This is a genomic window from Gardnerella sp. C0026F2, assembly GCF_056590715.1.
Window position 1 is genome coordinate 1 of sequence record NZ_JBWPWR010000004.1, and the last position, 57,671, is coordinate 57,671.

Consider the following 57,671-nt stretch of genomic DNA (forward strand, 5'->3'; position numbering starts at 1 on the left):
CCAGTAACGGAAAACGGCAGAAACTGTGTAACTGTGTAAAGTTTATGCCGCGAACGCAAGAAAATCCGACCAAAACTGTGTAGCTGTGTAAAGTTTATGCCGCTTTCCAGCTAGATTCCGACCAAAACTTTACAGACGCGCGCAGTTTATGCCACCTACGCTCTAAATCGCAGCACTCAAGCAGGTCGTCGCGCAAACTCCCAAAAACTCATACAACATTATGCATAGTATAAGTAGTTTTCTAGCTTTAATTGTTGACTTTGTACAATAAATATCGAGAATGTTGAAAATTATTTAATAAAATAAGTACTACAATATAAAATGTATTTCTTACATGAATACGCTTTATAGAGGAGAAGAAGTATATGGTTTACTGTAATTCGTGTGGTGCGGCTAATGATGATAATTCAAGTTTTTGCAACTTATGCGGTGCAACTTTAACTGAGCGTTCATTTCATACAAATCAATCGGAACCGCAGCCTTATAACGCAAATAATGCATCACTTCAGCAAAATTACTATCCTATGAATCAGCAATATTTTTATAGCTCTGAAAACTATGTCAATCCGCAAGAATCTGCTGTTAAAGATAAAAAGCTTAAAACTAGGCGAAAAACAGTAATTGCATCAATAATTTTTTTGATACTTGTAGTTGGAGCAATTGTAACTTATTTCACGCTGCAAAACCTAGTATATTCTCCTGAAGCAACGGTTAAAAATTATTTAAATCTTGTTTCTCAAGGTAAGTATACTCAAGCAACGAGTGAATATACTGATGCTAGTCCTCGTGGTTTTACTTACGTAAATCCGCATGAATCACTGTTTACAGACAAATTTGCAGGCGACGCAAACTCTCGTATTTCAAATGCTAAAGTCTTGTCGTCAACTCCTTACGAATGTATTGCTGGAAAATATTACAAATATGTAAATATGGGGAAGGCAAAAAAATCTACTTGTTATAAAGTTAAAGTTAACTATAACGTCGGAGATAAAAACGTTAACAGAACATTATATTTAAGATATGATTCAACACAACTGTTTATATTTAAAAAATATAAGATAGATTCTATTGGTACCGCTACTTCTATATCGGTAAAGGTTCCTAGTAATAAACAAAAAATAAAAATAAATGGTAAAGAAGTGGAACTCTATGGCTGTTACGATAATGGCACTTCTGCTTTTGATGTCATTTTTGGGTTACCAGGAATTTATAAGATAACAGCATATGACAAATATGGGAAACCAAAAGACTTTGTAATAAATACCGCAAGTTTCAGGCCGGAAAATTCTATAGATGTTGACACAGTAGGAAGCGATGATTACTAAAAAGTAATGGTTTTAGTTCAAATCTAGTTATGCGTTCGCGTATTAGAAAAATGTAAAACTTACGAATTGCTCCTGCCTGCATCTCAATTTATGCAGGCAGACCTCGCTTGCGTTGAAAGCACACCGTGCTTTCAACCCTGAGCAAGCTCGGCGCTCCGAGTTGCTTTCGCGCGCTAAATCGCAGCGTTCAAGCAGGTCGTCAGCGCATACCAGTCACAGTAGAATTCCTAATGAACTACCATACGAACCTGTCCTGCCTTCGTCTTTATTGCCGAAGGCAGACCTCGCTTGCGTTGAAAGCACACTGTGCTTTCAACCTTGAGCAAGCTCGGCGCTCCGAGTTGCTTTCGCGCGCTAAATCGCAGCGTTCAAGCAGGTCGTCGCGCAACCGCGAAGAAAATATAGGGCATTTGTGGTTGGAAACAGTCATAAGAATCCGCAGGATATCGCATTTGCCGCAAGGTAGTGATTAAATGATGATAGTCGGTGCAGAAGCAAGTGAGCTTTGAGTATTCATTGGATATTAAGGTATTGCGCCGATTGCAATTGGGCCAGCAATTGAGTTGATAATTGGGCTATCAATTGAAATAAAATCAAGTAATTAAGAATGCGGAATATTGTAACTAAAGCGATTGTGCTATTGCAGTAGTGCTATTTGCAATAATGCTGTTAGTAGTAATGCTATTTGCGATTATTCTGCAAATTTCATACAAGGAGTAGGTATGAATAAAGCCCTTATTAACATTGATTATACGAATGATTTCGTGGCAAGCGACGGCTCTCTTACTGTAGGTGAGCCTGCGCAAAAGCTCGAGAAGCGTATTACTGAGATTTCGCAGGAATTTCTTGACGCTGGCGAGTTCGTGGTTTTTGCGATTGATACTCATCATTTGAACGATCCGTATCATCCTGAAACTAAGCTTTTCCCACCTCACAATATCGCCGGAACTCACGGCCAGAAGCTGTATGGCACGCTTGGTGATTTTTACGAAGCAAATAAAGATAAAAGCAATGTTTATTACATTCATAAAACTCGCTACTCGTCGTTTAATGGCACGGATTTGCTGATTAAGCTTCGCGAACGTCACATTGAGGAGTTGCATTTGGTGGGAGTTTGCACGGATATTTGCGTGCTTCACACTGCTGTCGATGCGTATAATCTTGGATTCAAGATTGTGGTTCACAAAGATGCCGTTGCAAGCTTTGATCCTGCAGGTCACGAATGGGCTTTGCGTCATTTTAAGACTTGCCTTAATGCGGATATTGTGGAAGGCTAAAAGTTGCTTTTAAAAAATATTAGATAAATATTGAATAATTATTAAATAATCGACGCTGGTTGCTTTGAGCTGCCAGCGTTTTTGTTTATTTGGAGTGTCGACTTGCTATTAATGAGAATCATTATTATTATTGATACACGTTGTAAAAATATCTTCAATAATTATCTGATATTAGAAGAGAGCAGATAAGACTGAAGAAGATGAAGTGTAGAGAGCGAAATAATAATTATGACTCAGGTCATTAGGAATATTGGGAAACGTGCTTTTGCAATGGCAAGTGTTGCAATACTTGCGTTTGCCGTGCTTGTATCAGGATTTAGTGCAGCTTTACCGGCAGTTGCATTAGAAAATAGTAATCCTGGCGAAAACTACGATCCTACAAAAAAGGAAGTGCTAAGTCACGGCCATACAGACGTATTTTACCCAATTCAATACAACGGTAAATTCATTATGGCCGTCGAAAAAGACGGTACCACTTTCTTAAAGCCTGAAAACACTACTTTGCGCGTAGCAAAAAGCACGTATACTACAAAATCGCAGCTTCCTGCGCTCGCTACTGAATACTACTATCTCGATAGTTCCGGAAATCAAAAAGGAAACCCTCTTTTCCCGGGTTGGGACACAGGTTATGCTGCAACTTTAGTTGGCGCATCACATGCAGATGACGCAACAGCGGATATTGCAATTCAGCAGGTTACTGGACCAATGAACGGACGCATTCTGCTTTGGACTACCGATGGCATTGGAAAAAATTCGAAGAAATTATCATTTGAAGAGAACGATTTAGACGACGAACCTGATACTGATGGCAGTCGATTTATGCTACCTGGCGTAATTCACCAACATACTGCTGGTCACGTGCATGCAAACTGGGGATTTACGCAGCCTGGCGTTTACAAGCTAAAAGTAGCAGCAACTATTACAAATAAAAACACTAAAAAGCAGATCACAACTGAGCCTGCAGAATACACTTTTGAAGTAGAAGATACATATTCAGGCGAAGTACCTGCTTCTGGACTTACGGAAACGCTTGATTTGCATCGTCGCGGTGATTTTATTAATCCTGACGATGATGAAGAAGCGCACGAAGCTTCCAAAGATCATAAAGACACGGATAAAGACGATGGCGGCGATATGCGCATCGGCAATATTCGTGATTCCGGGCCTCATCCGCATTATCATTCATACGAAGGTTATGGTGGTTTAGACTTAAAAGTAGTTAACAAACCAAAGGGTGCTCGTATTGAGTGGAGATATGTGCGTGCTGACGAAGGTCCTGACGCGTATGGAACCACTCTTTTTGCTGAGAGATTGCAGCTTCCAGCTGAGCCTGCAATGAACAAGATGAAAGTGTATGCTCACGCAACTGAAGGTGAAACGCAAGTTGGCAAAGATACTGCGTCTGCAACCATCGCCGTTGAAGATCACGGTGCCGACGGACATCCTGTAGTAAAAGCAATTGCTCCTTATAAGCGTTTCAAACCAGGGGATACTTTACACGCGAAAACAGTATTGCTTAACCCTCATGTTGCAACAGATGCTACTACTGGTGATCCAATTGACGATCCGACAAGTCCAGTAACTTCCATTGTTAAAGACTATGTTTGGTTGATGAAAAAGGAAGGGGAAAACGATTTTAAGCGCATTCCTGGTGCTGTTAGCAGCAAGTTGGACTTAAAACTTGATGCATCAATGCAAGGTGCAACGATTCGTCCTTCCTTAGTTTTAAAGAACGGTGAGCTTTACCGCAATAAAATGTTTGATGAGTTTTGCGATTATGTTATTGAGATGAAAGGTGTTCCTCACTCTCATAACAATGATGGCGATGATGATCAAAGCGGTTCTGATTCTGAAGATGATGAGAATCCTCATGGGAAAAAGCGCCATGAGAAGCGTCATAAGAAGAGCAATAATAAGCGTCATAATAAGCGCAAAAATAATACTAATCATTTTGCTGGTGGCAGGAGCTTTTTGAAAGGCGTATTCGGCGGCGCTGAAAATTCTGGGATATTTGGATCTAATTTTAACGGTGGATTCCAATTCGAATCTAATTTCTTTAAGAAATCCAACAAAAAATTAAAGCGCACAAAGAATAATCACAATAAGATTAACCGCACTAATCGTAAGAATAATTCTAATAATAATGTGCAAAATGGTTCTGGTTCTGGCTCTAGCTCTAGTTCTGGCTCTAGCTCTTTTACAAGAACAGAAAATTCAAGCGGAAAATCGTCGCATAATTCATCGCGACGAACTTTTGGCGGAACTCATACTAAGAACAAGAGCTCTAAGAAAAGTGGACAGACTATTCGTAATTTCGTAAGAACAGATAATAATTCTGGCAATAATTCCGGAAATAGTTCTGTCAATAACTCTGATTTTGTTAAGAATAATGAACGCCATGCTTTGCAAGGTGCAAGGCAATATGACGAAGAATCTGATGAATCTTATGAAGATGATTCAGATGATACGAAAGGTAATAGTTCCTCGAATAAATGGGTTGCGGTTGCAGCTTCAAGCGCGAGCGTTGGCTTATGTACAATAACTGGCGCATGCGGAGCATTGGTACGTTCTAAATTGAAATTGTTGTAAATAGTATTCGTATTATTACTAGAAAGTTTAAATAATGAATTACAAACAAAATGAAACATTGCGAGTAAAACGAAAGCATGCATATTCTACTGCGTTACTTGCGCTCATATTTTCTTTAGTAACTTTGGTTGCATCTTTATGTGTACCAAATCCAATGCAGGAGACTGCTTATGCTAATGAAGGCAGTCAGCCAGTTATGATTCAAGCAGGTCATGCTGATTTTGGACCAACGCTAATCGATGGCAAATGGAAATTGAAGATTCGCGATGATACTGGTGACGAACCAGTGTGGCGAGACCCAGAAAATGTGGTATTTAAATTAGGCGGCAATTCAATAATTCCTATGCCTGATGACGCTGCTTACAGTTTTATTGGCGAAAAGCCTGGAACGAAGCTGTATGTTATTCCACAAACTCAGAATCCCGACGTGCCGTGGCTTGGTTGGAATACGCAGGAAGGTGGCGTGCTTAACGAGCTCGATCGCGGCGCGAACCTTTCGCTTGAAGGAGTAAGTGGTCCAGGCAAATTGCATGTTTACTTAGAAAATGGCAATAACAATCCACAGCAGCTTTGGGATAGTACTAAAGGTTATCCACAAAACAGCTGGATTGAAACTAACGCTCATACTCACGTTAATTGGGTGTTTTCTAAGCCTGGAATTTATCATGTGAAGCTTACTTTTTCTGGAAAGCTTAAAAATGGACGCGCTGTAAGCGATACGCGTGTTCTTAATTTTGCAGTTGGAGATAATGCTGATCCTAATGCCGCTTTAGGTGCGGGCGCTGCTGCTGGAGCAAGTGACGACGAGGGTGACGATGGCGACGAAGAGGATCAAGATGAAGAAGACAACGATGAAGCTGGGAAAGATGAAGCTGGTCATCATAACAAACTTCTCCACAACAAGCATAAGCATTCTCACAAAGTATCTGAGAAAAGTGACGATACGGCTTTAGTTCTTCAAATCGTAGGTATTTTTGTGGCTATTATTGCCGTAATTATTGTGATTTTTGTGCTAATAGCTGTAGTTAAAAGTAAGAAAGCACGAAATCTTGCGCTCGCTAAGCAAGTTTCTGCACAAGCTAATCAACAGTATGCGAATAATGCAAATTCTGTGAATAATGCAAATGGCGACAATACCTTGTCAAATCTAGTGCGTGATCAAGAAACAACAGTAATGTCACCAATTAATAATTCTCAATATTCTCAATCGGACGATATGCAATCTGATGGTACTCAGTGGAAATAATGGTGTAACGAAAATGGTTCGTAATAGTATAAAGAAATTATCTCGCGCTTTTTTGGTGGGCGTGTGCTTGTGCGGCATGATGATGGGAGCGCCTGCAGCTTTTGCTGACAATGGCAGTGACGCAACTGTTGTAAGCGGAAAGAAATCTTCTAAAGATTTTGACGCCATAAAGAAAGCTAATTTTGAAGCGTGTAAGGCCGCTAGATTAGGTAAAACTGATTCACAACCTGCGGCTGATAGTAAAGCTGCAATGTGCCACGCATATAAAGGTCATGCTGACGTTTTTGCAACTTTCTTTGATAGTGCAAGCAGGCGCATAGTATTGGGCACCTTGGGTGATGCGTTTGAAAGTGATGATTATGATGGCACTCGTTACGATACGAATCGACTTATTTTTGAAGTCGGCTCTAAAAACATCATGCAGCTTTCCAAAGCTGAGAACAATCCGGTAATAAAAGAAATCTACGCAACAACTCGCGAAGGTGTAGTCTGGTTCTTCGATCAGTCGGGAGCCGGGAATACTGGTGCATTATGGCCTGGTTTAGATACTAGACCGTTATATAAGGGAGCTGGTTCTACTTCAGTTGGTTCAACAGTCAAACTGTCATTAACTGGTATCGAAGCACCTCATAATGGTGAAGTTTTTATGTACACTCGCAGCGGTGACGATTATGAGAAAATGCTTGGCTCTGCTGACGGATGGCCGAAAGATGTTGATATCACTGAGACTAGTGGCAAGCATTCGCACATGTATTGGTCTTTTAACCGTCCTGGTGTGTACAAGTTAAAAATGAAGGCTACTGCTACCGTTGGTGGCGAGGAGCAAAGTGCTGAGCAAGTCTATACATTCCACGTCACTAATCATGATGTAACAGTTGGGGATTTTGCTGATTATGATGGCGTATCTTTTGACGGTGATGAAGGTGGCGAAGACGAAGAAGATTCAGATGATAATGACGATGAAGATTCTCAAAGTGAAGGTAATGGCATTAATTTGCAACAAAGTAACGGATCTTTCTTCATTAACGGCAACAACAACACTGTGTATGTGACTCCATGGCCTGGAGCAAAAATGCAGCAACAAGGGCTTTTTGGAGGCAATAGCGGTCTTTTTGGAGGTAATAGCGGGCTTTTTGGAGGCAATAACGGACTCTTTGGAAACAATAACGGTGGTCTTTTTAATGGTGGACATAACGTTAAAGGCGGAAAGCAAAATTCTCAAAATCAGCAATCTGCTGCAACAAAATTCAAAGACATCAAGGGTGACAAACTTGTTATAGACCACGGTCACGTTGATATTGCTGTATATACTGGCGATTCAAATAATGTTGATATGGCTGTGCAAGAAGATGTGACAGGAAGCCACGTCTTTAGAGACCCAGACACAGTTGTATTTGCAGTTGGTGATGCTGGTAAAACTAATGGCGTTTATCGTATACCGCAAACACAAATTGATGGTGTGCCGTGGATGGGTTGGAATAATCAGTCTATGAATCCGCATAAGCCAACTCAATTGAGCCTAACAGGAGTTGAAGGTCCTGGAAACGTACGCGTTTGGATGTTTGGAGGCCTGGGCGGCGGAGATCAAGAGATTTTCTCCACTCAAGGAGCAACAGATTATACGATACCTGCAAATACGCATGCTCATGCGAATTGGGATTTCGACAAACCGGGATATTACACATTGCAATTCCAAGCTTCCGACGGAAATTCTACAGTAACTCGCAATATTCACGTTGCTGTTGGCGTAGATCCACAAGAAACGCCAATGGGGTATGCTGACGGCGGCGGAAGTATTGAAAAAAAGGATACACAAGGCAAAAAAGTTGGTCCTTCTGCACCTCATAATCCAGCAAAACCTACTAATTTGCCTCCTTCTGGCGGAAATAATGGCAGTCGCGGAAGCGGTGCCGTTGGTGGCGGAAATTCTTTTGTTGGTGGTCGTGGTTTTGGATCAAACAATTCGCACTCTGGAAAACAATTGCCAAGAAAAGCTAAAAAGCATAAAGGTCTTGTTTCAAAAATTAGTAACAAGAGGCTCGCTAAAAGTTTGTACCGACAGAAGTTGAACGATAGTGACGATGTTGCGAAGTCTGAAGCAAAAGGTGTAACAGGATTATTTAAGCGAAATCCTTTACTTGCTTATTCGCTTCTTGCTGGTGGAATTATTGCTGTGCTTGGCGTTTTGGGTGCAGGAATTTGGTATCTGTACAAGCGCGGGCTTATTAGCTTCAACTGGTTGTTGCGCTATTAGGTTGCACTATTAGTAGTAGGAGTGTGTAAGGGTGATTTATAAGCCCAAAAAAGTAAAGCAAACTTTGTTTTCTTCGCTTGCTGTAATTGCAGTCGTCGCGCTTATTTTGCCGCTTTCTGCTTGTGGTAGTGCTAACGGGAATCGTGCAGGACATCGCGATGGTCGCATTAATGTAGTTACAACTACAGGCGTTTTGCGCGATATGGTTGCGAATGTAGCAGGTGATGCTGCAAATGTGAGTTCAATTGTGCCTGATAATGCAGATCCGCACTCTTACGAGCCGCGATTGCGTTCAATCAGAGACGTTGTGTATGCGGATGTGGCTTTTAGTAATTACATGATGCTTGAGGAGCATGGTGTTATTACTGCTTTAGATGCGAATTTGCGAAAAGGCGTGCCGAATGTGCAACTTGCTGAAGAAAGCGTGAAACATGCGGCGGATATTATTCCAATGGTCGAAGATGTGTCGTTAGATACTATTTGGCTTGGTCTTGCTACAGAGCGACGAACTTCGCAGCCGGTTGAGGAAACTAAAGACGCTAAAGAGCAAGAGAAATCTAAAGAGAAATCTGATAAGTCGCAGTTTTCTCAAGTTTCTCAGTCTTCGCAGTCAAACGCGCCTTCAACTGTAACGAAAGAAGGACGCGCTACTGTAATAAAGCCAAAAGCATACAACATGAAGCGTTCGGACAGGATCCGCTTAACTGCAACTAAAGTAACTGGGCCTGGTTCGCTTTTTGCTTACCTTACTGGCACTTTTGGAAGCGTAGAAACTTACGTTAATTCAGCAAACGGAATTAACGATGAAGATCATGTGGATTTGCCTGCTGACGCGCACACGCATTTAAGTTGGGCTTTTAGTAAGCCAGGAGAATACACTCTCGATTTTCATGCAGATATGCTCAATGCTCAAAACGAGAGGGTTGCAAGTTTAGGAAACGCAACTATGCGTTTTGCTGTCGGCATTAACGCGCAGAAATTAGCGAAAAAGCGTGGAGCTAGCGTAGTTTTGAATCAAGGACATGCAGATTTGGCTTACGATTTAGCTAAACGCGGATTCTTGTACAGAGTTGACACTTTGCAAGAAAAGCGGTCGGTTGCGCCAAAGCGCGTGTATTATGAGCCGCGAGATGTAGTAGTAGAAGTGCCGACTAATGCTTTAAAAGAAATTCCAGCTGAACAAGGCTATAGATTCCTTGGATTTGCGCGGCAGAAAATCTATCAACTTCCACAAGCCGTTCTTGGAAAACATGTTCACGGAGATATTGATCCGCATTTATGGCAGTCAGTGAAAAACGGAATTGCTTATGTGCGCACAATAGCTGACCGCTTGTGCGAAGTAGACCCTAAAAATGCTTGCAAATATCGCGCAAATGCGGACCGGTATATTAACAAGCTGCTCGACGTAGACGCTTATATGCGTAAAAAAGTTGCGTCAATTCCAAAAGAGCGCCGCAACTTGGTTACAACGCATGACGCTTTTGCGTACTTAGGTAAAGCTTATGGCGTAAATATTGCGGGATTTGTAACAATCAACCCTTCAAGCGAGCCAAGCGTGCAAGATAGGCGCAGACTTTCGCAAATTTTGCGCGACTTGGAAATCCCTGCAGTGTTTTTAGAGCCGAATTTAATTTCGCGCTCGTCTGTGCTTAAAGAGCTTGCGTCTGAAGCACATGTGAAAGTTTGCCCAATTTATGGTGACGCTTTCGACGCAAATGTGCGAACTTACGCGGATATGATGCGAGCTAACGCGGATTCTTTAGCGAAATGTTTGAAGTGAAAGTGTTAAAGGTAGTAAATATGGAAGAAAATGCAGTAATTTGCGCACAAAATTTGAATATTTCGTACGGGAATCGCGCTGTTGTAAAAGACGTTTCTTTTACCATTAATAGTGGCGAATTTGTGGGATTGCTTGGTGCAAACGGTGCCGGTAAAACAACGCTATTTCGTGCGATTATGGGTTTGATTCCACATACTGGAAAACTCGAAGTGCGTGCTCCTCATATGGAAGGTGCAAAACTTAATTCTCGCGTATCTTATGTTGGGTATGTGCCTCAACGTCACGATATTGCGTGGGATTTCCCACTTTCTGTTTTAGATGTAGTGATGATGGGTAGGATTCGTCATATTGGTTACGTTCGCCGCGCTAAAAAAGAAGATTACGAGATTGCATTAAACTCGCTTGAGCGCACAGGAATGGCTGATTTTCAAGATCGCACGATTGGAGAACTTTCTGGAGGCCAGCGGCAACGCGTGCTTGTTGCGAGAGCATTGGCTGGAGAGCCGCGTTTGCTTTTGCTAGACGAACCGTTTACTGGACTCGATATGCCTACTCAGGAGCTGCTTACCGATTTGTTCTTGAAATTGTCTGCTTCTGGTGAAGCAATTCTCATGAGTTCGCACGATATTATTGGCTCAATTAACTCATGCTCGAGAATAATGCTATTTGATGGCACTATTGTGGGCGACGACGATCCGCAAAATTTGCAAACAGAACAGTGGGTACGAACCTTCCACGTAGCTCCGCAAAATCCGCTTATTAAAGCAGTTGAGCGCGTAATTGGTAAGGAAAGTGTGGTGGAAAAGTAATGTTATCTCCAATAGAATTTATACAAGATTTAACAAATCCTGATCTTTGGTTTTTGCTAAAAGCACTTATTGTAGCGTGCCTTTCTAGCGTAATTTGTGGTGTAGTTGGATGCTATGTAGTGCTTAGAGGAATGGCATTTATCGGAGATGCTGTAGCTCATTCAGTATTCCCTGGACTTGCAATAGCCTTCGTATTGCAAGGAAATTTGTTGCTTGGAGGAGCGCTCGCAGGAGTTGCAACCGCGCTAATCGTATCTATTTTTAGCCAAAACCGTAGGCTTCGCGAAGACTCATTTATTGGCGTATTTTTCGTATCTGCTTTCGCTCTTGGAATTGTGATTATTTCTAAAGCATCTGGCTACGCTGGATCGTTGGAATCCTTCTTGTTTGGCTCGATTACAGGTATTCCTGATTCAGATATCGCTGTTGTTGCTGTTACTGGTTTGATTATTTTGGCTATATTATGCATGTTTCACAAAGAGCTTGTTTGTGTATCGATGGATCGAGAAACTTCGCGCGCAATGGGATTGCCAGTTGCATGGCTAGATGGAATGTTATACGTTTTGGTGGCGATTGCTGTAGTTGTTTCCGTGCAAATTATTGGAAACGTGCTTGTGCTTGCTCTGCTTGTGACTCCTGCTGCAACTGCGCGACTGCTTACGGATAGGCTGTCGAGAATGATGATTTTAGCTCCTGTTATTGGTTGCGTTTCTTCGATTGTTGGAATGTATATTTCGTGGAGCTTTGATACAGCAACAGGCGGAACAATTGTGCTCGTAGCAACCGCTCTATTTGTGCTCGCTTGGGCGTGCTCTCCTAAACATGGGTTGATTGCAAAAGTAGGTCGTAGCGTAGGTTTATAGCATGCTGCACAATAGAAAGCATGGTATCAAAAGGAAAACCTTCGCCAAGAAGTGCAGTAAAACCACTCAGTGATGAGCAAGTAAAGCTTTTAGCAAGTAAACACAATCTAGTTGATCCAACGTATTACTATCCGACAGGAAAACGTAATCCAAACCAGGCAGAAATTGACGCACAAAATCCTAAAGCCGCCGAAAGACTGCTCGAAGGAACATCGCGCGTATTGCGCTCTAGATGTAAAGTACGCGCCTGGGGGTTGGAAAACGTGCCAGAAGAAGGCGTGTTTATTACCGCTTGCACGCATGTGACGATGTTTGACGTTTTTATACCTATGACCGCACTATTCCACCAAGGTCGCCGTCCGCGCTACATGGCAAAAGCAGAACTTGCTCACTGGCCAATCTTAGGAAAATGGTTCCAACTTGTAGGTATGCAACCGGTCCCGCGCAGAAGCGGAAAAGCGCGCGAAATTGAGGAAGAATCAATCAAAATCCTCACAAACGGAAGACCTTTAAGTGTATGGCCTGAAGGAACAGTTACGCGCGATCCTAAAAAATGGCCTATGAGCATGAAGCCTGGAATTGGTATAATTGCTCTCGAAGCTTCTCGCAGGCTCGGACATCAGATTCCGCTATTTTGCGCGGTTACATGGGGCGCAGCAAGCATTAATCACTGGTGGCCGTGGCCAAAGAAAAATGTTGTAATGTGCTACGATACCCAACTTGATTATGCTGACTTGCTGCAGGGAAGCGAAAATTGGGGGGAAATGCCTCCTCTTGAATCTGCTGAAGAGTTGGCTCGTCGCGTGCGAGTTCGTATGACGCAAATTATGGAAGAAATTCGTGGAGAAAAATCTCCTGCAGGATACTTCGATTACAGGCAGATGAAACGCGTTACGGAAGAATAAAAAATATACGGAAGAATAAAATAAAGTATCTTTTTAAAATCCCGTAAAGCGTCATGTGTAGAATTGTGTAATAGTGTGATTACAAATAAAAATAGCTATACAGTAGCTTATAAAACCACAACCGAAAGGCAGGACGTAAAAACATGAACGTTACGGTGTTGGGTGCTGGTGCTTGGGGAACTGCGTTTGGACAAGTGCTTGCGGATGCAGGAAATCAAGTGACAATGTGGGCAATAGAGCCAGAAATTGTTGAAGGAATTCGCGATCATCACCATAACGGCGTGCGCTTGCCAAGCGTTGAAAAACTTCCAGAAAACATGACTGCAACTGGGGATCGAGCAGAGGCTGTTGCGAATGCGGATATTGTAGTCGTGGCAATTGCAGCACAGTTTGCTCGCGTTGCGTTAGCAGAATTTGTTGGTCTTATTCCACAAAATGCGATTGTTGTTTCGCTTATGAAAGGCATTGAGCGCACAACCGGCAAGCGCATGGATGAAGTCGTGTGCGAAGCTTTGAACTTACCGCGTAACCGTTTTGCTGCACTTTCCGGACCAAACTTGAGCAAGGAAGTTGCATCTCGCCACCCGGCTGCAGCAGTAGTTGCTTGCGCAGAAAAATCTCAAGCAGAAGTAGTTGCAAAAGCATGCTCAAACAGCTACTTTAAGGCGTTTGTGTCAACAGACGTAATCGGCGTAGAAATGTGCGGATCGCTTAAAAACGTGGTTGCGCTCGCAGTTGGAATGGCTCGAGGCGCAGGATACGGCGAAAACACGGCGGCTATGATTGAAACGCGCGGTTTGGCAGAATTGACGGCTTTGGGCGTTGCAGAAGGCGCAGATTCGCGCACTTTTGCAGGTCTTGCAGGCTTCGGCGATTTAGTTGCAACTTGTGGATCTCCTCTAAGTCGCAACTATACTTTTGGCTCAAATCTCGGTAAAGGAATGAGCGTTGAAGAAGCAACCGCTGTAAGCAATGGCGTTGCAGAAGGCGTGCCAACCACAAGCGCAGTTGTGGCAATGGGTAAGCGTTTGGGTGTTGAAACACCTCTCGCAAGCGCAATGGCTCGCGTGCTTGAAGAAGGAATCTCCTGCCAAGAAATGCTCGCAATGCTTTTCGACGACGACGTTTGCGAAGAGTAAGTAGCTTTTGCGAAAAGTAGCGCGCGTAAATAATCGAAAATAATCCAATATAATTCAAAATAATCCAAAATAATTAAAATATTTAAAGGAAAAAAATGACGAAAAAGCGTGTAGTGTTCTTGTATGGCGGTAAGGCAGACGAGCATTCGATTTCTTGCATATCTGCTGCTGGAGTGCTCAGTGCTGTAGACGAAAGTCGATTCGAGATTGTGCGCATTGCAATCACGAAGCAAGGCGAATGGATTGTTGGTGGCGAAGATCCGCGTAACTTCCACATGGAAGAAGGCGAGTTGCCAGTAATCACAAAAACCGAGCAGACGCGCGATGTTGTGCTTGACCCTGCAAAGGGTGCAGACGGATTCTTGGTGCGAGAAGCAGACGGCACGCTTACGAGTTTGGGTCATATTGACGCTGTTTTCCCTGTTCTTCACGGTCCAAACGGTGAAGATGGCACTTTGCAAGGCTTGCTAGAAATGATGCAAGTGCCGTACGTCGGTTGCGGAGTGTTGGCTTCGGCTGCATGCATGGATAAGTATTACGCGAAGCAACTTTTTAAGGCAGCTGGAATTTCTGTGGCTCCGGGAATCGCACTGGATGCGCGAAAGTTTGCAGGAGACTCTGTAAATCATTTTGCTGCATACGAAAATGAAATTCTTGCGCAAGTTGAAGCTGCAAAACTAGAGTATCCGCTTTTTGTAAAGCCAAGCCGTGCAGGATCCAGCTTTGGCGTTACAAAAGTGGAATCGCGCAATGCTAAAGCTTTGGCGCAAGCCGTTTTTGAAGCTTCGAAGCACGATTGGCGAGTGTTAGTAGAGCAAGGAATTGACGCGCGCGAAATCGAGTGTGCTGTTCTTGCAGCGCATGACGGCGACGAGCCTCAGGCAAGCTGGCCTGGAGAAGTTGTGCTCGACAAGCGCGAGGCTGGCGAAGACCAGTTCTACGATTTTGACAGCAAATACATGGATTCCGCAGCTTCGCACGTTGAAGTTCCAGCAGATCTTCCTGCGGAAACTTTGGAGCTCGTGCGTAAAACAGCGCTTGCAGCATTTAAAGCGGCAGACGGTCGTGGACTTAGTCGAGTAGATTCTTTCGTAACTAAAGATGGTCGTGTAATCCTTAACGAGATCAACACGATGCCTGGATTTACGCCAATTTCCATGTATCCAAAAGCTTGGGAAGCGACCGGAATAAGCTATAGCGATTTAATTACAAAACTTATTGAGGGTGTGCTTAAGTAAGAGTTAATAGCGCAAGCAGCGCAAGTAATGCAAGTACCGCAAGTACCGCAAACTTAGCACACGTCAAATAAAAAGCGAAAATCTAAATAAAGCGTAAAAAATAATAAAAGGATGAGTATGCAAGATATGCAATATGACGAACAATATTTGTTGGCGCAAAAGCGACAGGGAACTATTGGAATGTCATTATGCGTGTTCATGGTTGTGTGGATTGCTGCTGCATGTGCATTAGGCGTGTGCTTTCCGTATTTTTTGCCTAAAGAATTTTTAGAAAAATCTATTGGAACAATATTAGTATCTGATATTGCGCAATATTTAATAGCGATTCCTATTGCAATGCTGATTATGCGAGCAGTACCAACTCTTGCATCGCATGAATTCCCTATGTCTTTGCGTCAATTTTTGGGATTCTACGCAGTTAGTGTGCCAGTTATGTATGGCGGAAGCTTAATTGGTGCAACATTAGCTTCATTTATTACAGACAGTAAAGCAAAAAATCGCATTTCAGAAACTATTGCCTCTGGAAATATGTGGGAAACGCTTGTATTCGTAGTGATTCTTGCTCCTATTGTGGAAGAATGGTTTTTTAGAAAGCAAATACTTTCTAGATTGCGTGCGTATGGCGAAAAGAAAGCAATTGTGTTCTCTGCTTTAGCTTTTGCGTTATACCACATGAATATATTCCAATTTTTCTACGCTTTCGGGCTTGGGCTTATTCTCGGGTACATGTACGTGCGTACTTCTAAATTGCGTTACAGCATATTTCTTCACATGATTGTGAACTTCCAGGGAAGCATTGTCTTCTTATGGATGCTAAAACAGATGACAGATGCAAAAGGAAATCTTATAGAAGTTGACAAACTATCAAATGAAGAGTTAATGAATTTGCCTTATGGATTCGTGCTAGCTGGATTATTTAGCATATTTGTGTTTGCAGTGTTTGTAGTTGGAATAGTATTAATTGTTCGTAATCGCCGATATTTAGTTTTCTTTGATGCGCCTTTGGAATTGCCTAAGAAAGATAATTTGAAATCGCTTTATGGAACTGTAGGCGTAATTACATTTTTAATTATTTCTGTGATTCTTAATGTGATGATGCTTTTTTCGTAGCTGTTATTTTTGTAGCTGTTATTTTTATTTTTGGTAACTGCTATTTTTAGTAACTATTATTTTTAGTAAAAAAGAAAATTCAAAATTCAAAATTCATGACTTGAGGAGGCGAGTTATATGTTAAGCAAAAAATTAGCTAATAAAACTATTCGCGTTGGATTGCTTGGCGCAGGAACAGTCGGTTCGCAAACAGCGCGACTTATAGTTGAGCAAGGTGATGAGCTTGCGGCTAGAATTGGCGCAAATATTGAGCTTGCAGGAGTTGCGTGCTTGCGCCCGGAAGAAGTTGACGCGCCTTGGATTGATCGTGATTTGCTAACTACGGATACTGCCGCCTTGTGCGCTCGCGAGGACGTTGATATTGTAGTCGAGCTTATTGGCGGACTTGAGCCTGCGCATACTTTTGTAAAAAGCGCGCTGAGCCACGGAAAATCTGTTGTTACTGCAAACAAGGCGTTGCTTGCAAAGTTTGGTCCGGAATTATACGAGTGTGCAGAAAGTCACGGAGTTGACTTGTACTTTGAGGCGGCTGTAGCAGGAGCAATTCCTATTGTTCGACCGCTTCGAGAGTCACTTATTGGTGACGAAATTACGCAAATTTTTGGAATCGTAAACGGAACTACTAACTATATTCTTGACGAAATGACTGTGCGCGGACTTGATTTTGACTCGGCCTTACGCGCAGCTCAAGAAAAGGGTTATGCTGAGGCTGATCCAACCGGAGATGTTGAAGGTTTCGACGCTGCAAATAAAGCTGCGATTCTTGCAACTCTTGCATTCCAAATGCCAGTAAGCATTGACGATGTTTCCGTTGAGGGAATTAGTGCGATTACGGCTGAAGATATTGCGGCTGCAGGTGCGGAAGATCGTGTAATTAAGCTGCTTGCGGCAGTTGAAAGGCATGATGACGGCGAGTCCAACTCGGATGGCTGCGTAAGCACAGATGCTGGCGTAAGCGTTAGCGTTTATCCAGCTCTTGTTAGCGCTGAACATCCTTTGGCGTCGGTTCACGGCAGTTTTAATGCTGTGTTTGTGAAGGCTAAGGCTGCCGATGACTTAATGTTCTACGGACGCGGTGCAGGCGGCGCTCCAACTGCAAGCGCTGTTGTTGGTGATGTTGTTAGTGCTGCTCGAAATCTTGTGAGTGGATTCGCAGGTTTTGGCGTGCCAATGTACAACAAGTATGTGCCGGCTTCTAGCGAGCAGACTAGAGCAGATTTTGTGATTCGTTGCAATATGGAAGATACTTCTTTGGCTTTGTGCAGCGAAGTTATGGATGTTTTTGCTGATCATGGCGTTGCGTCTGAGCGTTTGGCTTCGGCGTGCCAAGCTAAGTATGCACAAACTGAAGGTGATTCAGATTGCCCACAGTGCGGTCTTGGTGGACCTGGCAGTGTGCGCGTGCTTGTGCGCGAATGTTCGCAAGCTGCAGTTCAAGCTATTTGCGAGGATTTGCAAAAGTTGGACGTTGTGTGCGGAAAGCCGCTAGTTTTGCGCGTTATAAAGTGAAAAGCGAGAAGGTGATCGTATGAATCCAGTATGTAATAGTGTTTCTGTGCGCGTGCCAGCGACTAGTGCAAATCTTGGTTCTGGGTTTGATACAGCCGGTATTGCGCTTGATTATGCGGATTCTTTAGTTTTTACTCTGGATGATAATCATTCTAAAAATTCGCTTGATTCGCTTGATTATGCTGGAAATGTGCGCGTAATTATTCACGGCGAAGGCGAGGATACGCTTCCAAAAGATGAAACGCATCTAGTTGTAGCGACTTTTCGCAAAGCTTGCAAAATATTTGGTCTGCCAAACTTGCGATTTACGTTAGAAGCGCATAATCGGATTCCGCAAGCGCGCGGTATGGGCTCTTCTGCAGAAGCGATTGTTGCTGCAGTTGCCGCTGCTTGGGCTTTTGCGCACGAAGGTGATCTTAATCGCGAAGCAATTTTCGAAATCGCGGCCGCAATTGAAGGTCATCCAGACAATGTTGCTCCTGCAGTTTTTGGCGGCTTGACGATGAGTTGGAAGCTTGATGCTGGGGAAGGCAAAGGTTCTGTACGCGTGGCTGGAGATTGCGAAGCTCCGCTTTCTACCGGTTTTCATACTGTGCGATACAAAGTTTCGCAAGATATTTCTGTGTCGGTATTCGTTCCTGATTTCGAGCTTTCTACAGAGCTTGCTAGGCGCGCGCTTCCAGCAAAAGTGCCGTATGGTGACGCAATATTTAACGTGTCGCGAGCTGCAATGCTACCGGTTGCTTTTGGTGAGTTAAATAGCGATTCTGAAAATGAATTAGGCACAGTAAAATCTGATATTTCGCGAAATGCGTTACTTTTTGCAGCAACTCAAGATGCTCTTCATCAACCGTATCGTGCAAATCTTATGAAAGATTCGTGGAAGCTGGTGGAGATGTTGCGCGAGCATGGTTTTGCGGCAGCGATTTCGGGAGCAGGATCGTGCGTTGCTGTATTTTATGCAGGAGATGCCGAGTATAAAAAGAGTGCGGCTCAAAAAATCGACGCAATTGCTGAGCCGTGGCTTTCGCGTACTGGCTGGCGCGTTTTGCACGTGCTTGTTGATTCTACTGGCGTTGCAATAACTCGCGAATAGGTTGTGCGAAGTTGAGAATTATCAAGTCAATAAATTGTGGTACAATTAGCCAATGACTATTAGATTTGATCCCAAATCTGCATACAAACATTTCGATGAAGATCATCTAAATGAGGAAGAGATACTAAAAGCTATGGCTAAGCCTATATGGTTTGCCTTAGTTAATCCTAATGATGTGTCAAATCCGCCTGGTTCAAAAGGAACAGTTGTTGCATTGGTCATATGTTTAAGACGTCCGGGTGCATGGCAAGATGATTTAATCGAAGTACTTGCGAGGCCACAAGGTAAAGATTTTCTTGTGTTTCACGTAGAGCATTTAACTGATAAATGGTTTAAATATTGGAAAAAGTGGAGCAAATGAGGTGATTTACATGGATATTTATGAGAATTTAGCTGATGAAAATGTGTCTGCTCCAAAAAATCCTCCTGCAGTTCAATTTTCAGGCAAGGATGCTTCAGTAATTATGCAAACCTTGCTTTCTGAAGATTCCAATGCAAGCGAAATATTTGCATCATTGTCTGGACCAGGAAGACCAAATTCGAAAGAAAGACGCGAAAGCAGTGTTCAAGAGCGTTTTCGTGTTCCTAAATCGTGGAGTGAATATATTTCTCGCGCTGCTAAGAGAGATGGCATGCCAAATAAGAGCAAGTATTTACAGTCTTTGATTTTGAGAGACGCTCAGATGCATAATGAGCAATGCCAACTGCAAGCGGCGTTGCAATAACTCGCGAATAGGTTGTGCGAAGTTGTAAAGGCGTAAAAGGAAGAGTAAGGATATGGCAGTTTCGTTGATTTTGGCTTCACAGTCTCCGGCGCGTAGAGCGGTTTTGGCGGCTGGTGGAGTGATTCCGGTAATTCACGTAAGCGAAGTGGATGAGCCGGCGGCTTTGCGTGATGCCGCTAGTGAGCGAGGTGCAAGCGTTGAGCAGTTGAGTGCTGAGCAGCGAGTTTCTATTTTGGCTCGCGCAAAAGCTCAAGCTGTGTACAATGCGTGGAAACTTGTTGCGGATGCAGCTGCTTCGGCTAGTGGCGATTTAGTTGTGGGGTATCCGCTGGAAGCTAAAACTGAAGGATCTGACGATTCTACGGGATCTGAATCTTCTGAATCTGTATCTTCTGAATCCTCTGGTAATGCTTTAGCAAGCGATTCGCAATCAGATGTAACGCATAACGTAGATACGGCGCAAACTCGCGATTTTTCAGGCGTTACTGTTCCTACAAAAACTTTCGATATTCACGATTTTGCGTATACAAATAAATCTTCTCATGATTGTAGCGGTGTGCTGATTGTTGGCTGCGATTCCATGTTCCTGCTCGATGGCGAGTGCTACGGGAAGCCACATACTCCAGAAGTTGCATTTGAGCGGATCAAACAAATGAGCGGAAAAACAGGGCAATTGTGGACTGGTCACTGCTTAATCGACGCAAAAACCGGCAAAACTATTTGCAAAACAAGCCACGCAAGCGTAACTTTTGCGCAAATGAGTGACGCGGAAATTCGCGCTTATGTAGCAACCGGAGAGCCTCTGGAAGTTGCAGGATCCTTTACACTAGAAGGCTTTGGCGGAGCTTTTATTGAAAGCATTCAGGGAGATCCCCACGGTGTTCTTGGAATCAGCTTGCCGCTGCTGAGACAAATGGTTTCGGAGCTTGGATACGCTTGGCCGGATTTGTGGAATAAGAAAAGCTTGGAGGAAGTTGGCGAAAAGAACGATCCGACTTCCACGGAGGTACCTAAAGAAAATGTCCACCAGCCGGGAGATGGCTGGGTGCATTGCAATTGTGGTCGCAGACATTGGGGTCATAACGGTGCTGCTGGAGTGCTGCTTGCTAGGCGAGATGCTGAAACTGGTCGCGTGACGCACGTTGTGATGCAACATCGCGCTCTTTGGAGCGCTGAAGGTGGCACTTGGGGCATCCCTGGTGGCGCAATTTCCGATGGAGAAAGCGCGATTGAGGGTGCATTGCGTGAGTCTTTCGAGGAAGCAAATATTACTTCGGGAGATATTGAGGTTGTTGGAGCTTACCGCGAGGATCACGGAAACTGGTGCTATACAACGGTTTTTGCGTTTGAAAAGCCGGGGCATAGCGTGGATCCTTGCGCGCATGACGACGAGAGTATGGAAATCAAGTGGGTGCCAATTGACGACGTGCCTAAGCTGAAGTTGCTTACGGCAATGCGCACTGATTGGCCGTCTTTCCGCGCTCGCCTTGATGAGTTAGCGCTCCGACATGCTTGAGCGCAGCACAGTGCGCGCGAAAGCAACTCGGAGCGCCGAGCTTGCTTAGGGTTGAAAGCACGGTGTGCTTTCAACGCAAGCGAGGTCTGCCTTCGTCTCGATTGACGAAGGCATGGCAGGTTTGTGTGGTTGGGTTTTAGAAACTGGGTTGTGTTTTGTGTGCGCTCCGACCTGCCTGAGCGCAGCATTGCGCGCGTAGGCGGCATAAACTGCGCGCGGCTGTAAAGTTTCTGCCGTTTTTTGGTGCGGAAACGACTTTTTCTTTACAGTGCTGTAAAGTTTCTGCCGTTTTATCGCGTTTGTTTTGATTCTCTTGCAGTCAAAATATGAATGCACACGAAATCATCCCAAAATAGCGGCAATTACGGCAATACAAATCGGGCTAGTGACAGTGGAAAACAGTATGCCGTCGCGCGCAAAACTTAAGCCGACGTTATAGCGCGCAGCATAATTGTAAACGTTTTGACCAGTCGGAAGCGCTGCCAGCACAACGCACGCATACAAAGTCGCCCCGCGAAAACCCATAACAAAATAAGCTAGCAAAAACGCAATTGCAGGCATAATAAGATTTTTTAGCACAGCAACAGTGGCAATAGCAGCGCGATTGGAATCCTTTCGTAAAGGTTTGCTTCCGTAAAGCGACATTCCAAAAGCCATTAAAATCATTGGAACTGCAGAATCGCCAATCATCTTAATTGGATCGTAAAGAAAATTAGGAACAGGGAAGTAGCCAACTTTTGCGGAAATTGCAGAAATAATAATTCCACCAAGTGAACCAATTAAAAGTGGCTGTTTTAAAGGCTGCTGAGCGATGCGCTTAAGCGAGCATTTTCCAGTAGTTGTAATGTCGAGAACAGTCAAGCCAACAGGAGTAAACACAGCTTGCTGCATAACTAAAATCGGCGCAACAAGCGCAGGATTTCCCAAAATATAAGTCGCAACCGGTAAGCCAATATTGTTGGAATTTAAATAAAGAGAATTGAGAGCACCTATAGTGCAGTCGGATGCAGGAAGATGGAAACAAAAGCGATTGAGCAGTACGAACGCAACTCCAACAATCATCGCAGAAAAGAATGCAACAAAAATCGAAGAGTGAAAAATCTCAAAAATAGGCTCTTTAGAAAGTATTGCAAACATTAAGCAAGGGCTGGAAACGAAAAAACTGACGCGATTTAGCACCATTTGAGCCTGTGAACCGCCAACGCGCATGCGAGCAGTAACGTAGCCTGCAGCAATAACAATGCCAATTACACAAAAGCCTTGCATTGCGCTGATTAAGCCCATTTCTTGCCTCCAAAATTCGTTAATTGCGCGCAAATATATTCGCACAAACCTCTGCTGTAACTATAGGAGCGATACGAAACTTTTGTGCGTGCGTAACGATTTGCATTAGTGCAGATAGTGGCGCGCGTGGTTTTGCTGCTTTTGGCTTAAAAGTAGCGATGCAAATTTTAATATTCAACGAGTCATATATTTGACTCGGCAATATGGCATACTAGAGAGCGGTGGCACTGCAAGCCGCCAGGCAATCGATGGCGTCGATCCCCTCGTGAGCGTTTTCCGAGGCTGGCGTCCGCTGTCGCGCAGCTAGACTTTGTAGAGAGCTTTGGGGTGGCTCGCGCACGTGCGTGCTCAACTTAAAGCCAGGGATGCGAGGCGATGCAGCGTCTCGTGAGGAGCATAGTGCCCAGAATAATAAGAGAACGCTTCAATGAATCTGAAGCTGAAAATAGTAGAACTGTGTCTAAAACCGCTACTTCTGCGGAAATGTCCGGAATAATGCAATCTGCAGATTTTGCGGAAAATAACATAGCTGCCGGTGATACTTTGCAGCAAAGCTCTGGTGTTACGCGTCGCCGTCGCGGTCGACGAGTTACTCGTGGTGCCGGTGCTGCTGGAGAAGCAATGGAACTAAAAGTTGAGGATTCTAGTGCGAAGAATTCTGAGCCGCATGTTGTTAAATCGCGCCCGATAACTTCGCTGCTATTCCAGGAGCCAGTTCTTCCTAAGGTAGTGAACGATCGTAGCGAGGAAAGCAGCAGCTCGCGTAATGACTTGCGTGACAACTCGCGTGACGGCTTGAATGATGATTTGCGCGATGATTTGCGCGATATTTCTCGAGGAAGGCGCGGTGGACGCAATAGCCGCGATTCTCGCGATGCTCGTGATAATAGCGATAGTCGTGATTCTCGTGATTCTCGCGATAGTAGAGAGCGCAAGTCACGTTCTGAAAGACGCGAGAATTCAAGCGAAATGAAGCGTGATAGCGGCAGAGGGAATAGCCGTGAAACATCGCGTGAAACAAGTCGTTCTATGTATTCTCAAGATTCTGAGTATGCTAAGGATTTTCAGGATTCGCAAGATGGTCGCGATGAAAAAACTCGCAAAAACCAGCGTTCTCGCCGTTCTCGCAGATTGAATGCTGTTGAGCGACGTGCTGCAGCTGAAGTTGAGCAAATTGAAGAGGATCTTGCATACGACAATATTGTTTATGCTCCCATTGATACGCGCATCGATGAAACTCTTGATGTTAGCGATATTTTATCTGCAGAAAATGCTTCGAATAGGCGTTCTAATCGTCGCAATCTGTCGAATAATATTTTTAATGATGATGACGCTCAAAATGAAAACGATGCAGTAGACAGAAGAAGCGGTAGCAATAGCAGAGATAGAAGAGATAGCCGCGATATCAGCAACGAGGATTATAGCAGAGACGCAAGCGACGATTATAATGCAAATAATGACAACGATGACGACGAAATAATGATTACGCGTCGCCGTCGTCGCCGTCGTAGCTCTCGCGCTGATCGCAACGAAAGCCGCAACGAAAATAGTGCTGAAAGCCGTAACGGAAGTCGCGATTTAGACATCGATATTTCGAACGATTTTGAGGATGACGCGAATTCTCGCACAAAACACACGAGAATAGATGGAGTCTCTCAAGAAGATCGCGATTTAATTCCAGATCCAGAAGAACTTCGTGAGCAAGATGAGGAAGAAACTCTTTATACGCGTCGCCGTCGTCGCCGCCGTTCTAAATCCTCCGATGACTCAAATTCCGCGTCTTCTCAGGAAGAGTCATCCGACTACACTAATGCGAACGATGACGACTTAACTTCTCGCCGCTCGCGCAAGCAGCAGTACATAGACGAAATTACGGATATTGAAGGATCTACGCGACTTGAAGCAAAGCGCCAACGCCGCAGAGATAATAGGCGTGAGCGTAGCCGTCAAAACCTTCTTATGGAGCAAGATTTCCTTGCTCGCCGCGAAAATGTTGAACGATTAATGGTTGTTCGTGAGCGCGATCGCCACACGCAAATTTCCGTTATTGAAGACAATATTCTTGTTGAACACTACGTTTCTGATATTCAAGAAGTCGCAACCGTTGGCAATATTTATCTTGGGCGCATTCAAAACGTGCTTCCAAGCATGGAAGCTGCGTTTGTGGATATTGGTCAGGCTCGAAATGGCGTGCTTTATGCAGGCGAAGTTAATTGGGATATGGCTCGTCTTGAAGGTCAGCCTCGTAGGATTGAGCTTGCATTTAAGTCTGGCGATCCTGTGCTTGTGCAGGTTACTAAGGATCCGATTGGTCACAAAGGTGCTCGATTGACTTCGCAAGTAACTCTTGCTGGTCGTTTCCTTGTGCTTGTGCCTTCCGGCGGCATGACAGGTGTAAGCCGCAAGCTTTCGGATCGAGAGCGCTCGCGTTTGCGCGCTATTGTGTCGAAGATTGCGCCAAAAGATATGGGCGTTATTATTCGTACTGCTGCTGACGGTGCAAGCGAGGAGTCGATTGAGAAAGATTTAGATTCGCTTGTTAAGCAGTGGGAGCGCATTGAAGCTAAGCGCGAAGAATACTTGCATGGAAAGCGCCCTAAGCTATTACAGGGTGAGCCTGATGTGGCAATTCGTGTTGTGCGCGATATTTTCAACGATGACTTCCAAAAGCTTATTGTTGAAGGTGAGGGAGTGCGTCAGCGAATTGATGAATATCTTGAGATGATGGCTCCAGATTTGCGCAGCAAGGTTGAATATTGGGATCCTGCTGAGCATGAAGGCAAAGACGTTTTCGATAAGTGGCAGATTGATAGTCAGCTTCGTAAGGGCATGGAGCGTCAAGTTTATTTGCCAGCTGGCGGCTCTATTGTGATTGACCGTACGGAAGCAATGACTACGATCGATGTGAATACTGGACGATTTATTGGGCGTGGTAAGTCTTTGGAAGAAACGGTTACTCGTTGTAATTTGGAGGCTTCTGAAGAGATTGCGCGCCAGCTTCGTTTGCGTGATATTGGTGGCATGGTCATGATCGATTATGTCGATATGGTTATGCCAGCGAACCGCGATTTGGTTTTGCGTAGGCTTTTGGAATGCTTGGCTAGGGATCGCACGAAGCATCAAGTTGCTGAAGTTACGTCTCTTGGTCTTGTGCAAATGACACGTAAACGCGTTGGTCAAGGCTTAGTTGAAGCGTTCTCTGAAGAGTGTCCAACGTGTAAGGGACGTGGATTCATTTTGCACGATGAGCCTACTGTTTCTTCGGAATATGCGGATCCTTACGCGCTTAAGGGCGGAGATCCTTTTGTTAAAACAAACAAGTATGGTCATGGAAGTGCAACTGAGCAGCCTGCGCCTGTTAAGCAGCAGGGTTCTAGTGCGGAAGTGAGAGCTAAGTTAGCGCGTATAGCTGCCGCATCTGTAATTACTGACGCAACTCATAAATCTGAAGAAGAAACGCAATATAGCAATTTTTTGAATTCCGACAAAGAGTCTGTGTATTCTAAGGCGGATGGAACTGGCGAAGTTGCGGAAACTAGTGAGGCTGCGGAAACTAGTGAAGTTGCGGAAACTAGTGAAGTTGATAAAACTTCTGAAGAATTAGTTGAAAATAATTTAGAGGATACTATGCAAGAGATTGCTGAGTATACTTCGGAGCAACCTACGCAAGATACTATGCAAGAACCTGCGCAAGAACCTGCGCAAGAATCTACGCAAGAACCTGCGCAAGAACCTGCAGAAAGTGATGATTGCGCCTCTGAATAGTGACTAAGTATATGCCTTGAGTACAATATTGAATATTGTCTGCATTGACTCATGAATCTAGCGACTTGACGTTAGTACATGGGTAGGTGTATTTTTGATAGTCGGTGTCTTGCCGCGCGCGTTTTGCTGTGCGCAAGGCAAAAGTAAGCTTTCAATTGAGCTAAGGAACGAATTATGTACGCGATTGTGAAGGCCGGTGGCCATCAAGAGAAGGTCGAGGTTGGCGACGCCATTCTCGTGAACCGTCTCGATGCAAAGAAGGGCGATACCGTGGAATTCCCGGTCGCGCTCGTTGTTGACGGTGCTAAGGTGACCTTGAGCGCCAAGGATCTTGCTAAGATCACGGTGAAGGCAGAAGTCTTGAACGACGAAGCCAAGGGTCCAAAGATTAGCATTATGAAGTATAAGAACAAGACTGGTGTGGCTCGTCGCAAGGGTCATCGTCAGAAGTTGACTCTCGTCAAGATCACGGCCATCGCCTGATTGACGGTGTTATAAACCTGAAAGGACAGTGAGATGGCACATAAGAAGGGTGCGTCTAGCTCGCGCAACGGTCGCGACTCACAAGCGCAATATCTTGGTGTTAAGAAGTTTGGCGGTGAAGCTGTAGTGGCTGGCAACATTATCGTTCGTCAGCGCGGCACTAAGTTCCACGCAGGTCAGAACGTTGCTTTGGGCAAGGATCACACGCTGTACGCTTTGGTGGACGGCAATGTGAAGTTCGGTATTCGTCGCGACCGCAAGGTTGTTGACGTTGTTACCGCCTGAATCTTAGCTAAGCCTAAGCGCTTCAACAATAAGTCGACGATAATAAGTCGGCGATAAAACGTTTAAGCCGCACCCAGTTCGGTGCGGCTTTTTTGTTCTCGCATATTTCGCGAATTTAGGTGTTTAGCTTCGAGTAAGGTAGCAGTATGAGTGATTTTGTAGACCGCGTAACAGTGCATGTAAAAGGCGGAGATGGTGGAAACGGATCTGCCGGAGTTCGTCGCGAAAAGTACAAGCCATTAGCAGGTCCAAATGGCGGCAATGGCGGTGACGGCGGTTCCGTTATTTTTGTAGCTGATCGCAACGCAAACAGCTTACTTGACTACCGCTTCATGCCTCACCGCACTGCAGGAAACGGTACGATGGGCTTAGGTGACACTAAAGACGGTTCAAAAGGTGCAGACTTAGTACTTCCTGTGCCTGTTGGAACTGTTGTTTTTACAGCACGCGGTGCCGCAGGTTCTCAAAAGCGACCTGGCGAAGTTTTGGCGGATTTGCAACATGTTGGAGACAAATTCGTTGTAGCGCAGGGAGGTGCTGGCGGTCTTGGAAACGCAGCACTCGCAAACAAAACTCGTCGTGCCCCAGGATTCGCGCTTTTAGGCGAGCCTGGCGAAGAGCGCGACGTAATTTTGGAACTCAAGTCTATCGCAGACGTAGCTTTAGTTGGATTCCCTTCTGCAGGAAAATCAAGCTTAGTTGCTTCAATTAGTGCAGCTAAGCCGAAAATTGCTGATTACCCGTTTACTACTTTGGTGCCAAACCTAGGCGTTGTAAGCTTCGGCAACTATCGCTACACAATTGCAGACGTTCCAGGCTTAATCCCAGGAGCTTCCGAAGGAAAAGGCTTAGGTCTTGAGTTTTTGCGTCATATTGAGCGCACAGAAATTATTGCGCATGTAATTGATTGTGCAACGCTGGAGCCAAATCGCGATCCAATTAGCGATTACCACGCTCTTGAGCATGAGCTTGCGCAATACGCTGATAAACTTGAGCTTCCGTTGGGTGCGATTCCAATTCCTGAGCGTCCGCGCATTATTGTGCTAAATAAAGTCGATGTGCCTGAAGCTAAAGAATTGGCTGATTTTGTACGCGGTGAATTTGAAAAAATGGGATTGACTGTATTTGAGATTTCTACCGCGTCTCACGAAGGCTTGAAAGAGCTCGGTTTTGCGCTTGGACGATTGGTTGAAAAGATGCGTGAGAAGCTCGCTGCCGAGGAAGCAGCACGAGAAGAAGAGCGTGTTGTCATCCAGCCGCTTGAGCAGCAGACTTCAGCTTTGCGTCGTCGCCGCGATGATGGACGTGGAAATAGTGCAGACTTTGAAATTAAGCGCGAGGAAGACAGGAATGGTGATTTTTGGTTCACTGTTACTGGCACAAAACCTGAGCGCTGGGTTGTACAAACGAATTTTGACAACGACGAAGCTGTTGGTTATTTGGCAGATCGCTTAGCAAAGCTTGGTGTTGAGGACGAATTGCGCAAGAAGGGAGCGCGTCCAGGAGACGAAATTCGTATTGGTACTGGGAATCATATGGTTTGTTTCGATTGGGATCCAAGTATTGCTGCCGGCGCAGAAGGATTGGACGGCGCTAATTTGGGTGCGCGTGGCAAGGATTTGCGAATCGAAGCGAACGATCCTCGCGGAGCAAGGCGTACGAATGCTGAGCGTAGACGAGATTATCACAGCATGATGGATGCAAAGAGCGCAGTTCGAGACGCGATGATGGCTGAGCGAAAGTCGGGTCACTGGGCGGATCCTTCTGTGGATGACGATCGTCATGATGAAAATAGCTTGTTTGGCCGTGGCGAAGAGCAGGAAAACTAGAAGAATCAAGGTCAAAGGGAATCTTATGAGTAATCCAGAAATTGAGCTTACTGAAGATGGGGTTCGGTGTTCAATTCGTGAGGCGCGCACAATCGTTGTAAAAGTTGGCTCAAGCTCACTTACGAGTGTGTCCGGGCAGCTGGATGTGCAAAAGTTGCGCGCTCTTGTGACTGCAATAAGTCACGCGCAAATGCAAGGCGCTCGCATTGTGCTTGTGTCTTCTGGCGCAATTGCAGCTGGATTTGGTTTGCTCGGCTTTAATGAGCGTCCTAAAGATGTGCCAACTCAGCAGGCAACGGCTTCAGTTGGTCAAGGATTGCTTATGGCTCAATACGAAGCAGCTTTCGCACAATTTGGTTTCAGAGTCGGGCAAATGCTTCTTACGGCGGACGTTACTATTTCGCCGTCGCGCTACCGAAATGCGCAACGCACAATGCTGCGTTTGCTTGAGCTTGGCGTAATTCCAATAGTAAACGAAAATGATGCACTTTCTAGCAACGAAATTCGATTTGGTGACAACGACCGTTTGGCGGCTCTTGTAGCAAATATTGTGCGAGCGGAAGCTCTCGTGTTGCTTACGGATGTGGATTCTCTTTATACTGCTCCACCTAGCGAGCCGGGTGCTAAGCGTGTGAGTTTTGTGCCAGATGTGACGCGCGCGATTGAAGAAGTGAAAGTTGGCGCAAGTGTTTCGGGCGTAGGTACCGGTGGTATGGTGACGAAGATGGAAGCTGCGCATGTTGCTGCAGTTTCGGGAATTCCAACTGTGCTAACTTGCGCTGGAAATGCCGGTCCGGCACTGGCTGGAGATGCTGTTGGTACTGTGTTTGCGCCGGTGCATACGCGCGATTCTTCAAGGCGACTTTGGATTGGTTTTGCTTCGCATCCACACGGAGTTTTGGTAGTTGATAATGGTGCTGCGAAGGCGGTTCGCGGAGGTCGCGCGAGCTTGCTTGCGGCTGGTATTGTTGGCGTGCGCGGTGAGTTTTCGGCGACGGATCCTGTGTGGATTGACGATGAGCAGGGTAACCACTTGGCTAAGGGGCTTGTGGCTTTCGATGCGGAGGAAATTCCGGAGATTATGGGGCGTACGAGCGATGAGCTTGAAGAATCACTCGGCCGCCAGTATGCGCATCCGGTTGTGCATCGCGACAATCTCGTGCTTGTGTAATTGCTAATGGCTTGTGTTTTGTTGATTTCATCAAGTGGTTTGGTGTTTTCGACAGTTTCGCTTGTTTCGCCGTTTCGCGGCTTAAGGTTACACTGTAAATCATGGCAGAGAATATTGCAGAAACTTCATCCCCAGAAAATTGGCGCGTATTAAGCGAGCGTATTAACCGAGTCGCTCCGAGTGCAACTTTGGCAGTAGACGGCAAGGCAAAAGCTATGAAAGCTGACGGCATTGACGTTGTAAGCTTTGGCGCAGGCGAGCCAGATTTTCCTACTCCCTCTTACATTGTTGATGCTGCAACACAAGCGTGTAAAGACCCGCGCAATTATCGTTATACTGCTACGGCAGGTTTACCGGAGCTTAGGGAGGCGATTGCGCGCAAAGTGCAGCGAGATTCCGGCTACGAAGTTTCTCCAAATCAAGTCGTAGTTACAAACGGCGGAAAGCAAGCTGTGTATGAGGCTTGCCAAATTCTCTTAAATGATGGTGACGAAGTTATTATTCCAGCTCCGTATTGGACGAGTTATCCGGAGGCTGTGAAGCTTGCAGGCGGTGTGCCTGTGCCAGTTTTGGCAGGCGCAGATCGCGATTTTGAGCCAGATATTGAGGCAATTGAATCCGCTCGCACTTCACGCACGCGCGCAATTATCATAACTTCACCTTCGAATCCTACAGGCGCTATTTGGAGTGCGCAAACTATTCGCGCAATCGGTGAGTGGGCTGTAAAACACCATATTTGGGTTATTTCTGATGAGATTTACGAGCACCTGCATTACGACGGCATTTCGACTTCGTATATTGGCGTCGAGGTGCCGGAAATTCGCGAGCAGCTGCTGATTTTGAATGGTGTTGCGAAAACTTACGCCATGCCTGGCTGGCGTGTTGGCTGGATGGTGGCACCAGAAGATGTTGCTAAAGCTGCAATTAAGCTTCAAAGCCATATGACTTCTAATGTTTCTAATATTTCGCAGCGTGCAGCAATTGCTGCAGTCGGCGGTTCGCTGGATGTGGTTGCCACTATGCGTGAGGCTTTTGATGCTCGACGCAAAGCGATTGTGGAAGCGTTGAACAATATTGACGGCGTTACTTGCCCTCTTCCTCATGGCGCTTTTTATGCGTTTGCTAATGTTGAGGCGCTGCTTGAGCGTCCGCTTGGTGAGCATCGCGAAGTGCCGCATACTTCTTCTCGATTTGCTGAAATGTTGCTTGACGAAGCGCATGTTGCTGCGGTTCCAGGAGAGGCTTTTGGTGCTCCTGGATATTTGCGATTCTCTTGCGCTCTTGCTGACGACCAGCTTGCTGAGGGCATGCGTCGCATGAAGAAGTGGGTTGAAGCTTAAGCAAGTATTTATTGCAAATAAGAGCTTGCTTACCATTGCAAAATGCGACACTCGCTTTTGTGTGACGATATAAAGAAATCATGCCCATGAGATAGTATGTCTATTTGGCGGTTTGCTATTTCGTCCCTTTTGGGGTATGATGAGCAAGTTCACCTTAGGGATGTGGCGCAATTGGTAGCGCAACGGTCTCCAAAACCGTAGGTTGTGGGTTCGAGTCCCGCCGTCCCTGCCAGTTTTTTGTTCAGGTTTTTTACACGAAGGATTCAAGCATGGCAAAGGCACGCAGTACTAAGAAAGCAGCAAAGCATAACTTGTTTGTGCGTATTGGCATGTTCGTTGAGCAAACTATTGACGAGACACGCAAGGTTATTGCACCTCACGGCAAGGAGTTGTTTGCTTGGTCGTTTGCAGTTTTCATGTTTGTTGTATTTTTGATGGCTTTCGTCACCTGCATGGACTTCGGTTTGGGTAAGTCCGTAATGTGGCTGTTCGGCTGAGTTGAAATTGGCTGAGTTGAAATTTTGAAGGTGTATGCAAGATGACTGATGAATTCAATCTCGAAGAAGCAAGTGAAGCCGATGAGGCTTTTGCTTCTCATGATGCTGACGAAGCAAACGAATCAGCTGTGAATGATGAAGCTGCTGCTTCTAGCGAGTCTGTTGAAGCTGATGTGGATGAGGAATCTGCTGATGTTGAAGCTGATGTAGCTGATGGCGCTGTTGCTGACAGCGTTGCGGACAGTGTTGCTGATGCTTCTAACGAAACTGGCGAAACTGATGAAGCTAGCGAAGCCGACCCAACTGATGCCGGCGCAATCGCTGTAGCAGAATTTTCTAAGAAACTTCGCACTTTGGAAGGCAAGTGGTACGTTCTTCACACGTATTCTGGTTACGAAAAGCGCGTGAAAACTAACGTTGAATCCCGCGTGCAGAACTTTGGTTTGGAAGATAAAATTTTCCAAATTGAAGTTCCTATGGAAGAAGTCGAGAAGCATACGGAAAAGGGTAAGAAGGTTATTACCCGCGTGCGTGTTCCAGGCTATGTATTGATTCGCATGTGGCCGGATGAGAATGCTCGCCGCATTGTGCGCGAGACCGAGGGTGTGACTGGTTTCGTTGGTCCTTCTAGAGAGCCTGCACCATTGAGCCGCAAGGAAGTTGTGGCAATGATGGCTCCTATGATTGCTTCCGAAGCTTTGAAGAATGCTGGCGATAAGCCGGCTGCAGCACGTAAGCGTAAGGTTGAGGTTGCTTACAAGGTTGGCGATCAGGTAACAGTTACAGACGGTCCATTCTCGACGATGGCTGCTGTGGTTTCGGACGTGGAGCCTACAACTCAGAAGCTTACAGTGTTGGTTTCCATCTTTGGTCGCGAGACTCCTGTGGAGCTTGGATTTAACCAAGTGGAGCCGATTGTTTGAGCTGAAAGCCTAAGCTTTTGTAGCTAGCTTTTGTAGCTAGCTTTTGTAGCTAGCTTTTGTAGATTTTACAAACCGGGGTGCGTATTGCACTCCGGTTTTTTGTTTAGTTTTGGTTTTTGGTTTTTGGTTTTTGGTTTTGCTTGGTTTTTCGTTTTAGTTAGTTCGCTTATTTACTACGACACGCCGTAAAATTTGGAAATAATCCTAAATTTTCTTGCAATTATCGTGCTTTTATCAATCTAAATAATAAATATTTCTAAATATCTAGTTTTGCTTGCAAATAGGCATGGGGGGGGGGTATAGTGCTGAGTGTTTGAGAAGAGCGTTTTTAGCAGAGAATTTTAGCGAGAATTTTAGCAGAGTGTTTTGCAGGGAATTCGAGTTTTTAGTGCCGTTGTAATAACGACATTATGATATAAGAGGGCGAATTAGGGGTAGGTGTATATGTTTAATTCGCATATATTTAGCCGTTTCCTTCGACTAGTGCGCTCAATTCGCCGTTCGCTATTTGCTTTTTTCGTGGCGATTGCAATGTTGCTTGCTACTTTTGTGATTGCTCCAACTTCTGCTTTAAGCGCTGGCTCAAATACTACTGTTACTGAGAGTACTGGTGGTGCTAAGTCTGATTCTGCTAAGAGTGAGGATGAGAAGCAGAATCCTAAGCAGAGCAAATCTATTAATACTGAGCCTGATAAGAAAGATACTGGCTCTTCAAGCACTTTAACTAATAATAAGGAATCGAAGTCTGTTGAAAAGCAGAACTCTGATAGTAACAAGGTTGATGATAAGGCTAAGTCGACTGATTCTGATGTAAAGAAAAACGCTAAAGATGCCCAAAAGAAAGACGCCTCTGCGAAAGCTGCTAACGGCACTGGCAGAAGTGTGACTGAAGAGCCTCAGCTTCCGGAAGAGTGCAGGAAAGCTGGCATGGATAAACTCGCAAAATGCTATGTAGCAAAGTATGAGTTTAAATATAAGAACAAATATGTATCGTATGCCAATATAACCAAACCAGATGAGTCTTATACTGGAGAACCAAAGTTTTATCGTGTTACTAAACTTAGTAATAATGGTGATCCGTCAAAATTAATAAATGTTTCGTACGATGAAGTTAAAGGCTTTGTAAAAAGTTTCTCTTTAGAGGGAATTGTAGTTGATGAAAAGTTACTTGATTCGAAAGAGGAAACTAATAAGTTTGTTGAAGTAGATTCTACTTCTGGCGCGGTTACAATACGTCCTAATAATTGGTTGAAGAAGGGTTACTATGACGTATATGTAAAAGTAGAATATAAGGACGGGTCTGCCTTAACTCATCTGGAATCCTGCACTGAGCAGAGTAAATGTAAAGTTAAAGCTAAAGGTTATGAGGAATACTTACAATTTCGTGTCAAGATTAGATACAATGATACTAAAAATAATAATGTTTTATCGTTAAAGGTTTACAATCACCAGAAAGCTGAGGGTCGTACCGAAGTTGATGATGTTCCTTTTACTTTAAATAAAGATGGAAAATTTAACCCAAGTACAATTTTTATTGACAGCCAGTCTTCTGGAAAGTTTAACCGTATTTACCATCGCATGATTTGCCATAAAGACAGTGATAGTGATTACTATCTTAATTCAATTAATAATGACTTAACTCTTAGCGATAGTGATGTGTCTGGTTCAGCTAAGTCGTCCACGCAAAAGCAGTGGGAACATCGTTTAGGGAATCGCACAAGTGGCAGTGTGCTTAACGATTTTACTAGCGGTGATCTGTACGAAAACGACGGTGACAGCATTGGCGAGCGTTCCCAAAGCTGGATTACTGGAACTCCAAAAGTTGGCAGTGAAGGTAAATATACTTGCAGAGTGTTTGCTATTAATGATGCTAATTTTTCTGCAGGTAAAGTTGTATCTGAAAGCTATGTAGATTTATTTGATTCGAACGCTAAAGATAAAAGTAAACTAAAGTCTGCCTTCGATAATCCGATGGATGCTTTTGGTAACAATAAAGAATCGCTTTCTAAGAAGAAAGGCATTGACTGGGATTATAAGACTATAACAATCCAGTTTGGAGATGAGCTGCCAAAAATTGGCGATAATGATCTTACGCTGAAAGTGTATCCGTTTAAGGATTCTACAACAGCGTTGACTAGCGACAATAACAAGATTTCTGCGATACTCGGTATGAGTCTTAAGCCGTTTGTTGATGCTACTTCTGCGGCGGATAGCGCGAATAAGATTACATTGCGCGTGCTGTGCTCGAAGGGCGAGAAGAAGGATTCTGGCTCGCGATCTGAGCAACCCTCTGAACCGTCGCAACCGTCTCAAACTGCTGGATCGCCGCAAGCTGAGGAGTCTCTTGTATACAAAACTTGGAGCAGTAATCTTGCCGAGCTTGGGCTGAGTGTGCCTGAGGATGATAATCAAAATACGTGCCACTCTGATAAAGAAGGCGAGAAGACTTGCGCGTCTACTGATCCTAAAACGAATGTGGCTGCGCGAACTGATATGGAAGTGAGCATAAAGCCGACTGAGGTTGGCAATTACCAGTGCGTTGTGTACGCGCTAAAGCCTGATGCACTTAAAACGTTTGATGATGCAATAAAAAATACTAAATCTGACAGCTTAACTCCTGATTCAATAAAATCTGCGCTAACTTTTGCTAAGCCTACGGCGTTTAAAGAAAACAAGGATTTTGCTGCTTTTATGTTCAATATTGATTCGGTGAGTAATTTTACTTTGCCGCAAACGGGCGGTCAGAGTTGGAATTTGCAGCTTGGTATTCTTGCCGCATTATTGGTGAATCTGCTGGCGGCCGGCTTTGTGATAAGTCAAAGTGAGCGCGGTCGCAAATTAATTTTGGGAAGGTGGCGAGACTTATGCAATCACGTATAAAGCAGTTGTATATGCATTTACTCGCGGTGCTTCGCATAAGGCGATTACGTACGCATTTGCGCATAAAGCCTTCCTGTTTCGCGCATTGTTTTATTGCGCATTGTTTTATTGCGCAGTCTTTCGGGATTCGGGAGCGTGATAACACAAGGTAAATGCCAAAAATTTTAAAACTTTACTCGTATGAGCATGATCAATGCAAATCAAATTTCTACTTGCTGTAAAAAGCAATGAAAGGAGTGAACATGAAAAAGTTCACTAATAAATTCGTGGCGGCGGTTGCGTCGCTCGCGATGGCTGGCACGCTGTGCGTCGCCGGCGCTGTAACAATGGCTGGCGTTGCATGGGGTAGTCCTAATCAGTTACAGGGACCACCGGCTAGACCTGCTCCGGCTCCGTGGGAGAAGGGTGCTCCACAGAAGGGCACTATAACCATTCTCAAGTGCGATGCAGATGGTAATGGTGATTATAATCCAGGTTCAGAAAACACGGAATCTAAGTGCCCTGCTAAGCACAAGCCTCTTCTTGGTGCAGTATTCAAAGTAACCAAAGTCACAAAGATTGGCACTGATGATGTTAATCTTAAAGATCTTAAGTCTTGGCAGAAGATTGCAGGTATTATTACCAAGTTGAATGAGCATACCGTGACTGAAAGCGGCGATAATCCTGAGATTACTCTTGATACTGCTAGCACTACGTTAACTGCTACTGACAATGACGGTAAAACAACGTCTGGTAATCTTGAGCTCGGCTTGTATAAGGTAGAAGAGACCACGCCTCCTGTTGGCTATGGTGCTTCTGACTTGCAGTACTTCTACATGACTTTGCCGCTGATTTCATCTTCTACAGATACTAAGTCAGGTAAGACTACCACGACGTACGACTACAAACCAATTGTAAAGCCTAAGAATAAGAACCTTTCTCAAACCATTAAGAAGACGGTTGATACTTCTAAGACTTTTACTGGCGTGGATGATAAGGTTCCTTTCACTATTACTGCCGAGTTGAATGTTCCTAAGCCTGCTGGTCGAGATCTTACTGCAGATGACCTTAAAGGTTTTGCGGTATTCGATGATGCTCCAACAGCTGCGTTTAAGGATATTGCTGCTGGTGCTGTAACTGGAGTTAAAGTTGATGGTACTCCATTGACTAATAGTGAAACTACTACGTATTACGAGGTTCCTACACCGCAAGCTAATTCTACGGATAATAAAATTACCGCTGCTGGTGACACAATGAACCTTGAAGGTAATCGCACTCGAGTTTTGGTTAAGTTTACTGAAAAAGGTAGGGAAGAGCTTCTTAAGGCATTGAAGGATACTACTAAAACAAGTCACCACGTAACTGTTGACCTTGAGTTCTCTCTTAGTGAGGCATACAAGAAGTCTCCAGCTACATCCACAGAGACAGACAATAATAATCTTGTGAACAAGTCCGGTTACTTCCAGGCTGTTGGTAATAATGCTGCTAATTTGCCGCCAATTATTCCTGAGGGTGAGGGCACTCAAAGCCAATCCAAAGTAGAGTTTGGATACTTGCAGGTTCATAAGTACGAGGCAGAGCATTCCGATGTGAATCTTAAAGATGCAGAGTTCAAGATCTTTAGTGATCAAAAGAAAGCTCAAGACTGTGCAGATGCGCTCTTTAAAGGTAGAGAACTTAGCACGATAAAAGCTTGCAAAGCTGCATCTTCGTTTGATGGAAAAACTGACGGAACTACAACTAGCGAAGGCAATACAGAAGAGCCTACCGGTAAGTTCAAAGCTCCTTACAAGGCTGTAGCTGGTTCAAAGCTCTATGTTGTTGAGATTAAGGCTCCTGAAGGATATAAGCTTTCTAATGTTATCGAGGAAGTTACGGTCAACTCAACAAGTACTGTAGACAATCCTGATGTTGTAGAATTTCCGAATATTCCAGAACATAACATTGACGGCAAGAGCTTCTGGTTCAATCTTCCTGCAACTGGTGCTTACGGCGTGCTGATTTTCGCTGTTGTGGGCATGGTTCTTATTGTTGCGAGCGTGATTATGTACGTGCGCAATCGCAAGGAAGAAGAACAGCAGCAGAACGCTTGATCCGCTTTTTAAAGCTGGTCTTGTAGTCTAATAGCAAAGTGTGAGTCTAGGGTTTGCTCAACTAAATCCTAGACTCACTTGCTCTTATGATTGTTCTCTTGCAGCCTCGTAAAGAAAAAGTCGTGTTCTCGCCAACAAGCGGCAGAAATTTTACGCTTGTGTAAAGTAATGGTCGTCTACGCGCCCGAATCCGGCAGAAATTTTACAGTCGCGTAAAATAAAGGTCGGTTGCGCGCCTGAAAGCGGCAGAAACTTTACAGTCGCGTAAAATAAGGGTCGTATTTCCCCCAAACCTCCTGAAGCTTTGCGCCAGTGCTTTGCGAACGTTGCGTTCGAAGCTTTGCGCCAGTGCTCTGCAGACGTTGTTTTTGTAGCTTTGCAGTAATGCTTTGCAAACGTCGATTATGTAGCTTTGCAGTTGTGCTTCTGCTAACGTCGATTATTTATTGCTTAGTGAACTTTAACAGTATTGCTCTGCAGACGTTGAGTATTTATTGCTTAAAGAACACTAGCGTCCGCGCTGCTGCACACATCATGCCATGCACTCTTACCGTACCACAGAACACTAGCGGTTTTATTAGTAGTGGGAGATAGGAATTGCTTGGTCGAGCAATATAAAAGCGGAACGATAGTAATAATCGTGTTGATGAATACTATTTTTGCAGAAAAAGTAATTAAAAAACTAAACTCAACTACACAACCGCTAAGTCCAAATAAGGTATAAGAGCGGAGCGCTGCGAGACAAGTAATTCCTATATCACACAACCACACAAGAAACCCGCCAGCCAAAAACCAGTCCCCGAAACTCGCGCCACATAAAATAAACTTACGTATATAAACACAGAAACGGAGGAAGCATGAAATTAAACGACGTTGTTACGAAAGTATATGCTTTCCTCAACAGAATCTCCCAAAATAAGCTTTTCAAAAATCAAACTAATCAAACTAATCAAACTAATCAAACTAACGCAACCGAATCAACAGCAACCGAATCAACCCAAGACTCAAAACCAGCATCAAAACCAGCATCAAAACCAGCATCAAAACCCGCATCAAAACCCGCATCAAAACCCGCATCAAAACCCGCATCAAAGCCAACGAAAAAACCCAAATCCAAACTCCGCCGCACTCTTGAGCCAATTGCCCTCGCGCTTGCAGCAATTTTGTGCTTCACGTACCCGGTTGCGTCAACGTTGTGGAATAACAAGGTGTCGAAGGAGATTTCCGCTGCGTATGATCGTTTGAGTCGTAAGCAAACTGCGAGCGCTAGAGAGAAGATTTTGAATGCGGCTCGTCGTTATAATGCTCGCCACAAGTCGATTATTACGGCTGATCCTTACGATGGCACGACGGATTATATGAAGACGCCGGAGTATAAGGAATATGCGAAGCAGCTGGATGAGCCGATGGGGATCATGGGTATTATAAAAATCCCGAAGATTGGCGTTAAGCTGCCGATTTATCACGGTAGTTCGCAGGAGGTTTTGGCGTATGGTGCTGGGCATTTATATGGCACGGATTTGCCGGTTGGTGGCAAAACGCGTCACGCTGTTGTGACGGCGCATACGGGTTTGCCAAATGCGACAATGTTCGACGATTTAGTGGAGTTGAAAAAGGGTGACTATTTCTATTTTGACATACAAGGCGAAACCTTACGTTACAAGGTATTCCGCATTAGCGTGGTCGATCCGCATGATATTAGGTTGCTTCAACGCGAGAATGGGCGCGATTTGGCGACGCTGCTTACGTGTACGCCGTATGGTGTGAATACGCAGAGGCTGCTGGTGACAGGCTATCGCGTGCTGCCGGATCCGGTTTCCGCGCCGGGCGATAAGTTGCAGTGGCCGCTTTGGATGACGATGTTTGTGCTCGCGCTTATTGGGTGCGCGGTGATTCTTACGACGATGATTATTGCCGCGGTTCGCAAGCGTCGTCGTCGCGCTACTTCACTTGCTCATGCCAAGCATATAAATGTTTAGAATTGCCTACTTATCATCGTAGTGGCCTCAGCAGGCGTAGATTATAATCGAGTCATCTGTAAATGAGTAAACGATTCTATCCTTATCGTTTACTCGTCTACTCCAGCAACCGGAATAGTTTCCTTTTAGTGGTTCAGGCTTACCTTTTCCGTCTATTGGATTCCGCATAATCTCTTTAATAATATTGTTGAGCTTTTTACGAGTTTTATTATCGCTTTCCCAATAGAGATAGTCATTCCAAGCGTCTGGAGTCCAAGCAATTTTTCTCATTGTTTGAACCCTACGTCCTAATCCATTATTAGATTGTGCTCTTCGAGCTTGATAGTGCCATTTCTCACACCGTCAATCTGCGATTTTAAATATGCTTGATTTGACGGTTCGTAAAACGGATCTAGCGAAAAATCTAACGGTATTCTCTTTTCGCGACCAATTGTTTTGATAAACACGTTCAGCGCGGCGCTCATAGAGATTCCGAGCTCCTTGCAAACTCGTTCTGCGTTGAGTTTGTCTTCTTTCTTTGCTCGAAAGTTCACGTTTACTATATCTTTTGTTGCTGTAGTCATTTTGGACTCCTATGTCTATGGTGAATTTTGTACTTTTTCTTATATCTCTCATATAAGTATACAATAATTCTATACAATGTAACGTAGATATCATTAATTATGCTTACAAACTTCTGCTGACTGTCTTCCAACTTTCGTAAGTTTGTACCCAACTTGGAAGTATGCTTCTAGCTTGCGAAAGGCAAATTGATTTAATAGACCGGACTCGTGTGAACTGTGTAGTTGATTGAAAAGGCTTTACGATTGGTGCATTGATACAGTTTGGTTTCTATTCGGCTGTGTCTTTGATAACAGTAACTCTCGTGGCTTCTTGCTGACTTACTGCTAACCTAAGTTCGCGAATATGAGAATTAATAACGAAATTTCCAGTAATAAATATAATCAATTATGACAAAGTTAATTGCATTGTCATTGGAGCACGCAGATATCGTACTTACTAAAAGCGAGTTTGAAATGCTTGATTTAAAAGATAAATTATATTCCTTTTTTAGCAGTCGTAGGAATCGTACACTAGTGGCACGCGTGCTTTTAATGATATTATCTGCGCTTTTACTGTATCTTACAATAGGCGTAATTTTTTACGGTAATATTGAATACTCAAAGCGAATATATTCTATTGTTAATGCTTGTGTAGTGTACTTAATACTATTTTTATTGTTTCTTATTTATTTAAAGTTTAAGAACAATGAAATTCTATTTTTAATACCTTTTATTCAGTTGTATTTATCCTTTTGCATTTTTGCATATATTTATTATGATTCCATTAAGGGGTTGCCAGAATGTTATAAATCGCTAGCAATGTTCATTCTATGGTTTATACCGTTCTGCTTTTTAGTACGCAGAATCGTTAGAGCTTTCTTGAAAAGTTCAAAATTCTTGATTTCCGTTTTGTCAATATTTTTTATACTTTTAGGGTTTCTAAGCGAGTCTAATTGGACGATAGTTGCTTTGACAATAACATGCATTGTATTTTTGCTTAAATTTGAAAATTTACAGATTCTATGTAAAGGGATATTTGATATAAAAATAGAAGATTCAGATAGTAATAAATATAAATTAATTATTATCAATATTATGACAGTAGTTTTTGAGGCAATGTTGTATTTATCTTTGAAACTTTCTGAGTATTTATCAGAATTATTAAATTGGATTTATGATCGCGCTAATGTTAGTGGTGGTACGAGATTGCTAAATAATGAAATTATTACAGAACATATGTGGTTAGGATTTTACAGGTTTATTATTTTAGCTGTTATTTTCATTATTGTATGTAATTTTTTTGAAAGTAAGCAAAATGCCATCTCAACATGCATAAAAAATATATTTGACTGCGAAGATAACGCCCAGATGAAGAAGAATTCATGATTATTATCCCAATTTTCATTAATTAATAAGTTCTTCTACTTTTTCAATAAATTTTTCTATGTTATATGAGTAATTAGGATAAGTATCTCCTAGTTGATCCTCGTTTTTCGCATAAATAAGTACCCTGTTAATACTAGTTATATATGAGGTTTGCGCATCTGGTTTCTCAACTGTCAGGTCTTTATTTACGCTACCGCTATCAATTTCTGTATCATATTGAATTTTGTTAGCTTCATTGCTTATGCTGCTATTTTCCTTGCTATTATAATTCGTTATAGCTTTTTCTACGCAATCCATAGTGTATGAATGTATGGTTAATTCTTGTGTTTCTCGAGAAAGCTCAAGTAAGTAAAGTCCTTCGCCGCTTTTTGCGATATTTTTTTGCATATTAATAGTTACACTGTTGCGCGCAGCTTTAAGATCTTCAATAATTTCTTTAAAATTATCGTTTGTTCGCACTGAATTTGCTAGTTCTTCTTTAAACTCGTCATCGTTATTTTCACAGCAAGCAAATAACTTAGAGATTACTTTGAAGAATTGTAAGCAAGATTGTATTCGAGTATTACCTTCACTTACCAAAGTAGGATCTTTGTATTCTACGTTATCTATCTCGCTCATAGCTTCTACTGCTGTTGACCAATAGTGTTGAAGCTTAGTACGTATTTGCAGTTCAATCCTATATTGTCTGTCTATGTTTTCTTGTTTTAATGCCTGTTTTATTATTATGTGTAGTGACCTATATCCGGATTTTTCTGGATTTTCTATATAGTCTTTCGTTTTCTTAATATCGATTTCCCCAGCTTCTTTGAGATTAAGAATTTCATTATAAACTTCGTAAACTTCACTCACAGAATTTACAATCGCCCTACACCCTGCGATGTCATCCATTGCGCCAAGCTCAAAATTTCCATTGCTGCGGTATAACTTTTTAAGTATTGATTCTTTGCGTTTAAGACGATACGTAGCCATCGCGTCTGGATACTTATTTATGATTCCAACAAGTTTCTTGAAAAAGATTTGTGCCGGTTCTTCATGCTGATGACGCCATGAGTCGAGTATTAATATCTGCTTCCTATACTCTTCTGAGTTTTGCTGGCCGATTAATTCCTTTAGTATTTTGCCAGCTGCAGTGGCCTGCTTTCGGCTAATTATCGTCATACGAATATAATATATAACTTGTCTGTTTTATAAAAGGGAGGTGCGTATGACAACAATATTTAACGTGGCAGCGTACATCCTTAATATTACTGGAACTATTACCACTATGAAGCTTCAGAAGTTAGCTTACTATTCGCAAGCTTATTCTTTGGCTACTACTGGATATCCGTTATTTAACGAGGATTTTCAGGCATGGAGGAATGGTCCTGTTTGCCCGGAATTATTCGCAATGCATCGTGGGAAGTTTTTGATTCGTAAGGGAGAAATCGTGCTTCCCGATACCAAGAAACTGAACGAGGATTCTTTAACGGATAATCAAAAGCTCATTGTGAAAAAGGTATGCGAAAAGTTTGCTGAATATTCTGGTAGCGATTTGAGCGCGCTTACACATCGTGAGGATCCATGGAAGAATGCTTATGATGTTACTGATGGCTCTGCAATATGCGTTCATAAAATTACTAAGGCTTCTTTGAAAGAGTACTATTCAATTCATAATTTACTTCAGTAAATGTTATATTCTCTTGTGTTTTTATTTGCTTTGAGTTAGTTGTAGCGTTGCTTGAGATTCGTTGAGTTTGTGTTAAGAGCATAAAAATAAAGAATGATATGGTATCCTTTTCTGACTGAGCTTGAAAACAACGCAATACTTATAATTCATGCGAATCGTCTTACAAAGGGATTTTTACAAGAGATAAGGGATGCGAGATGAGTAAGAATACGTATACTGCGGAAAATGGGTTCGTTATTACTGACGATATTGTTGATAAGTGGGCTGAGGAGGCAGAAGATAATTTTCCTGGTGCCACTATTACAGAGTTTGCTGGAAGAGCTTGGGAAGATGAAACTCAGCCGTTGAAACCGCGTACTGTTAGGTTAAGTGATACCGTTTGGCATTTAATCGAAGCCGATGCGAAGCGCAGAAAAATGACTGTGAGTGCGTGGACTAGAAACGCTATACTTAACGAATTGTCTACTGAGATAGCTGCGCAAAGATAGTTGCGCAAAAATAGCTATGCAAAGATAGTTGCAGCTTTTGTAATGATGCGTGTCGCGAAGATGTGGCATAATAGGAAGGCTTGTGACTGGAGGAGGAATCCGCTAGCACAGCACAGCAATACAAGATGCGGGAGGAAGTTGCAAAACGGCTTTATAGCAACGTTTCGTAAGTGCTTTACTTCTGTAAGAAGCGACTATAGAAGAGTTTGCAGCAACCGTTTGAACCGCTTGTACAAGAAAGAAGAACCATATTATGGCTCCGAAAAAGAAAGTCTCCGCGCTTATTAAGCTCGAGATTCAGGCTGGTAAGGCAAATCCAGCTCCACCACTGGGTCCAGCATTAGGCTCCCACGGCGTGAACATCATGGACTTCTGCAAGGCCTATAACGACCAGACGAAGGACAAGATGGGTCAGATCGTCCCAGTTGAGATCACCGTTTACGAAGATCGTTCCTTCACCTTCATTTTGAAGACCCCACCAGCCGCTGCTTTGTTGCTTAAGGCTGCTGGAATCCAGAAGGGCACCGAGAATCCATTGACTCACAAGGTTGGTTCTGTGACCAAGGCTCAGGTGCGCGAAATCGCCGAAATTAAGATGCCTGACCTCTCCGCACGTGACGTCGAGGCCGGTATGAAGATCATCGCGGGTACTGCTCGCTCGATGGGTATTACCGTTACCGACTGAAAGGGAGTGTAGAAATGGCTAAGCGTTCTAAGAAGTATCGTGAAGCGGCTGAGAAGATCGACCGCAATAACCTGTACACCCCAGCTGAAGCTATCGCTTTGTTGCAGAGCATGCCAAAGCACGCTTTCGACGAGTCCGTTGAGGCTGTTATGCGCCTTAACGTGGATCCTCGCAAGGCTGATCAGTTGGTTCGTGGCGTAGTTAACTTGCCAAACGGCACCGGTAAAACCGCTAAGGTTTTGGTGTTCGCTCGTGGCCCAAAGGCTACTGAGGCTCAGGAAGCTGGCGCTGACATTGTTGGTGATGACGAGCTTATCGAAAAGGTTGCCGGTGGCTTCCTTGACTTCGATGCAGTCGTTGCAACCCCAGACATGATGGGTAAGGTTGGCCGCTTGGGTCGTGTTCTCGGTCCTCGTAGCTTGATGCCAAACCCAAAGACTGGCACCGTGACTATGGATGTAGCCAAGGCTGTTGCCGACATTAAGGGCGGTAAGATTGAGTTCCGCGTGGATCGCCAGGGCAACCTGTCCTTCCTCTTCGGCAAGCTCTCCTTCGATGCTAAGGCTCTTGAAGAGAACTTCAAGGCTGTTGCAGACGAAGTTCGCCGCTTGAAGCCAAGCACCATCAAGGGTCGTTACATTACTAAGGTAACTGTTACCTCCACGATGGCTCCTGGTGTTCCAGTTGATATCGCCAGCATTGCTGCCTGATTTATTGCTTGCGTAGCTTATGCGAAAGCATGGCTGGTAAGTAGTAAATTAAGTTTAAAACTTATAAACGCTGAAAATATGCTCTTTTGAGTCATGTTTTCAGCGTTTTTTGTTACTTGTGTCACTGCGTTTCTGCGTTAGTAACGAATAATTGAGGTTTTGCGTTACTGGTGCAGCGCGCAAACTGCGTTAGTAACGAATTGACGGGAGAGGTTGCGGCGCATGTGGGTGAGTGGCGCATGGGGGTGCGCGGCGCATGTAGGCTCACTGCGTGTTGTGTTCCGCACTAAGTTCTAAGCGTTCTCTTATACTGCTGGTAGTTGCTTTATTACAACAAAACGCCTTTATTTAGTGTTTTTTCTTTAAAATGCTTTCTATTTGTAAAAAAGTGGTGTACCCTGTGTTATTGTAATCTTGATTGGTATATTCCGGGTTGGTTTATTCCGAGTTGGTTTATTCCAGTTTTAATATTGGTATCCGGCTTCTGCGTTTTAGCATTAACTTTTGCGCAGGGGTTAGATAAAAGAGATTGAAGGTCTAATATGTTAAAGAAGAAGACCATTGCAGCTTTTGCTGCAGCTGCTACTTTGCTTGCAGGTTGTGCTTTTGCTGCTCCAGCAATGGCTCAGGATGAAGATCATACTGTACTTACTGAGTACGGTACTCCAGATCCATTGAATGGACAGAATTTGTATCCAGAGACTCATGAGGCTCCTGCTAATCCTGAGGGCTATACTGATCCTACCCAGGTTCCTGATAGGAATCACTGCTACAAGAACTCCTTGGGTACTGTAGTTTGCGAGCCTGCTACATATACTTTGTACAACAAAGCCACTACTAGCGACTTCCATGAGAATGATAAGAAGCCAGCTCCAGTTAAGCCAGCTCCAGCTCCAGCTAAGGCTAAGCTTCCTAAGACCGGTGCTGCAGTAGCTATGGTTGCTGTAGTTGCTTCTGCTCTTGCCGGCATGGGTGCTGCTCTTCGCAAGATTCGTCACTAAAAATTAGTGTTGTAAGCATAAGCCAATATATTGTTATTCCTTGTGCTTACTTTGTTCTTGCACTTTAGCGTGTGGTGTAAAACCTTTGGTTTTGCGCCGCACGTTTTTTGTTTGTTTGTAAAATCAGACTTAGTGAGAATCGCGAATTCTGCCAATTGTTATAGCTGTTTGCAGCACGTAAGCTGCGCGCGGATCCGTAGCATCCCATCCTGTAGTTTGCGCAACTTTACGTAAACGATAACGAACAGTATTTGGATGCACATTAAGTTCGTGTGCTGTTTGGTCAAGAGCTCCACCAAAGCGCAGGAACATATCAATAGTTTCCAAAGTCGGATCGTCGTGACTGTAAGGAGCCAAACTTTGATAAACCTTGTTGTAAAGAGTATCAAAAGCTGTGGCATCGCCAATAAGCGCTCGTTCTGGAAGCAAATCATCCGTGTGAATTATTTGCGGCAAATGCTTTACTGCTGGAGCAACAGCAATCGCGGCAAGCGTAGCAGTAAGAGCGGAAGAAATCTGCTCAACTCCTTCAACCATTCTGCTGACACAAATCGTCTTATTAGAATTCTCAAAAACTTTGCACAGCTTCTCTAAAGCCTGATCGCTAGGATTTTCGCGCACAGCAAGCAGAATAATATGAGAAGGTGCTGCAAAATTAGAAGAATTTTTTGTAGATGCCGATATCATTGCTTGCGTTTTTTGCCAAGCTCCCGTAATGCGCTGCAAAGCGCTACTTTGTGCGCGCTCAACTATTGCATCATACGCATTGCAACTACCAAGCTGTGGCCAAATATTTCGGCGCAAAGTGTCAGTGTTATCAGGTGGAATATCTGGTGCTGGCTTGCGATTTGGTCCGTCATCTGGCTTAATTGCAGTGCCGAAAGTTCCTGCAATAACAATAACTTTTGGCGAATCTGACCATTGAAGTAAATGCATGAAAGCGTCGATGCGAGCATCTGCAATACCATTCATTAAGCACGTGGCAATAATCGAGTGTAATTGCAAGCGCATCGCCGCGTCAAAAACTTGGCCATCACGATTGTCGAAAATTCTAAGCGGTTCCGAGCTAGTTGATTTTTGCGCGCTGGGTAATGGAGTAAAACTCGGTGAATTATTGCCTCTACTATTTTCAGAAGATTGACTTGAACGACTAGAACGACTCTGATTTGATGAAAGACGATGCCACAAGTGGTGTTTGTGCTTTTCTTCGTTTTCTTGCTCTGCATTAGATTGCTTTGCTTTAGAAGAGCTTTCTTGATCATTTGATACAGCGTTTACTTGCGTTTTGTTTAACTGTTCATTTTCAAGAGAATTAGCAATATTAGAATCCTCCGCGTGCTTTTCTGCTGCCTGTACGCTCGCTAGTATCGAAAGAAAATCGCTACTAAGTAAGTTGTTTTCCGCAAGTTTATCTTCATAATTTTCTTCGGACATAACAGAAGAAGCAGCGCTGCTATCTTGCGCAAACTGAGGTGTATTCTTCTCGTCCATCTTGTGCCTTTGATCCTAACATTCTTTACTATTATAGCGCGATTGAGTAAAAGTATCTCGCCAAAAAGTAAGCGCTACAAAGCAGAAAGCGAAAGCTAACGGTAGCATGTGACGATCAAAATTATTAGCTGGAGCAAGAATCATAACTCCAACTAGCAAGGCAAGTGGAATATGCCATAACAATGTGCGCCAACGGCGAAGAATAATTTCTGCAACTCCAATAAGTAGTGTAAAAATAACGAAAGTATTTCCGTGAATTGGCCAACTTAAAACAGGAATATCGCTAAACGTGCTAATATCTTCTGCAAATTTAGTTCGCCACTTAGGATTCCAATATTTAATCCAATCAGATTTCTGTATGCTGTCAGTGTCTATGTAATATTCTGGTCCAACATACGGGCGGTCAAAAATATCAAAGTATCCGTAAGTCTTCGCAAGAAAAGCGTCAGTTGCAACGAGTGGACTATGCGTAATCATTTGCCACCAAGCGAAATCTAATTTACGGATATTATCTTTAGTAACGTATCGCCAACGATAACTCACTTTTTTAGACTGCAATCCGGAAGATTTCACAGGGTCTGCGTCATAAGGTTTATATGCTTCTGCAGTTTGATCCAGATTAAAAATTGGTGCAATAATGCGCTTTGCGCTACGCGGTATGCTATGAGGATCGAGCTTAGCTATACGTGCAATTTGTTGTAACTGAATGCCGCGACTCTCAATAGGATCGCCGCTAATAATAGCACCGCTCGAAATAAGCATAATTAACGAGCCGTGAATTACAACGATTGGAAGCAAAATTCCGCAAACCCACAAACGCCAGCGTTTGCGCTCAAAAATAATTAAAAGCACGAATTGAACAACCAGAATATACCAAGCGTATTTTGCAGCAATAAGCATTACACACACTGAAATAATTAATTCCAAAACAGTGTGAAGTCTAGGCTTTTGCGCACTCGGCTTTGTGCTAGGTGTATTTTTAGTGTCGTTCGCATGATAGCAATTAGTTAACTCGTAATTTATGCCAAACCACCAAACAAAAGCGAATGCAAAAAGCGGAGATTTTGTAAGCGCAATAGTTGAGCACAACACAAGCGGATTAAGCAAAAACATAAGCAGAATAACGAATCTTGCAAAAGTTGTTGTTCTGCAATTTGTTGAGCTAGATTCTGCATTAAGCCAAGGTTTGTTTAAGAAGCGGTGTGCTGTTGCGCAAACGCACCATGCTGCAAATGCAAATTGCATGAAAGCAAGAAGTACAATTCCAGCGTCGTTTGAGTCGGTAAAGTATCTGGAGACTGCTGCTGTTGCGCCATAAATAACAGTTAGAGCAATGTTGTGCTGATCTGTTAAATAAGTTGGGTGAGTTGGCCACAAGTAGTGCGCAGTTGGGTAAATATCCATTGGTACAAAGCTAAAGAAGCCGATATAAGGCTGATCTAAGCCTGTAACTTTATTCCAAGTCCAACTGTACTCGCGAATTTGCGAGCATATGTCTGCGCCGTATGCGGCAAGTAACGTAGCTGGAACCCAAATCCAGCCCACAAAAAAAGTAAGAAATAGGTTTCTTTTGTTGCGAGTGGAGTGGTCAATAAACCATTTAGCGTAATTAAAAAATAGTTTTGCAGATTTTAAAAGAAAATGCGAAATATTGCGGAAAATAGTGTGTTTAGTAGTAAATTTTTGTAATTTTGACTGTTTTTTATTTTCGCTATTTTTTCTTAACGCAATTAACTCTATTAATTTCGTAAAAGGTTGATATTTAGGCAAAAACTTTTTATTTTTACCGTAATAAATAAGCGCAGCCAATATTAGTGCATATATTATGAAGGCAGAAACGAAAATAAAAGCATTAACTGACGAAAAGTCAGCGATTGACCCTAAATGAACTTTAATATTTCGACTGCGGAAAATTGGTCCCAGGCTAGTGCAAAAAGCAAGTATAAAACATAACAAAGCAGCAAGAGTGTAATCTAAAAAACGTGCTGCAACAGCACGCAATTTGCGCGGCTTTTCGTGCTGCGTTTTGCGACGTATGCGCTCCATGTGTTAACACCTACTTAATTTATGCCTAGCTACTTTGGTTGCTATTGCGCGCAAAACATGCAATGACGCGCGCAAAAATATAATCTGATGTAAATTATACATATGACTATTTTTTCTTCGCAAAGTGTGGCATTGATGCCGCAGACCTCAGAAGTAGCAGATTTGGTAAAATATTTCGCAATTACAGATTCTACGCAAAATGTTGCGCGAGAAATGATACAAAAAGGCGAAATAATCGTACGAGATGACGGAAAGCCGACAATAGTTGCGATTGTGGCAGACGAGCAAACAGCAGGTCGCGGCAGGCTTGGACGCGCGTGGGTGAGCCGACCGGGAGAAAGCTTTTTAGTTTCATTCGTAACTTTGCTGCCGAAGTCAATTGTTATGGACGCAAGTCACAACGGGTGGCTGCCTATTATTGCAGGGCTTGCAGCGCGTGACGCACTTCTAAAAACGTTCAAAGAGTGCGGAAGTTCGCCGATACACGGTGATGCTTGCGCGATAAAACTTAAATGGCCTAACGACGTGTTTTTGCACGATTGTAAAGAAGGCGGAATATTAACAGAAATCGTAGCTGATCCAAGCAAAGACAATGTTATTGGAGTAATTTTTGGAATCGGATTGAATTTGCACGTGCCGCAAGAAGTATTGCCGATTAAAATGGCAACTTCGCTGCAAATGCATATGACTGATTTGCCGGAATCTAAAGAATTGCGTGATACGATTGCTGCGAAAATCGTTACTGGATTGAGGACGAGATTGTGTGATTTTATGCGCGATTATTCAAGTAACGCTGCCGATTTGCTTAAAGAGGTAAATGGTGTGTGTTGGACTCTTGGACGCGAAGTTAACGTGCATCCAGTTGATGGAAGCGTGGTGACAGGAACTGCTGTGCGGCTTGGAGAAGATGCGTCTCTTACGATTCGTGAGGCATCTGGTGAGGAGATTGTGGTAAAAAGCGGCGATGTGCACGCAGTTGCGTATGAAAAATGAGATTTAAATAAAGCAAACGCGATGACTTGCTTTCTGCGTGAGTGTCTCAAAACAGGCAGAATGGGACACTCGCGCAGTGCGACGACATGCCTGAGCGCTTGTTCCGAACGGCTATTTGGTAGCCGTTCGGCTGATTTGGCATGTGAAGCACACTGTGCTTCACATTTGAGCCAAATCACGCTTTGAAGGAGCTTGAAATCCCAGTGATTTCAAGCTCGGTCAAAGCGCGCCTTTTTATTAAGTGCGTTGTACAAGCCGGAGCAAACCGCGCTCGCAACAAAAGCCTTAATCAAATCGCCAATCATGAAGATAATCAAGGTTGCGGCGGCAGTTGAAAGTGGCATGCCAGTTAGGTAGCTTTGGCCGAAAATACCGAATGCGTAAATCACGATCGTGCCGATTATAGAAGCTACAGAGTAAGTGCAGAAGCGTGCGAAAGTCTTCTTGAAGGAGTTTTCTGGCATCATAGCGTCAAGAGCTACGTCAAATACGCGCTTCAAAGCTGCGGTTGCAGCAACGCCAAATATGAAACCAGCTAAGAAGCCTGCAGTAGGGCCAACAAAAACAGCCCAGCCGCCCTTAAAGCCAGCAAACACAGGCAAACCTGCTGCGCCAACAGCAAGATACATAACTACAGAAGCTACGCCTTCGCGCCAGCTCAAAGTTAAACCAATAATGCACAAAACAAGAGTTTGCAACGTAATAGGCACAGGAGTAATAGGAAGATAAATTGCGCCTGCCATGGTAGAAAGAACCAAAAGCACAGTGAGAAGCGCTGGCTTTGCAAGCCATGCTGCAGCTACTTTCAACTTATTTGCAACGTTCGAATTTGCTGCTGCTGTTGCTGCATTATTTTGATTTATGTTAGTCATGAAAACCTTCTTTTGGTTATTTCCGGTTTGCCGTTTGCGGCTAATAGGTTGTCAATTAAACGGTTTTGCCGGTTGTTTTCCGTTTCGCTAATCACATTACGTGTATAAAAAATCATGTGCATTGGAGAAGTGTACAAAATTTTGCTCTAGCTTTTGTGTATGTCGACTCATACGTAAACGCGATTTTTCTAATATCTTGTAACGTATGGTTACGAATATCAAAAAAATTCTCATCGCAAACCGCGGTGAAATCGCCTTGCGAGTTATTCGCACGGCTCACGAAATGGGCATTTCTACCGTTGCTATTTACGCACCGACTGATCGCAATGCGCAGTTTGTAGAAATGGCAGACGAAGCATACGCACTTTCTGGCGACACGTATCGCGATACTTATTTAAACGAAGACGCGATTCTTGACATTATTAAAAGAAGCGGCACGGATGCCGTGCACCCGGGTTACGGATTCCTTTCGGAAGTTGCATCTTTTGCGAAAAAAGTCAACGATGCTGGAGTTATTTGGATTGGCCCTCGTCCGGAAGCGCTTATTGACTTGGGCGATAAAATTACGGCTCGTCGCGTGGCAGTTCGCGCGAAAGTGCCGCCAGTTCCAGGCATTTCGGAGCCGGTAAAAGATATTCGAGAACTTTTAACTTTTGCGCAAACGCACGGATATCCTGTGATGATGAAGCGCACGGATGGCGGTGGCGGACGCGGCATTACAGTCGTTCGTAACGATGACGAGTTGCGAGGCTTTTATATGAATCACGACGCTCTTCAGGGCGGCGACTTAGATGAATATTTTATTGAGCGTTTTATTGACAAAGCTCGCCACGTAGAAACGCAGTGCGGCCGCGACGCTCACGGAAATTTCACCGTATATTCCACGCGCGATTGCTCGGTGCAGCGCCGAAACCAAAAGCTGGTTGAGGAAGCTCCTGCACCGTTCTTGACTGACGATGAAAAAGATCAGCTTTACCGATATTCTCGTAACCTATTTGAAGCTGTTGACTACGTTGGTCTTGGCACGTGCGAATATATGGTGACTTCTCAGCATAAAGTCTACTTCTTGGAAGTTAATCCGCGATTGCAAGTTGAGCACACGGTTAGTGAGGAAGTTAGTGGACTTGATTTAGTGCGAGAACAGCTCAATATTGCTGACGGCGGCGAGTTGATTAAGGATCCAGAACCTCGCGGACACAGCTTCGAGCTTCGCATTACTTCGGAAGATCCTGCTACGAATTTGACTCCAAGTTCCGGCACTTTGACGAAAATAAAGTGGCCTTCCGGTCCTGGTATTCGCGTCGATTTTGGTGTTGAAGTTGGCGATAATATTTCGCCAAAATTCGATTCGATGATGGGCAAGCTTATTATTACTGCGCAAAGTCGCGAAACTGCTGTTGCTCGCGTGCGTCGCGCTTTGAAGGAACTTTGTATTGAGGGCGTGCCAACTCCAGCAAAACTTTTTGAGCAGATTTTTAACGACCCTGAGTTTACTGCGGAAAATCACAGTTTTGACGTGTCTACTAAGTGGATGGAACGCAAGTATTTGAACCGCGTTCCTGCAGCTTCCTTGGGCGGTCAGCCGGCTTCGCTTGTTTCTGGAAAGTCTGCGGATGAATCTGAAAATAAGCAGCCTGCAATGGAATCCTTCATTATTGAGGTTGATAATAAGCGAGTAAAGCTTACGATTCCGCAAGATATTGTTGATAATTTGACTGGTTCTGCGCGAGTTCGTAGCGTTTCTAGAGCTTCGCAGCCTCTTCGCGGACGTTCGCTTCGCGGAAGTACTCACAAATCTGAAGAACAAAAGCAGATTCCTGGCGTAATTGCAGCGCCTATGCAAGCTGTTATTACGCGCGTGAATGTGGCTGAAGGCCAGCAGGTTGCCAAGGGTGATTTGCTTGTGGTGCTTGAGTCTATGAAAATGGAAAATTACGTTTATGCTCCTGCAGCTGGTACTGTTACTGGAATTTTTGTGGGGCCTGGTGACGGTGTGGAATCGGGCGCAAAGCTTGTGACGATTGATCTTGCTGGAGACAAAAGCGCAGATAAAAGCGCAGAAAAATCTTCCGAAAAAAGCGATGAAAAGCCGGAAGGAGAGCAGAAATGAGCGCTTTAGTAAAAGAAAAATCTGAAATCTCTGAAACTTCAGCGAAAACAGTTAGTGACTCTTCTGTTAATAGCTCTGCTGACGAAACAAACTTGCAGCCTCGTCGCGGAAAAGCAGCTGTTCAACACGCAGCACAACTTGCTCGTGACGCAGAACAAAAAGCTTTAGAACGTCAGCACGCAAAAGGCAAAAGCACTGCTCGTGAGCGTCTCGACTTGCTTTTTGACACCGGATCGTTCGTGGAAATCGGACGTTTTAACGGTGGTGACATTAATAACGACGTTGCAGGGTGCGCTGTAATCACCGGATTTGGCGAAGTTTATGGCAGAAAAGTTGCAGTTTATGCGCAAGACTTTTCCGTGCGTGGCGGAACTTTAGGCAAAGCTGAAGGCGAGAAAATCTGCCATCTTTTAGATATGGCTGTTGAACTTCGCGTGCCAGTTGTTGCCGTAATTGATTCCGGCGGCGCTCGCATTCAGGAAGGCGTGAGTGCGCTTATGCAATACGGGCGTATCTTCAAAAAAACTTGCGAAGCGAGCGGCTTAATTCCGCAAATCTCAATTATTCTGGGTCCTTGCGCTGGTGGTGCAGTTTATTGCCCTGCGTTAACAGATTTGATTATTATGACTCGCGAGCACTCAAATATGTTCGTAACTGGTCCGGATGTTGTTAAAGCTGCAACCGGCGAGGCTATTAGCATGGACGATTTGGGCGGCGGCCTTGTGCATAACGCAACTTCCGGTGTCGCTCACTATTTGGGTGAAGATGAAGCTGACGCAATCGACTACGCACGCACAGTTTTGGCTTATTTGCCATCTAGCTGTGAGGTAGAGCCTCCAACTTTTGCCTACGCTGCAACGCGCGCGGATCGCGAAACTGCGCGCGAGTTGGCGAATATTGTGCCGGATAACGACCGTCAGCCTTACGATGTGCTCGACGTGATTCGCAGAATAGTTGACTACGGTGAGTTCGTGCAAGTTCAGGAATTGTATGCTGCTTCTGCAGTGGTTGGTTTTGCTTGCATTGAGGGTCATCCTGTTGGAATCGTAGCAAATCAGCCGAAGGTGAACGCTGGTATTTTGGATGTAAATTCTTCCGAAAAAGTCGCGCGATTTGTGCGATTGTGCGATGCGTTTAATTTGCCTGTGGTGACTCTAGTAGATACTCCTGGTTATAAGCCTGGTTCAGATCAAGAGCACGCAGGAATTATTCGCCGAGGTGCGAAAGTGATTTATGCGTACGCGAACGCGCAAGTTCCGCTGGTTACGGTGATTTTGCGCAAAGCTTTCGGTGGAGCTTATATCGTTATGGGTTCCAAGTCGATGGGTGCGGACGTAAATTACGCGTGGCCAACCAGCCAGATTGCGGTTTTGGGTGCGCAAGGTGCTGTGAATATTATTCATCGTAAAGATTTGCAAAAAGCTAAAGAGCGTGGACAAGACGTTGCGGCTCTTAGAAAGCAGCTGGTTGACGAGTATGAGGCGACTACTGTTAACGCAAATCTTTCGTTGGAAACTGGCCAGATTGACGCAATGATTGACCCGGAGCAGACTCGCGATATGATTGCTGGCTCATTGAAACTTTTGCGCAGTAAAAAGCGGGTTTCCAGAACTGGAAAGCATCACGGAAATCAGCCAATGTAAGCATATTTATAAAAATTATAGGAATTATCAAACTTATAACTAAAAACTATAGAGCTTACAGAACTTATAAACCTTACAAAACTTACAGAATTTATAAAACTTATCCAAATCGACGAGAAGGAAACATCATGACAACATACTTTTTCGACCAACTCGCTAATAATCCGCACGCACTCGTGTTTGCAGGTCAGTCAACTCCGTGGGTTGAAGCTTTGCGCGAGCTTAGTTCAGACGAAGAATTAAACGCAGAACTTCACGAGTATGAAGCGGGCGCAAAAGCTTTGCTATCGCCAATTTATTCTGAGCTTTTAGCAAATGCAGGCGGCGACATAAACGTGTTTGACGCGCTAGAAAATAAGCATATTAACGCTGCAAACGCGCTTCTTAGTGTGCCTGGAATTACGCTTGCACAGTTCGGTGCAGTGCGCGACTTAACAAATCTTGGATACAACTTTGAAGTAAACAAGCCGTGCGCAGTTTTGGGTCATTCTCAAGGCGTAATCGCAGCGGAAATGGTAAAAGCTCGCATAAAAGCAAAGTCTTGGCAGAAGGCTCGCGCTCAAATCGAAGAATTACTCGCAATTGCCTACTTAATTGGAGCTGCAGGAGATCGCGAATCTCGAATGCTTGAAATTACTGGTGACGGCGAGCACACGCCAATGCTGTCGCTTAAAGGAGTTACTAAAAAGCAGGCAGAAGCGTTAATTTCACGCGTAGAGCGCACGCGCGGTGAAGTGTCAATTGCTGTTAAAAATGCTTACAATCACGTGGTTATTGCAGGATACCCGGAAGATATGGAAGCTGTTGCAAACGAAGCGCAAAAAGAAACAAAGCGTTCGAAAAAATTGCGCGAAATGAAAGTTCGCGGTGGAGCCGTATTTGCGCCAGTTGCTGAATATTTGGATGTTACAGTGCCATTCCATTCGCCAATGCTTCAATCTGCAGTTGAGCAGGTAGTAGAGTGGGCAAATGAGGCTGGTTTGAACACTACAGTTGCTCGCGAATTGGCGGATGCAGTGCTTGTAACTCCTGTTGATTGGGCTACGCAAATTGGCGAAGTTTTGGAGCAAAACGATGCGCGCTCGCTTTGGATTTTAGACATGGGTCCTAGCGAAGTGCTCGGAAAGCTTACTGGAGTGCTTGTGCAAGGAACCGGCGCTGGAATAGTAGAGGCTGCTACATTGCGCTCGCGTGCAGAGCTTTCAACAGCTGACTCTGCTTCTGAGCCAGAGCGTACGGGCTGCTGGGCTGATTTTGCGCCTCGAGTAATCGACACGCCTGCAGGACGTAAAGTACTTACTAAATTTAGCAAGCTTACAGGCAAAGCTCCTGTGCTTCTTGCAGGAATGACACCAACGACAGTAGAGCCGGAAATCGTTGCTGCAGCAGCAAATGCAGGTTACTGGGCTGAGCTTGCTGGCGGCGGTCAAGTAACTGCGGAAGTTTTCGATCGTCATATGAAGTCGCTTGAAAATCAGCTTCGTGAAGGCGCAACTATTGAATTTAACGCCATGTTTATGGATCGCTACCTGTGGAATTTGCAATTTGGTTCGAAGCGAATCGTGCCAAAAAAGAGGCAGTCGGGAGCTCCTATTGATGGTGTAGTTATTTCTGCAGGCATTCCAGAACTTGACGAAGCCAAGGAATTAGTAGCATCTTTGCAAGCTGATGGATTCCCTTACGTAACGTTTAAGCCTGGAACAGTTGACCAAATTCGTCAAGTTGTGCGAATTGCTAAGGCTGTTGCTCCAGCAACGATTATTGTGCAGGTTGAGGGCGGTGCAGCAGGTGGTCACCATTCGTGGGAATCTCTTGATGATTTGCTTATGACAACTTACGCGCAAGTGCGTGAGTGCGAAAATTTGGTGCTTGTTGCAGGTGGCGGTATTGGTACTCCTGAGCGTGCTGCAGACTACATTTCTGGTGAATGGGCGAGTGAATACGGTTTGCCAAATATGCCAGTTGATGCTGTAATGATTGGCACAGCTGCAATGACAGCAAGAGAAGCGCATACAAGCCCTGAAGTAAAGCGTATGCTTGTGGAAACTCCGGGTATTGCGATGCCAAAATCTTCTAGCATTGAAGGTTTTGATGAGGATCCGTTCGCGCCAATGGGTGAGCGTTGGGTGCCTTCTGGCAAAGTTATTGG

45 protein-coding genes and 1 tRNA gene (1 of these 46 running past the window's edge) are annotated in these 57,671 nt (G+C 44.1%); 39 read left to right on the forward strand and 7 right to left on the reverse strand.

Features of this window, described 5'->3' with window-relative positions; translation table 11 throughout:
* Positions 1-365: 365 nt before the first annotated feature.
* The 17 genes from AC1EK3_RS05705 (at position 366) to AC1EK3_RS05785 (ending at position 21,381) form a co-directional block, all read left to right on the forward strand.
* A complete protein-coding gene (locus tag AC1EK3_RS05705; RefSeq protein ID WP_480033741.1) occupies positions 366-1,325 on the forward strand; it encodes a zinc-ribbon domain-containing protein in 960 nt (319 codons plus the stop codon).
* 722 nt (positions 1,326-2,047) lie between these two features.
* Positions 2,048-2,602 (forward strand): cysteine hydrolase family protein, encoded by a 555-nt coding sequence (locus AC1EK3_RS05710; protein ID WP_004118531.1) that lies wholly within the window; start codon positions 2,048-2,050, stop codon positions 2,600-2,602.
* Between the two features lie 228 nt (positions 2,603-2,830).
* A complete protein-coding gene (locus AC1EK3_RS05715) occupies positions 2,831-5,191 on the forward strand; it encodes a choice-of-anchor M domain-containing protein (RefSeq protein WP_480033740.1) in 2,361 nt (786 codons plus the stop codon).
* 34 nt (positions 5,192-5,225) lie between these two features.
* Positions 5,226-6,437, forward strand: a complete 1,212-nt coding sequence (locus tag AC1EK3_RS05720) for a TIGR03773 family transporter-associated surface protein (RefSeq protein WP_480033739.1) — start codon at positions 5,226-5,228, stop codon at positions 6,435-6,437.
* A 13-nt stretch (positions 6,438-6,450) separates the two neighbouring features.
* The gene (locus AC1EK3_RS05725) at positions 6,451-8,691 is read left to right on the forward strand and encodes a choice-of-anchor M domain-containing protein (RefSeq protein WP_480033738.1); all 2,241 of its coding nucleotides are present in this window, start codon (positions 6,451-6,453) and stop codon (positions 8,689-8,691) included.
* 31 nt (positions 8,692-8,722) lie between these two features.
* Positions 8,723-10,471, forward strand: a complete 1,749-nt coding sequence (locus AC1EK3_RS05730; protein ID WP_480033737.1) for an anchored repeat ABC transporter, substrate-binding protein — start codon at positions 8,723-8,725, stop codon at positions 10,469-10,471.
* Between the two features lie 20 nt (positions 10,472-10,491).
* The gene (locus tag AC1EK3_RS05735; RefSeq protein WP_480033736.1) at positions 10,492-11,280 is read left to right on the forward strand and encodes an anchored repeat-type ABC transporter ATP-binding subunit; all 789 of its coding nucleotides are present in this window, start codon (positions 10,492-10,494) and stop codon (positions 11,278-11,280) included.
* The gene (locus AC1EK3_RS05740; RefSeq protein WP_480033735.1) at positions 11,280-12,143 is read left to right on the forward strand and encodes an anchored repeat-type ABC transporter permease subunit; all 864 of its coding nucleotides are present in this window, start codon (positions 11,280-11,282) and stop codon (positions 12,141-12,143) included. Before AC1EK3_RS05735 ends, AC1EK3_RS05740 begins: the two co-directional genes overlap by 1 nt.
* A gap of 20 nt (positions 12,144-12,163) precedes the next feature.
* Positions 12,164-13,048, forward strand: a complete 885-nt coding sequence (locus AC1EK3_RS05745) for a lysophospholipid acyltransferase family protein (protein WP_480033734.1) — start codon at positions 12,164-12,166, stop codon at positions 13,046-13,048.
* 143 nt (positions 13,049-13,191) lie between these two features.
* Positions 13,192-14,187: an NAD(P)H-dependent glycerol-3-phosphate dehydrogenase gene (locus AC1EK3_RS05750; protein ID WP_480033733.1), complete on the forward strand. Its 996-nt coding sequence runs from the start codon at positions 13,192-13,194 to the stop codon at positions 14,185-14,187.
* A 95-nt stretch (positions 14,188-14,282) separates the two neighbouring features.
* The gene (locus AC1EK3_RS05755) at positions 14,283-15,425 is read left to right on the forward strand and encodes a D-alanine--D-alanine ligase family protein (RefSeq protein WP_480033732.1); all 1,143 of its coding nucleotides are present in this window, start codon (positions 14,283-14,285) and stop codon (positions 15,423-15,425) included.
* A 117-nt stretch (positions 15,426-15,542) separates the two neighbouring features.
* On the forward strand, positions 15,543-16,535 hold the full coding sequence (locus AC1EK3_RS05760; protein WP_480033731.1) for a CPBP family intramembrane glutamic endopeptidase: 993 nt from the start codon (positions 15,543-15,545) through the stop codon (positions 16,533-16,535).
* A gap of 117 nt (positions 16,536-16,652) precedes the next feature.
* Positions 16,653-18,044 (forward strand): homoserine dehydrogenase, encoded by a 1,392-nt coding sequence (locus AC1EK3_RS05765; protein WP_480033730.1) that lies wholly within the window; start codon positions 16,653-16,655, stop codon positions 18,042-18,044.
* A gap of 19 nt (positions 18,045-18,063) precedes the next feature.
* Positions 18,064-19,140 carry a homoserine kinase gene (thrB, locus tag AC1EK3_RS05770; protein ID WP_480033729.1) on the forward strand — a complete coding sequence of 359 codons (1,077 nt, stop codon included), beginning with the start codon at positions 18,064-18,066 and terminating at the stop codon, positions 19,138-19,140.
* A gap of 133 nt (positions 19,141-19,273) precedes the next feature.
* Positions 19,274-19,501: a hypothetical protein gene (locus AC1EK3_RS05775; protein ID WP_480033728.1), complete on the forward strand. Its 228-nt coding sequence runs from the start codon at positions 19,274-19,276 to the stop codon at positions 19,499-19,501.
* A gap of 10 nt (positions 19,502-19,511) precedes the next feature.
* The gene (locus AC1EK3_RS05780; protein WP_480033727.1) at positions 19,512-19,865 is read left to right on the forward strand and encodes a toxin-antitoxin system protein; all 354 of its coding nucleotides are present in this window, start codon (positions 19,512-19,514) and stop codon (positions 19,863-19,865) included.
* Between the two features lie 52 nt (positions 19,866-19,917).
* Positions 19,918-21,381 (forward strand): Maf family nucleotide pyrophosphatase, encoded by a 1,464-nt coding sequence (locus AC1EK3_RS05785; RefSeq protein ID WP_480033726.1) that lies wholly within the window; start codon positions 19,918-19,920, stop codon positions 21,379-21,381.
* Between the two features lie 342 nt (positions 21,382-21,723).
* On the opposite strand, the gene AC1EK3_RS05790 is transcribed toward AC1EK3_RS05785, so the two are convergent.
* Positions 21,724-22,665 carry an AEC family transporter gene (locus tag AC1EK3_RS05790; protein ID WP_480033725.1) on the reverse strand — a complete coding sequence of 314 codons (942 nt, stop codon included), beginning with the start codon at positions 22,663-22,665 and terminating at the stop codon, positions 21,724-21,726.
* A gap of 399 nt (positions 22,666-23,064) precedes the next feature.
* Between AC1EK3_RS05790 and AC1EK3_RS05795 the strand changes: the two genes are divergently transcribed.
* The 12 genes from AC1EK3_RS05795 to AC1EK3_RS05850 all read left to right on the forward strand — a co-directional run bounded on the left by AC1EK3_RS05795 (position 23,065) and on the right by AC1EK3_RS05850 (position 39,889).
* Positions 23,065-26,430 (forward strand): Rne/Rng family ribonuclease, encoded by a 3,366-nt coding sequence (locus AC1EK3_RS05795; protein WP_480033724.1) that lies wholly within the window; start codon positions 23,065-23,067, stop codon positions 26,428-26,430.
* 174 nt (positions 26,431-26,604) lie between these two features.
* Positions 26,605-26,913: a 50S ribosomal protein L21 gene (gene rplU, locus AC1EK3_RS05800; RefSeq protein ID WP_004111933.1), complete on the forward strand. Its 309-nt coding sequence runs from the start codon at positions 26,605-26,607 to the stop codon at positions 26,911-26,913.
* A gap of 33 nt (positions 26,914-26,946) precedes the next feature.
* On the forward strand, positions 26,947-27,198 hold the full coding sequence (rpmA, locus tag AC1EK3_RS05805; RefSeq protein WP_004106248.1) for a 50S ribosomal protein L27: 252 nt from the start codon (positions 26,947-26,949) through the stop codon (positions 27,196-27,198).
* A 146-nt stretch (positions 27,199-27,344) separates the two neighbouring features.
* Positions 27,345-29,027: a GTPase ObgE gene (obgE, locus tag AC1EK3_RS05810; RefSeq protein WP_480033723.1), complete on the forward strand. Its 1,683-nt coding sequence runs from the start codon at positions 27,345-27,347 to the stop codon at positions 29,025-29,027.
* 25 nt (positions 29,028-29,052) lie between these two features.
* Entirely contained in the window at positions 29,053-30,198 is a 1,146-nt protein-coding gene (gene proB, locus AC1EK3_RS05815; protein WP_415687569.1) for a glutamate 5-kinase, read from the forward strand.
* 101 nt (positions 30,199-30,299) lie between these two features.
* Positions 30,300-31,538, forward strand: coding sequence for a pyridoxal phosphate-dependent aminotransferase (locus tag AC1EK3_RS05820; RefSeq protein WP_480033722.1), 1,239 nt, complete (start codon positions 30,300-30,302; stop codon positions 31,536-31,538).
* A 156-nt stretch (positions 31,539-31,694) separates the two neighbouring features.
* Positions 31,695-31,770 (forward strand) — tRNA-Trp (locus AC1EK3_RS05825).
* A gap of 37 nt (positions 31,771-31,807) precedes the next feature.
* Positions 31,808-32,035: a preprotein translocase subunit SecE gene (secE, locus tag AC1EK3_RS05830; RefSeq protein WP_480033721.1), complete on the forward strand. Its 228-nt coding sequence runs from the start codon at positions 31,808-31,810 to the stop codon at positions 32,033-32,035.
* Positions 32,036-32,076: 41 nt separating this feature from the next.
* Entirely contained in the window at positions 32,077-32,958 is an 882-nt protein-coding gene (gene nusG / locus AC1EK3_RS05835) for a transcription termination/antitermination protein NusG (RefSeq protein ID WP_480033720.1), read from the forward strand.
* A gap of 444 nt (positions 32,959-33,402) precedes the next feature.
* On the forward strand, positions 33,403-35,838 hold the full coding sequence (locus AC1EK3_RS05840; RefSeq protein ID WP_480033719.1) for a Rib/alpha-like domain-containing protein: 2,436 nt from the start codon (positions 33,403-33,405) through the stop codon (positions 35,836-35,838).
* A gap of 242 nt (positions 35,839-36,080) precedes the next feature.
* Entirely contained in the window at positions 36,081-37,910 is a 1,830-nt protein-coding gene (locus AC1EK3_RS05845; protein ID WP_480033718.1) for a SpaH/EbpB family LPXTG-anchored major pilin, read from the forward strand.
* Positions 37,911-38,767: 857 nt separating this feature from the next.
* Positions 38,768-39,889: a class C sortase gene (locus tag AC1EK3_RS05850; protein ID WP_480033717.1), complete on the forward strand. Its 1,122-nt coding sequence runs from the start codon at positions 38,768-38,770 to the stop codon at positions 39,887-39,889.
* A gap of 27 nt (positions 39,890-39,916) precedes the next feature.
* Here the strand turns inward: AC1EK3_RS05850 and AC1EK3_RS05855 are convergent, their stop codons facing one another.
* Positions 39,917-40,159, reverse strand: coding sequence for a Txe/YoeB family addiction module toxin (locus AC1EK3_RS05855; RefSeq protein WP_480033716.1), 243 nt, complete (start codon positions 40,157-40,159; stop codon positions 39,917-39,919).
* A 17-nt stretch (positions 40,160-40,176) separates the two neighbouring features.
* Positions 40,177-40,452, reverse strand: coding sequence for a type II toxin-antitoxin system RelB/DinJ family antitoxin (locus AC1EK3_RS05860; RefSeq protein WP_174182636.1), 276 nt, complete (start codon positions 40,450-40,452; stop codon positions 40,177-40,179).
* Between the two features lie 858 nt (positions 40,453-41,310).
* Between AC1EK3_RS05860 and AC1EK3_RS05865 the strand changes: the two genes are divergently transcribed.
* Complete coding sequence (locus AC1EK3_RS05865) at positions 41,311-41,817, forward strand: hypothetical protein (protein WP_480033715.1); 507 nt, start codon at positions 41,311-41,313, stop codon at positions 41,815-41,817.
* Between the two features lie 18 nt (positions 41,818-41,835).
* On the opposite strand, the gene AC1EK3_RS05870 is transcribed toward AC1EK3_RS05865, so the two are convergent.
* Positions 41,836-42,975: a RelA/SpoT domain-containing protein gene (locus tag AC1EK3_RS05870; RefSeq protein ID WP_480033714.1), complete on the reverse strand. Its 1,140-nt coding sequence runs from the start codon at positions 42,973-42,975 to the stop codon at positions 41,836-41,838.
* A gap of 46 nt (positions 42,976-43,021) precedes the next feature.
* Between AC1EK3_RS05870 and AC1EK3_RS05875 the strand changes: the two genes are divergently transcribed.
* The 5 genes from AC1EK3_RS05875 to AC1EK3_RS05895 all read left to right on the forward strand — a co-directional run bounded on the left by AC1EK3_RS05875 (position 43,022) and on the right by AC1EK3_RS05895 (position 46,367).
* Positions 43,022-43,483, forward strand: a complete 462-nt coding sequence (locus AC1EK3_RS05875; protein ID WP_480033713.1) for a Panacea domain-containing protein — start codon at positions 43,022-43,024, stop codon at positions 43,481-43,483.
* A 197-nt stretch (positions 43,484-43,680) separates the two neighbouring features.
* Positions 43,681-43,971, forward strand: a complete 291-nt coding sequence (locus tag AC1EK3_RS05880; RefSeq protein ID WP_119526090.1) for a hypothetical protein — start codon at positions 43,681-43,683, stop codon at positions 43,969-43,971.
* Positions 43,972-44,224: 253 nt separating this feature from the next.
* Positions 44,225-44,656: a 50S ribosomal protein L11 gene (rplK, locus tag AC1EK3_RS05885; RefSeq protein WP_004118588.1), complete on the forward strand. Its 432-nt coding sequence runs from the start codon at positions 44,225-44,227 to the stop codon at positions 44,654-44,656.
* Between the two features lie 14 nt (positions 44,657-44,670).
* Positions 44,671-45,366 (forward strand): 50S ribosomal protein L1, encoded by a 696-nt coding sequence (gene rplA, locus AC1EK3_RS05890; RefSeq protein ID WP_391496006.1) that lies wholly within the window; start codon positions 44,671-44,673, stop codon positions 45,364-45,366.
* A 542-nt stretch (positions 45,367-45,908) separates the two neighbouring features.
* Positions 45,909-46,367, forward strand: a complete 459-nt coding sequence (locus AC1EK3_RS05895; protein ID WP_480033712.1) for a hypothetical protein — start codon at positions 45,909-45,911, stop codon at positions 46,365-46,367.
* Between the two features lie 129 nt (positions 46,368-46,496).
* Here the strand turns inward: AC1EK3_RS05895 and AC1EK3_RS05900 are convergent, their stop codons facing one another.
* Positions 46,497-47,858 carry a PucR family transcriptional regulator gene (locus AC1EK3_RS05900; protein ID WP_480033711.1) on the reverse strand — a complete coding sequence of 454 codons (1,362 nt, stop codon included), beginning with the start codon at positions 47,856-47,858 and terminating at the stop codon, positions 46,497-46,499.
* 15 nt (positions 47,859-47,873) lie between these two features.
* On the reverse strand, positions 47,874-49,904 hold the full coding sequence (locus AC1EK3_RS05905; protein ID WP_480033710.1) for a DUF6020 family protein: 2,031 nt from the start codon (positions 49,902-49,904) through the stop codon (positions 47,874-47,876).
* A 102-nt stretch (positions 49,905-50,006) separates the two neighbouring features.
* Here AC1EK3_RS05905 and AC1EK3_RS05910 point away from each other — a divergent pair, with 102 nt between their 5' ends.
* Positions 50,007-50,897 (forward strand): biotin--[acetyl-CoA-carboxylase] ligase, encoded by an 891-nt coding sequence (locus AC1EK3_RS05910; RefSeq protein ID WP_480033709.1) that lies wholly within the window; start codon positions 50,007-50,009, stop codon positions 50,895-50,897.
* 209 nt (positions 50,898-51,106) lie between these two features.
* Here the strand turns inward: AC1EK3_RS05910 and AC1EK3_RS05915 are convergent, their stop codons facing one another.
* On the reverse strand, positions 51,107-51,769 hold the full coding sequence (locus tag AC1EK3_RS05915; protein WP_480033708.1) for a biotin transporter BioY: 663 nt from the start codon (positions 51,767-51,769) through the stop codon (positions 51,107-51,109).
* A 205-nt stretch (positions 51,770-51,974) separates the two neighbouring features.
* On the opposite strand from AC1EK3_RS05915, the gene AC1EK3_RS05920 reads away from it, so the two are divergent.
* From AC1EK3_RS05920 to AC1EK3_RS05930, 3 genes are all read left to right on the forward strand, one after another.
* Positions 51,975-53,879, forward strand: a complete 1,905-nt coding sequence (locus AC1EK3_RS05920; RefSeq protein ID WP_480033707.1) for an acetyl/propionyl/methylcrotonyl-CoA carboxylase subunit alpha — start codon at positions 51,975-51,977, stop codon at positions 53,877-53,879.
* Complete coding sequence (locus tag AC1EK3_RS05925; protein ID WP_480033706.1) at positions 53,876-55,522, forward strand: acyl-CoA carboxylase subunit beta; 1,647 nt, start codon at positions 53,876-53,878, stop codon at positions 55,520-55,522. Before AC1EK3_RS05920 ends, AC1EK3_RS05925 begins: the two co-directional genes overlap by 4 nt.
* A 128-nt stretch (positions 55,523-55,650) precedes the next feature.
* Positions 55,651-57,671 carry the 5' portion of a fatty acid synthase subunit beta domain-containing protein gene (locus AC1EK3_RS05930; RefSeq protein ID WP_480033705.1) on the forward strand. Its footprint extends 7,582 nt past the window's final position, so 2,021 of the gene's 9,603 nt are visible here — the first part of the coding sequence; it begins with the start codon at positions 55,651-55,653; the stop codon falls past the right edge of the window.

Coding starts and splice junctions, on each gene's coding strand:
- AC1EK3_RS05915 (WP_480033708.1), bottom strand. CDS start 51,769: ATGACTAACATAAATCAAAATAATGCAGCAACAGCAGCAGCAAATTCG.
- AC1EK3_RS05755 (WP_480033732.1), top strand. CDS start 14,283: ATGACGAAAAAGCGTGTAGTGTTCTTGTATGGCGGTAAGGCAGACGAG.
- rplK (WP_004118588.1), top strand. CDS start 44,225: ATGGCTCCGAAAAAGAAAGTCTCCGCGCTTATTAAGCTCGAGATTCAG.
- AC1EK3_RS05735 (WP_480033736.1), top strand. CDS start 10,492: ATGGAAGAAAATGCAGTAATTTGCGCACAAAATTTGAATATTTCGTAC.
- AC1EK3_RS05720 (WP_480033739.1), top strand. CDS start 5,226: ATGAATTACAAACAAAATGAAACATTGCGAGTAAAACGAAAGCATGCA.
- AC1EK3_RS05745 (WP_480033734.1), top strand. CDS start 12,164: ATGGTATCAAAAGGAAAACCTTCGCCAAGAAGTGCAGTAAAACCACTC.
- AC1EK3_RS05880 (WP_119526090.1), top strand. CDS start 43,681: ATGAGTAAGAATACGTATACTGCGGAAAATGGGTTCGTTATTACTGAC.
- rpmA (WP_004106248.1), top strand. CDS start 26,947: ATGGCACATAAGAAGGGTGCGTCTAGCTCGCGCAACGGTCGCGACTCA.
- AC1EK3_RS05820 (WP_480033722.1), top strand. CDS start 30,300: ATGGCAGAGAATATTGCAGAAACTTCATCCCCAGAAAATTGGCGCGTA.
- AC1EK3_RS05845 (WP_480033718.1), top strand. CDS start 36,081: ATGAAAAAGTTCACTAATAAATTCGTGGCGGCGGTTGCGTCGCTCGCG.
- AC1EK3_RS05710 (WP_004118531.1), top strand. CDS start 2,048: ATGAATAAAGCCCTTATTAACATTGATTATACGAATGATTTCGTGGCA.
- AC1EK3_RS05715 (WP_480033740.1), top strand. CDS start 2,831: ATGACTCAGGTCATTAGGAATATTGGGAAACGTGCTTTTGCAATGGCA.
- AC1EK3_RS05850 (WP_480033717.1), top strand. CDS start 38,768: ATGAAATTAAACGACGTTGTTACGAAAGTATATGCTTTCCTCAACAGA.
- AC1EK3_RS05895 (WP_480033712.1), top strand. CDS start 45,909: ATGTTAAAGAAGAAGACCATTGCAGCTTTTGCTGCAGCTGCTACTTTG.
- AC1EK3_RS05920 (WP_480033707.1), top strand. CDS start 51,975: ATGGTTACGAATATCAAAAAAATTCTCATCGCAAACCGCGGTGAAATC.
- AC1EK3_RS05900 (WP_480033711.1), bottom strand. CDS start 47,858: ATGGACGAGAAGAATACACCTCAGTTTGCGCAAGATAGCAGCGCTGCT.
- AC1EK3_RS05740 (WP_480033735.1), top strand. CDS start 11,280: ATGTTATCTCCAATAGAATTTATACAAGATTTAACAAATCCTGATCTT.
- rplA (WP_391496006.1), top strand. CDS start 44,671: ATGGCTAAGCGTTCTAAGAAGTATCGTGAAGCGGCTGAGAAGATCGAC.
- nusG (WP_480033720.1), top strand. CDS start 32,077: ATGACTGATGAATTCAATCTCGAAGAAGCAAGTGAAGCCGATGAGGCT.
- AC1EK3_RS05705 (WP_480033741.1), top strand. CDS start 366: ATGGTTTACTGTAATTCGTGTGGTGCGGCTAATGATGATAATTCAAGT.
- AC1EK3_RS05785 (WP_480033726.1), top strand. CDS start 19,918: ATGGCAGTTTCGTTGATTTTGGCTTCACAGTCTCCGGCGCGTAGAGCG.
- rplU (WP_004111933.1), top strand. CDS start 26,605: ATGTACGCGATTGTGAAGGCCGGTGGCCATCAAGAGAAGGTCGAGGTT.
- AC1EK3_RS05775 (WP_480033728.1), top strand. CDS start 19,274: ATGGCTAAGCCTATATGGTTTGCCTTAGTTAATCCTAATGATGTGTCA.
- AC1EK3_RS05855 (WP_480033716.1), bottom strand. CDS start 40,159: ATGAGAAAAATTGCTTGGACTCCAGACGCTTGGAATGACTATCTCTAT.
- AC1EK3_RS05760 (WP_480033731.1), top strand. CDS start 15,543: ATGCAAGATATGCAATATGACGAACAATATTTGTTGGCGCAAAAGCGA.
- AC1EK3_RS05790 (WP_480033725.1), bottom strand. CDS start 22,665: ATGGGCTTAATCAGCGCAATGCAAGGCTTTTGTGTAATTGGCATTGTT.
- obgE (WP_480033723.1), top strand. CDS start 27,345: ATGAGTGATTTTGTAGACCGCGTAACAGTGCATGTAAAAGGCGGAGAT.
- thrB (WP_480033729.1), top strand. CDS start 18,064: ATGAATCCAGTATGTAATAGTGTTTCTGTGCGCGTGCCAGCGACTAGT.
- AC1EK3_RS05750 (WP_480033733.1), top strand. CDS start 13,192: ATGAACGTTACGGTGTTGGGTGCTGGTGCTTGGGGAACTGCGTTTGGA.
- AC1EK3_RS05725 (WP_480033738.1), top strand. CDS start 6,451: ATGGTTCGTAATAGTATAAAGAAATTATCTCGCGCTTTTTTGGTGGGC.
- AC1EK3_RS05840 (WP_480033719.1), top strand. CDS start 33,403: ATGTTTAATTCGCATATATTTAGCCGTTTCCTTCGACTAGTGCGCTCA.
- AC1EK3_RS05870 (WP_480033714.1), bottom strand. CDS start 42,975: ATGACGATAATTAGCCGAAAGCAGGCCACTGCAGCTGGCAAAATACTA.
- proB (WP_415687569.1), top strand. CDS start 29,053: ATGAGTAATCCAGAAATTGAGCTTACTGAAGATGGGGTTCGGTGTTCA.
- AC1EK3_RS05765 (WP_480033730.1), top strand. CDS start 16,653: ATGTTAAGCAAAAAATTAGCTAATAAAACTATTCGCGTTGGATTGCTT.
- AC1EK3_RS05910 (WP_480033709.1), top strand. CDS start 50,007: ATGACTATTTTTTCTTCGCAAAGTGTGGCATTGATGCCGCAGACCTCA.
- AC1EK3_RS05875 (WP_480033713.1), top strand. CDS start 43,022: ATGACAACAATATTTAACGTGGCAGCGTACATCCTTAATATTACTGGA.
- AC1EK3_RS05905 (WP_480033710.1), bottom strand. CDS start 49,904: ATGGAGCGCATACGTCGCAAAACGCAGCACGAAAAGCCGCGCAAATTG.
- AC1EK3_RS05860 (WP_174182636.1), bottom strand. CDS start 40,452: ATGACTACAGCAACAAAAGATATAGTAAACGTGAACTTTCGAGCAAAG.
- AC1EK3_RS05925 (WP_480033706.1), top strand. CDS start 53,876: ATGAGCGCTTTAGTAAAAGAAAAATCTGAAATCTCTGAAACTTCAGCG.
- secE (WP_480033721.1), top strand. CDS start 31,808: ATGGCAAAGGCACGCAGTACTAAGAAAGCAGCAAAGCATAACTTGTTT.
- AC1EK3_RS05780 (WP_480033727.1), top strand. CDS start 19,512: ATGGATATTTATGAGAATTTAGCTGATGAAAATGTGTCTGCTCCAAAA.